The organism is Pseudomonas sp. ML2-2023-3 (assembly GCF_037055275.1).
Taxonomy (GTDB): Bacteria; Pseudomonadota; Gammaproteobacteria; order Pseudomonadales; family Pseudomonadaceae; genus Aquipseudomonas.
This window is the reverse complement of sequence record NZ_CP146343.1, coordinates 4,457,672-4,514,529: the sequence shown is the minus strand read 5'-3', so window position 1 is coordinate 4,514,529 and position 56,858 is coordinate 4,457,672. Positions and strand designations below refer to the sequence as shown.

General features: G+C 56.7%; 49 protein-coding genes, 4 tRNA genes and 2 pseudogenes (1 of these 55 cut by a window edge). 30 read left to right on the top strand and 25 right to left on the bottom strand.

Translation table 11 applies throughout. The features are described from left to right. A protein-coding gene (gene acnB / locus V6P94_RS20815) for a bifunctional aconitate hydratase 2/2-methylisocitrate dehydratase (protein ID WP_133077991.1) crosses the window boundary here: on the bottom strand, nt 1-93 show its 5' portion. Its footprint begins 2,508 nt before the window's first position; only the first 93 of its 2,601 coding nucleotides appear in the window; its start codon is at nt 91-93; its stop codon lies beyond the left edge, outside the window. 407 nt (nt 94-500) lie between these two features. On the opposite strand from acnB, the gene V6P94_RS20810 reads away from it, so the two are divergent. Further along, nucleotides 501-971 (top strand): DUF1289 domain-containing protein, encoded by a 471-nt coding sequence (locus tag V6P94_RS20810; RefSeq protein WP_019823181.1) that lies wholly within the window; start codon nt 501-503, stop codon nt 969-971. Between the two features lie 12 nt (nt 972-983). Here the strand turns inward: V6P94_RS20810 and V6P94_RS20805 are convergent, their stop codons facing one another. After that, nucleotides 984-1,847, bottom strand: coding sequence for a universal stress protein (locus V6P94_RS20805; RefSeq protein WP_133077965.1), 864 nt, complete (start codon nt 1,845-1,847; stop codon nt 984-986). Nucleotides 1,848-2,067: 220 nt separating this feature from the next. Here V6P94_RS20805 and V6P94_RS20800 point away from each other — a divergent pair, with 220 nt between their 5' ends. The 5 genes from V6P94_RS20800 to V6P94_RS20780 all read left to right on the top strand — a co-directional run bounded on the left by V6P94_RS20800 (nt 2,068) and on the right by V6P94_RS20780 (nt 7,695). Next, nucleotides 2,068-2,676, top strand: a complete 609-nt coding sequence (locus V6P94_RS20800) for a tRNA-(ms[2]io[6]A)-hydroxylase (RefSeq protein ID WP_133077964.1) — start codon at nt 2,068-2,070, stop codon at nt 2,674-2,676. 265 nt (nt 2,677-2,941) lie between these two features. Then, nucleotides 2,942-3,415, top strand: a complete 474-nt coding sequence (locus V6P94_RS20795) for a MarR family winged helix-turn-helix transcriptional regulator (RefSeq protein ID WP_133077963.1) — start codon at nt 2,942-2,944, stop codon at nt 3,413-3,415. After that, complete coding sequence (locus V6P94_RS20790) at nt 3,412-4,887, top strand: efflux transporter outer membrane subunit (RefSeq protein ID WP_326397557.1); 1,476 nt, start codon at nt 3,412-3,414, stop codon at nt 4,885-4,887. The genes V6P94_RS20795 and V6P94_RS20790 overlap by 4 nt, the downstream gene beginning before the upstream one ends. Nucleotides 4,888-4,896: 9 nt before the next feature. After that, nucleotides 4,897-6,102: an efflux RND transporter periplasmic adaptor subunit gene (locus V6P94_RS20785; RefSeq protein WP_133077961.1), complete on the top strand. Its 1,206-nt coding sequence runs from the start codon at nt 4,897-4,899 to the stop codon at nt 6,100-6,102. A 63-nt stretch (nt 6,103-6,165) separates the two neighbouring features. After that, entirely contained in the window at nt 6,166-7,695 is a 1,530-nt protein-coding gene (locus tag V6P94_RS20780) for a DHA2 family efflux MFS transporter permease subunit (protein WP_133077960.1), read from the top strand. 55 nt (nt 7,696-7,750) lie between these two features. On the opposite strand, the gene lpxH is transcribed toward V6P94_RS20780, so the two are convergent. Next, a complete protein-coding gene (gene lpxH / locus V6P94_RS20775) occupies nt 7,751-8,479 on the bottom strand; it encodes a UDP-2,3-diacylglucosamine diphosphatase (RefSeq protein WP_326397561.1) in 729 nt (242 codons plus the stop codon). Further along, on the bottom strand, nt 8,476-8,979 hold the full coding sequence (locus V6P94_RS20770; protein WP_019823171.1) for a peptidylprolyl isomerase: 504 nt from the start codon (nt 8,977-8,979) through the stop codon (nt 8,476-8,478). The genes lpxH and V6P94_RS20770 overlap by 4 nt, the downstream gene beginning before the upstream one ends. Nucleotides 8,980-9,256: 277 nt before the next feature. Between V6P94_RS20770 and V6P94_RS20765 the strand changes: the two genes are divergently transcribed. Both V6P94_RS20765 and cysS read left to right on the top strand, forming a co-directional pair. Next, entirely contained in the window at nt 9,257-10,954 is a 1,698-nt protein-coding gene (locus tag V6P94_RS20765) for a glutamine--tRNA ligase/YqeY domain fusion protein (protein ID WP_133077958.1), read from the top strand. Between the two features lie 22 nt (nt 10,955-10,976). Then, a complete protein-coding gene (gene cysS, locus V6P94_RS20760; protein ID WP_133077957.1) occupies nt 10,977-12,359 on the top strand; it encodes a cysteine--tRNA ligase in 1,383 nt (460 codons plus the stop codon). A 117-nt stretch (nt 12,360-12,476) separates the two neighbouring features. Here cysS and folD read toward each other — a convergent pair whose 3' ends face one another. Beyond that, nucleotides 12,477-13,331: a bifunctional methylenetetrahydrofolate dehydrogenase/methenyltetrahydrofolate cyclohydrolase FolD gene (gene folD, locus V6P94_RS20755; RefSeq protein WP_235574359.1), complete on the bottom strand. Its 855-nt coding sequence runs from the start codon at nt 13,329-13,331 to the stop codon at nt 12,477-12,479. A 280-nt stretch (nt 13,332-13,611) separates the two neighbouring features. On the opposite strand from folD, the gene V6P94_RS20750 reads away from it, so the two are divergent. The 10 genes from V6P94_RS20750 to V6P94_RS20705 all read left to right on the top strand — a co-directional run bounded on the left by V6P94_RS20750 (nt 13,612) and on the right by V6P94_RS20705 (nt 22,981). Continuing rightward, a tRNA-Arg gene (locus V6P94_RS20750) sits at nt 13,612-13,688 on the top strand. Between the two features lie 40 nt (nt 13,689-13,728). Further along, nucleotides 13,729-13,804: transfer RNA gene (locus V6P94_RS20745), tRNA-His, on the top strand. 56 nt (nt 13,805-13,860) lie between these two features. Continuing rightward, nucleotides 13,861-13,945: transfer RNA gene (locus V6P94_RS20740), tRNA-Leu, on the top strand. A gap of 87 nt (nt 13,946-14,032) precedes the next feature. Further along, a tRNA-His gene (locus tag V6P94_RS20735) sits at nt 14,033-14,108 on the top strand. A 358-nt stretch (nt 14,109-14,466) separates the two neighbouring features. After that, the gene (gene tig / locus V6P94_RS20730; protein ID WP_133077955.1) at nt 14,467-15,777 is read left to right on the top strand and encodes a trigger factor; all 1,311 of its coding nucleotides are present in this window, start codon (nt 14,467-14,469) and stop codon (nt 15,775-15,777) included. 90 nt (nt 15,778-15,867) lie between these two features. Next, entirely contained in the window at nt 15,868-16,509 is a 642-nt protein-coding gene (gene clpP, locus V6P94_RS20725; protein ID WP_016782312.1) for an ATP-dependent Clp endopeptidase proteolytic subunit ClpP, read from the top strand. Between the two features lie 106 nt (nt 16,510-16,615). Then, on the top strand, nt 16,616-17,899 hold the full coding sequence (gene clpX / locus V6P94_RS20720; RefSeq protein ID WP_046809721.1) for an ATP-dependent Clp protease ATP-binding subunit ClpX: 1,284 nt from the start codon (nt 16,616-16,618) through the stop codon (nt 17,897-17,899). Between the two features lie 163 nt (nt 17,900-18,062). Further along, complete coding sequence (gene lon, locus V6P94_RS20715) at nt 18,063-20,459, top strand: endopeptidase La (protein ID WP_133077954.1); 2,397 nt, start codon at nt 18,063-18,065, stop codon at nt 20,457-20,459. A gap of 148 nt (nt 20,460-20,607) precedes the next feature. After that, a complete protein-coding gene (locus tag V6P94_RS20710) occupies nt 20,608-20,880 on the top strand; it encodes an HU family DNA-binding protein (RefSeq protein WP_016782315.1) in 273 nt (90 codons plus the stop codon). A gap of 229 nt (nt 20,881-21,109) precedes the next feature. Next, entirely contained in the window at nt 21,110-22,981 is a 1,872-nt protein-coding gene (locus tag V6P94_RS20705; protein ID WP_133077953.1) for a SurA N-terminal domain-containing protein, read from the top strand. Nucleotides 22,982-23,204: 223 nt separating this feature from the next. Here the strand turns inward: V6P94_RS20705 and fabI are convergent, their stop codons facing one another. From fabI to gloB, 8 genes are all read right to left on the bottom strand, one after another. Beyond that, complete coding sequence (gene fabI, locus V6P94_RS20700; RefSeq protein WP_016782317.1) at nt 23,205-23,999, bottom strand: enoyl-ACP reductase FabI; 795 nt, start codon at nt 23,997-23,999, stop codon at nt 23,205-23,207. A 19-nt stretch (nt 24,000-24,018) separates the two neighbouring features. Beyond that, complete coding sequence (locus tag V6P94_RS20695; RefSeq protein WP_338648595.1) at nt 24,019-25,629, bottom strand: ABC transporter ATP-binding protein; 1,611 nt, start codon at nt 25,627-25,629, stop codon at nt 24,019-24,021. Nucleotide 25,630: 1 nt separating this feature from the next. Continuing rightward, on the bottom strand, nt 25,631-26,650 hold the full coding sequence (locus V6P94_RS20690) for an ABC transporter permease (RefSeq protein WP_338648593.1): 1,020 nt from the start codon (nt 26,648-26,650) through the stop codon (nt 25,631-25,633). Between the two features lies 1 nt (nt 26,651). Next, on the bottom strand, nt 26,652-27,725 hold the full coding sequence (locus V6P94_RS20685) for a microcin C ABC transporter permease YejB (RefSeq protein ID WP_133077950.1): 1,074 nt from the start codon (nt 27,723-27,725) through the stop codon (nt 26,652-26,654). Then, nucleotides 27,726-29,567: an extracellular solute-binding protein gene (locus tag V6P94_RS20680; protein WP_133077949.1), complete on the bottom strand. Its 1,842-nt coding sequence runs from the start codon at nt 29,565-29,567 to the stop codon at nt 27,726-27,728. Then, nucleotides 29,564-31,393, bottom strand: a complete 1,830-nt coding sequence (locus V6P94_RS20675) for an extracellular solute-binding protein (RefSeq protein WP_338649462.1) — start codon at nt 31,391-31,393, stop codon at nt 29,564-29,566. Before V6P94_RS20675 ends, V6P94_RS20680 begins: the two co-directional genes overlap by 4 nt. A 155-nt stretch (nt 31,394-31,548) precedes the next feature. Then, a complete protein-coding gene (locus tag V6P94_RS20670; RefSeq protein WP_338648590.1) occupies nt 31,549-32,949 on the bottom strand; it encodes a transglycosylase SLT domain-containing protein in 1,401 nt (466 codons plus the stop codon). 99 nt (nt 32,950-33,048) lie between these two features. Next, nucleotides 33,049-33,828: a hydroxyacylglutathione hydrolase gene (gene gloB / locus V6P94_RS20665; RefSeq protein WP_338648588.1), complete on the bottom strand. Its 780-nt coding sequence runs from the start codon at nt 33,826-33,828 to the stop codon at nt 33,049-33,051. A 73-nt stretch (nt 33,829-33,901) separates the two neighbouring features. On the opposite strand from gloB, the gene V6P94_RS20660 reads away from it, so the two are divergent. From V6P94_RS20660 to V6P94_RS20645, 4 genes are all read left to right on the top strand, one after another. Continuing rightward, complete coding sequence (locus V6P94_RS20660; protein ID WP_133077945.1) at nt 33,902-34,660, top strand: class I SAM-dependent methyltransferase; 759 nt, start codon at nt 33,902-33,904, stop codon at nt 34,658-34,660. A gap of 85 nt (nt 34,661-34,745) precedes the next feature. Beyond that, nucleotides 34,746-35,198: a ribonuclease HI gene (rnhA, locus tag V6P94_RS20655; protein ID WP_133077944.1), complete on the top strand. Its 453-nt coding sequence runs from the start codon at nt 34,746-34,748 to the stop codon at nt 35,196-35,198. Beyond that, on the top strand, nt 35,191-35,949 hold the full coding sequence (gene dnaQ, locus V6P94_RS20650) for a DNA polymerase III subunit epsilon (RefSeq protein WP_133077943.1): 759 nt from the start codon (nt 35,191-35,193) through the stop codon (nt 35,947-35,949). Before rnhA ends, dnaQ begins: the two co-directional genes overlap by 8 nt. 92 nt (nt 35,950-36,041) lie before the next feature. Further along, nucleotides 36,042-36,623, top strand: coding sequence for a GNAT family N-acetyltransferase (locus V6P94_RS20645; RefSeq protein ID WP_338648585.1), 582 nt, complete (start codon nt 36,042-36,044; stop codon nt 36,621-36,623). 18 nt (nt 36,624-36,641) lie between these two features. Here V6P94_RS20645 and V6P94_RS20640 read toward each other — a convergent pair whose 3' ends face one another. Both V6P94_RS20640 and V6P94_RS20635 read right to left on the bottom strand, forming a co-directional pair. Further along, nucleotides 36,642-37,553 carry a LysR substrate-binding domain-containing protein gene (locus tag V6P94_RS20640; RefSeq protein ID WP_338648583.1) on the bottom strand — a complete coding sequence of 304 codons (912 nt, stop codon included), beginning with the start codon at nt 37,551-37,553 and terminating at the stop codon, nt 36,642-36,644. Nucleotides 37,554-37,648: 95 nt separating this feature from the next. Then, nucleotides 37,649-37,870: a hypothetical protein gene (locus tag V6P94_RS20635; protein WP_133077940.1), complete on the bottom strand. Its 222-nt coding sequence runs from the start codon at nt 37,868-37,870 to the stop codon at nt 37,649-37,651. A gap of 196 nt (nt 37,871-38,066) precedes the next feature. Here V6P94_RS20635 and V6P94_RS20630 point away from each other — a divergent pair, with 196 nt between their 5' ends. Continuing rightward, on the top strand, nt 38,067-38,627 hold the full coding sequence (locus V6P94_RS20630) for an NADPH-dependent FMN reductase (RefSeq protein ID WP_133077939.1): 561 nt from the start codon (nt 38,067-38,069) through the stop codon (nt 38,625-38,627). A 60-nt stretch (nt 38,628-38,687) separates the two neighbouring features. Here the strand turns inward: V6P94_RS20630 and phnX are convergent, their stop codons facing one another. Together phnX and V6P94_RS20620 are read right to left on the bottom strand one after the other, a co-directional pair. Beyond that, on the bottom strand, nt 38,688-39,515 hold the full coding sequence (gene phnX, locus V6P94_RS20625; protein WP_338648580.1) for a phosphonoacetaldehyde hydrolase: 828 nt from the start codon (nt 39,513-39,515) through the stop codon (nt 38,688-38,690). A gap of 71 nt (nt 39,516-39,586) precedes the next feature. Further along, the gene (locus V6P94_RS20620) at nt 39,587-40,696 is read right to left on the bottom strand and encodes a 2-aminoethylphosphonate--pyruvate transaminase (protein WP_338648578.1); all 1,110 of its coding nucleotides are present in this window, start codon (nt 40,694-40,696) and stop codon (nt 39,587-39,589) included. 113 nt (nt 40,697-40,809) lie between these two features. Here V6P94_RS20620 and V6P94_RS20615 point away from each other — a divergent pair, with 113 nt between their 5' ends. Next, entirely contained in the window at nt 40,810-41,670 is an 861-nt protein-coding gene (locus V6P94_RS20615; RefSeq protein WP_133077936.1) for a LysR substrate-binding domain-containing protein, read from the top strand. Nucleotides 41,671-41,777: 107 nt separating this feature from the next. Next, nucleotides 41,778-42,482 carry a YebC/PmpR family DNA-binding transcriptional regulator gene (locus tag V6P94_RS20610; protein ID WP_219262088.1) on the top strand — a complete coding sequence of 235 codons (705 nt, stop codon included), beginning with the start codon at nt 41,778-41,780 and terminating at the stop codon, nt 42,480-42,482. A gap of 111 nt (nt 42,483-42,593) precedes the next feature. Here the strand turns inward: V6P94_RS20610 and V6P94_RS20605 are convergent, their stop codons facing one another. Further along, on the bottom strand, nt 42,594-43,904 hold the full coding sequence (locus V6P94_RS20605; RefSeq protein ID WP_338648576.1) for a protein kinase: 1,311 nt from the start codon (nt 43,902-43,904) through the stop codon (nt 42,594-42,596). A gap of 159 nt (nt 43,905-44,063) precedes the next feature. Here V6P94_RS20605 and V6P94_RS20600 point away from each other — a divergent pair. Further along, nucleotides 44,064-44,234: pseudogene (locus V6P94_RS20600) on the top strand (spore coat protein U domain-containing protein); the annotation flags it as partial. A 143-nt stretch (nt 44,235-44,377) separates the two neighbouring features. Then, nucleotides 44,378-44,695: pseudogene (locus tag V6P94_RS20595) on the top strand (spore coat protein U domain-containing protein); the annotation flags it as partial. Here the strand turns inward: V6P94_RS20595 and V6P94_RS20590 are convergent. Continuing rightward, a complete protein-coding gene (locus V6P94_RS20590; protein WP_338648574.1) occupies nt 44,692-45,843 on the bottom strand; it encodes a M14-type cytosolic carboxypeptidase in 1,152 nt (383 codons plus the stop codon). The pseudogene V6P94_RS20595 and the gene V6P94_RS20590 sit on opposite strands and share 4 nt — an antisense overlap. 531 nt (nt 45,844-46,374) lie before the next feature. Then, nucleotides 46,375-46,848, bottom strand: a complete 474-nt coding sequence (locus V6P94_RS20585) for an Lrp/AsnC family transcriptional regulator (protein ID WP_133077932.1) — start codon at nt 46,846-46,848, stop codon at nt 46,375-46,377. 183 nt (nt 46,849-47,031) lie between these two features. On the opposite strand from V6P94_RS20585, the gene V6P94_RS20580 reads away from it, so the two are divergent. Next, nucleotides 47,032-48,084, top strand: coding sequence for a Glu/Leu/Phe/Val dehydrogenase dimerization domain-containing protein (locus V6P94_RS20580; protein ID WP_133077931.1), 1,053 nt, complete (start codon nt 47,032-47,034; stop codon nt 48,082-48,084). A 48-nt stretch (nt 48,085-48,132) separates the two neighbouring features. Here V6P94_RS20580 and V6P94_RS20575 read toward each other — a convergent pair whose 3' ends face one another. Beyond that, entirely contained in the window at nt 48,133-48,480 is a 348-nt protein-coding gene (locus V6P94_RS20575; protein WP_133077930.1) for a DUF6124 family protein, read from the bottom strand. A gap of 129 nt (nt 48,481-48,609) precedes the next feature. On the opposite strand from V6P94_RS20575, the gene V6P94_RS20570 reads away from it, so the two are divergent. After that, nucleotides 48,610-49,272, top strand: a complete 663-nt coding sequence (locus tag V6P94_RS20570) for a LexA family transcriptional regulator (RefSeq protein WP_133077929.1) — start codon at nt 48,610-48,612, stop codon at nt 49,270-49,272. Nucleotides 49,273-49,329: 57 nt separating this feature from the next. Here the strand turns inward: V6P94_RS20570 and V6P94_RS20565 are convergent, their stop codons facing one another. Genes V6P94_RS20565 through V6P94_RS20550 form a run of 4 tightly spaced genes read right to left on the bottom strand, consistent with a single transcriptional unit; the run spans nt 49,330 to nt 54,893 of the window. Continuing rightward, nucleotides 49,330-51,267, bottom strand: a complete 1,938-nt coding sequence (locus V6P94_RS20565; protein WP_338648569.1) for an acetyl/propionyl/methylcrotonyl-CoA carboxylase subunit alpha — start codon at nt 51,265-51,267, stop codon at nt 49,330-49,332. Further along, nucleotides 51,264-52,082, bottom strand: coding sequence for a gamma-carboxygeranoyl-CoA hydratase (locus V6P94_RS20560; protein ID WP_133077927.1), 819 nt, complete (start codon nt 52,080-52,082; stop codon nt 51,264-51,266). Before V6P94_RS20560 ends, V6P94_RS20565 begins: the two co-directional genes overlap by 4 nt. A gap of 28 nt (nt 52,083-52,110) precedes the next feature. After that, the gene (locus V6P94_RS20555) at nt 52,111-53,718 is read right to left on the bottom strand and encodes a carboxyl transferase domain-containing protein (protein ID WP_338648565.1); all 1,608 of its coding nucleotides are present in this window, start codon (nt 53,716-53,718) and stop codon (nt 52,111-52,113) included. Nucleotides 53,719-53,729: 11 nt separating this feature from the next. Next, nucleotides 53,730-54,893, bottom strand: a complete 1,164-nt coding sequence (locus V6P94_RS20550) for an isovaleryl-CoA dehydrogenase (RefSeq protein ID WP_133077925.1) — start codon at nt 54,891-54,893, stop codon at nt 53,730-53,732. A 204-nt stretch (nt 54,894-55,097) separates the two neighbouring features. On the opposite strand from V6P94_RS20550, the gene V6P94_RS20545 reads away from it, so the two are divergent. Further along, nucleotides 55,098-56,786: an AMP-binding protein gene (locus tag V6P94_RS20545; RefSeq protein WP_338648563.1), complete on the top strand. Its 1,689-nt coding sequence runs from the start codon at nt 55,098-55,100 to the stop codon at nt 56,784-56,786. The last annotated feature ends 72 nt before the right edge of the window (nt 56,787-56,858 follow it).

The following is a 56,858-nucleotide window of genomic DNA, read 5'->3' as shown; positions in this document are numbered from 1 at the left end:
AACCAGAGATGCGGTTTGTTCGGCGTTTAGCGGCTGGGGAACGATACCCAGTGCTGCGCGCTCTTCGATATGTTTGCGGTAGGCTTCAAGCACAGTTATTACCCTCATCATTGGTCCCAAATGGGTGTCCGGGACGCTCATCCAGGAATGCCGAGCACTCATGCGCATGGGGGCTTTTTGAGCCGCTTAGCCAGAGTTGCAAGGATTCCCAACAGAAGCTGTTTTCAAAGTTTTACGCCTTCCGAACGGGGGGAGATGATGAATGTTGGTGCGGGTATCTGCAGTGCAAATACCCTTCACCAACACCGTTCTTCGGGATCAACTGTGCTCGTGACGCTTTGAAAACAGCTTCTAACGGACATTGGCGCCTTAAAAGGCAGACCGATTCTACGGTAAAAACTTGTTAAAGGTAAGTTAGCCCCTGAAGGTTGAGGGGTGATCTGCGTTAGACAAAGGGCTAACATGGCCACCTGTTTCGTTCTGCAGTGCTCTATTTCGCCATGTCCAATCAAACCATCAAGACCCCCTGCATAGGCCTTTGCTCAACGGTCTACGGCGACCTCGTGTGCCGTGGTTGCAAGCGTTTTCACCATGAAGTGATCAATTGGAACGGTTACAACGAGGAAGAAAAACGTGCTGTGTGGCGTCGTCTTGAGCAGCTTTTGGTGCAGGTGATGGCCGGCAAGGTCGAGGTATTCGACCGGGCTACGCTGCGTGACCAACTGGTGGCACGCAAGATCCGCTTTGTACCCAACCAGTCCGAATACTGCTGGGCCTACCAGCTGATTGCCCGCGGTGCGCGGGTGATCAATCAGCTGGAGCTCTATGGCATGGTGCTGCTGCCGGAGTTTCGTGGCTGGGCGCTGCCCGAGTTGCGTGACGCCATTGATCGGGAATTTTTCCTCCTGTCCGAAGCGCATTATCAGCGCTATATAGCTCCCGGGTTTCTGAAAGAGGCGTTTGGCGAATAGGTCGCCAGCCGATCAGCCTTTATTCGCCAGTTCTTCCAGGTGCTCGATCATGTCCTCGGGCTTGAGCACCAGAATGTCGCTTTCCAGCTTGTCGATCACCACCTCGGCCGTATTGCCGATCAATGCCCCCGAGAACCCGGTGCGCGCCACTGTGCCCATGACCGTTACCACTGCACCCAGGGCCTTGGCGACCCGTGGGATGATCACGTCTGCCGGGCCTTCCTCGATATGCAGGCGGCTGTCGTCAATTTCACACTGTTGCTGAAACACCCGGCACTCTGCCCGGTAGGTTTCTTGCAGTTGCGTGTCCAATGGGTAGGCTGCGTCGACAGCGGCGAGCATAGGGGCGGGGTGCGCGCTGACGACATGAAATTGTGCATGGGCCATGCTGGCGATCCGAAAACCGTGGTCAACGATGCTTGAGTGCAGGGCCATGTGCTCAGGGTCGTTGTTGCCCACGTCGACGGCGGCCAATATGACCCCGTGTTCCCAGGATTCAGCGGTCTTGGCCAACAATACCGGGCTTGGGCAATAGCGCAGCAGTTTCCAGTCTTCGGGGGTCAGCAGCACTTTTTTCAGCGGGTTGTCGGGTACGTGTTGCTTGATCACCAGCCCGCAGTTGTGGGCTTGCTGCACCTTGATGATGGTGGCGTGCTGGCTTTCATGCCAGGCCTGCTCGCTGGTGACGCTGTAGGCCTCACTTTTCAGGCTGCTTTCAAGCACGCTCAGCAGGGCTGAGTGGTCATGCTTTTTATCGCAGATCAACAGGTGCAAATGCGCTTTTGTGTGGCTGGCGATGTGTTTGGCGCGCTTGAGGGCGAGACTTTCCATCAGATGGGGCTCGATGACGACCAACAGGCTGTTGATGCTGTGCATGACCGGTAACTCCACAAGTAATAAAAGCGGCGTGTAATCACTATAGTTGTTCAGTCGTTGTACCTGTGTTGATGCATATCAAGTTGTGCCGTTGGTGCTGCGCTCCGTGGCCCGTATAATCCCCGGCTCGCCTCAATCCAGTCTTTGTGAGCCTCATGTCAGCGATTTTTCAAAACACTGCCCGTCAGCTGTGCAATCCCCATTGGTCGGGAGCGTGCGCGTGATTCTTCCTGAAATTCATGAGTTCCTGGGCTGCCGCACGCCTGACGGCTGGATCGCAGCGGCATTGGCCGATCAGGAAACCTTGCTGATCGATCACAAAAACTGTGAGTTCAAGGCTGCCAGCACGGCCCTTAGCCTGATTGCCAAGTACCACTCCCATGTCGACCTGATCAACATGATGTCGCGTCTGGCCCGTGAAGAGCTGGTGCATCACGAGCAAGTCATGCGCCTGATGAAAAGGCGCAAGATCGAGCTGCGTCAGCTGTCGGCCGGGCGCTATGCCTCGGGGTTGCGCAAAGTGGTGCGCAACCATGAGCCGGTCAAGCTGGTGGATACGCTGGTCGTGGGCGCGTTTATCGAAGCCCGCAGTTGCGAGCGTTTCGAAGCATTGGTGCCTCATTTGGACGAAGAACTCGGCAAGTTCTATTTTGGTTTGCTCAAGAGCGAGGCCCGGCATTTTCAGGGCTATCTGAAACTGGCCTATCAGTATGGCGACGCCAAGGATATTGCCCAGGTCATCGAGCGGGTGAGGGCTGCGGAGCAGGAGTTGATCGAGTCCCCGGATGTTGAATTCCGCTTCCACAGTGGTGTGCCAACCCAAGCATGAGTCCTGTAGTCGCTGCCGAGGAACGACGGCTGCGATCGATTGCGAAGAAATCGAAAAGCCTGAATCCGCGATTTAACAGAAAGACCGCGATTTCAGGTTTTTCGACGGCTGCGCCGCCGATCGCAGCCTCGTTCCTCGGCAGCGACTACAGAAAAGGTGAATGCTTACAGCCAGATAGATAGCTGCCTAATTATCGGCTTGACATTAGCTGCCTAGACAGTAATATTTAGAAACATTACTGCCTAGGCAGCTTCCTGGTGCCCTGATGAAGCATTTCCATCCCGATAACTTCCAAAATTGCACCCTGGGCATGCTCCTGGGGCGCACGGCCATGCTCAAGGACCGGATCATCGACCGCCATATGGAGCCTTACGGCATCACGGCGGCGCAGTTCAAGGTTCTGATCATCATGGCCCAGTACGACGTCGATACCCCGGCCGAACTCTGCCGCCACCTGTCTCTGGACAGTGGCTCGATGACCCGCATGCTTGACCGTCTCGAGCAAAAAAATCTGTTGATGCGCCAGCGTTCCGAAGCCGATCGGCGGCAGGTGCGGCTGGTGTTGACCGACGACGGGCAGGCGCTGGCCAGCCAATTGCCGCAGATTGGCGCTGACGCGATGAATCAGTTGGCAAGCGCCATTAGCCCGCAAGAGTTGCAAAGCCTGGAACAGATCCTCAAGAAAATACTGCTGGCAGCGGGTGATCCGATCACTGTCATGCGTTTAGGTGAAAAATGAGCCATATAACGCTGCGTACAGGCCTGAGCCTGGTTTTTACGTCGATGGTACTGGCGGGTTGCGCCAGCTATAGCGGTCTGAACACCGTGGGCGTAAGCCAGGAGGCGAAAAACCTCAAGGCCGCCCAGTCGCTCAACGGCATTGCGGTTACACCCGCAGCCTGGCCAGAAAAAGACTGGTGGAAGCGTTTGGGGGACGGGCAGCTGGATGGCCTGATTCAAGAAGCCTTGCGCGACAGCCCGGACATGCAAATAGCCAGTGCTCGTGCGCATCAGGCGACTGCTGCGGCCGGTGCGGCCAATGCCGCACGCATGCCGACCCTGGATGCCGAAGCCGATGTCTCGCGTTCGCGCTTGTCGCGTTCTCAAGATCCGACCGGGCAGGGTGGTCGATACGACACCTTGCGCGATGCCAGTCTGACGTTTAATTACACGTTCGATCTGTGGGGCGGCCAGCGTGATGCCTGGGAGGCAGCGTTGGGCGAAGCCCGCGCGGCCGAAGTCGACAGCCAGGCCGCAAGCCTGACTCTGGCCGCTGATGTGGCGCGGGGTTACAGCAGCCTCGGGCATGCCTTTGTCGTCCGTGATCTGGCCAAGGATGACCTGGAGCGTACCGGCAAATTGCTCGAGCTGAGCAAGCGTCGTCTGCAAGCCGGCATCGACAGCCACTACCAGTTTCAGCAAACCGAAAGCCTTGAGGCCAGTTCTCAGGAGCAGTTGATCAGCGCTGAAAAACAACTCAAAAGTGCACGCATCGCGCTTGCGGTATTGCTGGGCAAGGGGCCGGATCGCGGAGTTGATATTGCTCGTCCGAAGATTCTGGCGCCGAGCGCCGTGGCGTTGCCGAGCACTCTGCCGGCTGAGCTGTTGGGTCGTCGCCCGGATCTGGTGGCGGCGCGCTGGCGAGTAGAGGCGGCAAGCAAAAATATTGCGGCGGCCAAGACGCGCTTTTATCCCAATCTCAACTTGAGTGCGGCGGCAGGCACTCAGTCGCTGTTGGGGGATGCGTTGTTCGGGTCTGCCAGTCGCTTTCTCAATATTGCCCCGGCCATTTCGCTGCCGATCTTTGATGGCGGGCGTTTGCGCGCCGGGCTGGATGCCGAGGATGCCAATTACGATCTGGCTGTCGCGCAGTACAACAAGATACTCGTGGGCGCCTTGGGCGATGTCAGTAACACCCTGGCTCAACTGAGTGCCGTGGGGCAGCAAATCAACGCCCAGCAGCGGGCAACCGATATCGCTCAGGATTCGTTCAATACCGTGTTGCAGCGCTATGGCTCCGGTGTCGGTAACTACCTGGACGTGCTCAGCATTGAGCAGCAACTGCTTCTGGCTCAGCGTCAGCTGGCGGACCTGAATGCCGAGCAGATCGACCTTTCGATACAACTGATGCAAGCCCTGGGCGGTGGATTTGAGCCCGGCAATACGGCCGAGGCCGTTCCCTCTCAAGTCCTTGTTGGCAGAATTATTTAGGTACTCGTCATGGCTACTGTGCAAACACCGAATGAAACGCAAAACACCCAGGACGCGGGTAATCAGCGCAAGCGCAAGCTCTTGCTCAGTGGCCTGGCGATTCTGGTCATCCTGGCAGGCCTGGGTGTCTGGGGCTGGGAAGAATTTTATGGTCGCTGGAATGAAAGCACCGACGATGCCTATGTAAATGGCAACGTGGTTGAAATCACGCCTCTTGTCACCGGTACGGTGGTGAGTATTGGTGCGGATGATGGCGATCTGGTTCATGAGGGCCAGGTGCTGCTTAATTTCGATCCGAGCGATGCGCAGGTGGGCCTGCAAAGCGCCGAGGCCAACCTGGCGCGTACCGTGCGCCAGGTTCGTGGTCTGTTCAGTGACGTGAAGGGCATGAAGGCCCAGGTGGCTGCGCAGAAGGTCGAAGTGCAAAAGAACCAGGACAACTACAACCGCCGGAAAAGTCTGGCGGCTGGCGGGGCAATTTCCCAAGAAGAGCTGTCCCATGCCCGGGATGACCTGTCTTCAGCGCAAAGCGCCCTGCGCAATGCCGAACAAAAACTCGATACCACCCGTGCGCTGGTCGATAACACCTCGGTGGCCAACCACCCGGATGTGAAAGCTGCTGCAGCTCAGTTGCGTCAGGCTTACCTGGCAAACGCCCGTTCCACCCTGATTGCTCCGGTCACCGGGTATGTGGCCAAGCGCACTGTTCAGTTGGGTCAGCGGGTTCAGCCGGGCACCGCGTTGATGGCGGTCATTCCGCTGAATCAGCTGTGGATTGATGCCAACTTCAAGGAAACCCAGTTGCACAAGATGCGCATCGGTCAGCCGGTGGACATTGAATCGGATATCTATGGCAGCAGCGTGAAATACAGCGGCACCATCGACAGCATCGGTGCCGGGACGGGCAGCGCATTTGCCCTGCTGCCTGCGCAAAATGCCACGGGTAACTGGATCAAGATCGTGCAGCGTGTGCCGGTGCGTATCCACATCAATGCCGATGAGCTGGCTGCACATCCGCTGCGTGTTGGTTTGTCGACAACGGTTGATGTGAACCTGCGTGACCAGAGCGGCCCGGTGCTGGCCCAGCAACCGCCGCAAAAAGCCTCGTTCACCACCCATGTCTATGCGCAGCAATTGGCCGAGGCCGAAGCCCTGATCACGCGTTTGATTGACAGCAACAGCGCTGCAACAGGCGATATGGCCGCCCAACGCTGATTCGCCAATCCATGAGCCTCGCCGCACCGGCGAGGCTGCATCCCCGGCTTTAAAGGATTTGCGATGAGTACAAACGCGTCTTTTACCCCTCCCAGCTTGGTAATGGCCACTATTGGTCTGTCGCTTGCAACCTTTATGCAGGTGCTCGATACGACCATCGCCAACGTCGCCTTGCCCACCATCTCCGGCAACCTTGGGGTGAGTTCTGAGCAGGGCACGTGGGTGATTACTTCATTTGCGGTCAGTAACGCGATTGCCTTGCCCCTGACAGGCTGGCTGAGTCGCCGTTTTGGCGAAGTGAAGCTGTTTTTGTGGGCCACAATCCTGTTCGTGCTGGCCTCGTTCTTGTGCGGTATTTCGACCTCGATGCCTGAACTGGTCGGGTTTCGGGTGCTGCAAGGGTTGGTGGCCGGGCCGCTGTATCCCATGACGCAAACCCTGTTGATTGCGGTGTACCCACCTGCGAAACGGGGGATGGCATTGGCATTGCTGGCGATGGTCACGGTGGTTGCGCCCATTGCGGGTCCCATTCTGGGTGGCTGGATCACAGACAGTTACAGCTGGCCCTGGATCTTCTTCATCAATATCCCGATCGGTATCTTCGCGGTGATGGTGGTTCGCCAGCAACTGAAGTCGCGCCCCGTGGTGATTACCCGTCAGCCGATGGACTATGTGGGGTTGATTACCCTGATCATTGGTGTGGGCGCGTTGCAGATCGTACTCGACAAGGGCAATGATCTGGACTGGTTCGAGTCCAACTTCATCCTTTTGGGCAGCGCATTATCGGTGGTGGCACTGGCGGCTTTCATCATTTGGGAAATGACCGACAAGCATCCGATCGTTAACTTGCGTCTGTTTGCCCACCGAAACTTCCGCATCGGCACCATTGTGCTGGTGTTGGGGTATGCCGGGTTCTTCGGTATCAATTTGATTTTGCCGCAATGGCTGCAGACGCAGATGGGCTACACCGCGACCTGGGCGGGTTTGGCTGTGGCACCGATCGGGATCTTGCCGGTGTTGATGTCGCCGTTTGTGGGCAAGTACGCGCATAAATTCGATTTGCGCTTGCTGGCTGGCCTGGCGTTTCTGGCCATCGGCCTGAGTTGCTTTATGCGTGCAGACTTCACCAATGAGGTGGATTTTCAACATATCGCGATGGTGCAGCTGTTTATGGGGATTGGCGTGGCCTTGTTCTTTATGCCGACGCTGACCATTTTGATGTCGGATTTACCGCCGCACCAGATCGCCGATGGCGCTGGGCTCGCAACGTTCTTGCGGACCCTGGGGGGTAGTTTTGCGGCCTCCTTGACCACATGGATCTGGATTCGCAGGGCGGATCAGCATCATGCCTACATGAGTGAAAGCATCAGCGCCTATGACCCGGTGACACGCCATACCCTGGAAAGCCTGGGGGGTGCCAGTACGCCTGCCTACGCTCAGATGGATAAGATTCTGACCAGTCAGGCGTATATGTTTTCCACCGTGGACTACTTCACCATGATGGGCTGGCTGTTTATGGGGTTGATTTTGTTGGTATGGCTGGCCAAGCCACCGTTTGCCGCCAAAGCGGGGCCGGCGACCAGCGGGCATTGATGTGGGCTTTTACCCTCTCCCTCCGGGAGAGGGCCAGGGTGAGGGGCTCTTGAATCTAGGCTGGCGTGAAATCAAACGGCATCAGTTGCATGCCGTGCTCATCCACTTGCAGTACCCAGCCTTGACGGTCCCAGTCACCGAGAACAATGCGTTTGGCGGCGTGATCTGCAACCAGCAGTTTGTGGATCGCGGGACGGTGGGTATGGCCGTGAATCAAGGTGCGTACGCCAAAGTCAGCCATGATCCGGGGCACTTCCTCGGGAGTCACGTCGACGATGTCATTGGCTTTCATACGGGTCTGGACACGGCTTTCGCTGCGCAGTTTGCGCGCCAGTTTATGCCGCGTGCCCAAGGGCAGGTGGCGCAGAATCCACAAAGTGATGGGGTTGCGCAGGTAGCGTCGCAGGCGCATGTAGGCTTCGTCGCGAGTGCACAGGCTGTCGCCGTGCATCAACAAAACCGGCTCGCCATAAAAGTCCGCAACACTGGGGTCTTTGATCAGGGTGCAGCCAGCCGCTTTACAAAAGGCCTGGCCAAGCAAGAAATCGCGGTTGCCGTGCATCAGAAAAATCTTGGTGCCGGTATCGCTCAGTGTTCGCAGCGCTTCACAGATCGAGCGCTGGTAGGGCGTCATCGCATCGTCGCCAATCCAGGCTTCGAAAAAATCACCCAGGATGTAGAGCGCCTGAGCCGAGCGGGCACGCCCGGTCAGGAAATCCAGAAACGCCCGGGTTATGTCCGGGCGCTCCTCTTCCAGATGCAAATCTGAAATCAGCAGTATCACTCAATGATCTCTGCTTTCTCGACGATCACGTCTTCTTTAGGCACGTCCTGGTGACCGGCTTTGGAAGTCGTGGCAACACCTTTGATCTTGTCTACAACATCCTGGCCTTCAACGACTTTACCGAATACGGCATAGCCCCAACCTTGAGCGGTTTTGCCGCTGTGGTTCAGGAAGCTGTTGTCAGCCACGTTGATGAAGAACTGGGCGGAAGCCGAATGCGGCTCCATGGTGCGAGCCATGGCCACGGTGTACTTCTCGTTTGGCAGGCCGTTGTCAGCTTCGTTCTGGATGCTTGGGCGCTTGTCTTTCTTTTCTTTCATGCCTGGCTCGAAACCGCCGCCCTGGACCATGAAGTTGCCGATTACACGGTGGAAAACGGTGTTTTCGTAGTGGCCGGCTTTAACGTACTCGATGAAGTTGGCAACGGTGATCGGTGCTTTTTCAGCGTTCAGTTCGATCACGATGTCGCCGTGGTTGGTGCTCAGTTTTACTTTGGTCATGGTCGTTATCGCTCTATCAGAGAATTCGTCGGGCCTGGGCGCGGTGACACGCACCTCAATCCCCCAGGCTGGCTGGGTAGATACAGCCGCGGGCGGAGTTTAGCGTGCCCGCACGGCATTTCGATGGTGTTTTTCCCATATGGGGACTAAAAGCCGGCATTTCAATCGCTTTGATTGAGCACCTGCTCTGTCAGTGACTTGGCGGCATCGGCTATGATAGGCGCTTTGATTTAGTCGGCCGACCCAGGCCGCGCACCCTGTTACGTTCAAGGATCCTATGAGCAAGCCCACTGTCGACCCCACTCTGAATCCAAAGGCTGGCCCTGCTGTCCCGGCCAATTTCCTGCGTCCAATCGTTCAGGCGGACCTTGACTCGGGTAAATGCACACAGATCGTGACCCGCTTCCCGCCAGAGCCAAATGGTTATCTGCACATCGGTCACGCCAAATCCATTTGTGTGAACTTTGGGTTGGCTCAGGAGTTCGGTGGCGTTACGCATTTGCGTTTTGACGACACCAACCCGGCCAAGGAAGACCAGGAATACATCGACGCCATTGAAAGCGACGTCAAATGGCTGGGCTTTGAGTGGTCTGGCGAAGTGCGTTATGCCTCCCAGTATTTCGACCAGTTGCACGAGTGGGCGATTTACCTGATCAAAGAGGGTAAGGCCTACGTTTGCGACCTGACACCCGAGCAGGCCAAGGAATACCGCGGCAGCCTGACCGAGCCTGGCAAGAACAGCCCGTTCCGCGACCGCAGTGTCGAAGAGAACCTTGATCTGTTCGCCCGCATGACGGCCGGTGAATTCGAGGACGGCAAGTGCGTACTGCGGGCCAAGATCGACATGGCCTCGCCGAACATGAACCTGCGCGACCCGATCATGTACCGCATCCGCCACGCCCACCATCACCAGACCGGTGACAAGTGGTGCATCTACCCGAACTATGACTTCACGCACGGTCAGTCGGACGCCATCGAAGGGATCACCCATTCGATATGCACCCTGGAATTCGAAAGCCATCGCCCGTTGTATGAGTGGTTCCTCGACAGCCTGCCAGTGCCTGCGCGCCCGCGTCAGTACGAATTCAGCCGTCTTAACCTGAACTACACCATCACCAGCAAGCGCAAGCTCAAGCAATTGGTTGACGAAAAACACGTCAATGGCTGGGATGACCCGCGCATGTCCACGCTGTCGGGTTTCCGTCGCCGTGGCTACACGCCCAAGTCGATCCGTAACTTCTGCGACATGGTCGGCACCAACCGTTCTGACGGTGTGGTTGACTTCGGCATGCTGGAATTCAGCATTCGTGACGATCTGGACCACAGCGCACCCCGTGCCATGTGCGTACTGCGCCCGCTGAAAGTCATCATCACCAACTACCCGCAAGACAAGGTCGAAAACCTTGAACTGCCTTGTCACCCGAAAGAAGACATGGGGGTGCGGGTATTGCCGTTCGCCCGTGAAATCTACATCGACCGTGACGACTTCATGGAAGAGCCGCCAAAAGGCTACAAGCGTCTTGAGCCTGCGGGCGAGGTGCGTTTGCGCGGCAGCTATGTGATTCGTGCTGACGAAGCGATCAAGGACGCCGATGGCAACATCGTCGAACTGCATTGCTCGTACGATCCTGAAACCCTGGGTAAAAACCCTGAAGGTCGCAAGGTCAAAGGTGTTGTGCATTGGGTGCCGGCTGCTGCCAGCGTCGAATGCGAAGTGCGTTTGTATGACCGTCTTTTCCGCTCGCCGAACCCTGAAAAGGCCGAGGATGGCGCCGGTTTCCTGGAAAACATCAACCCTGACTCGCTGCAGGTTCTTACCGGTTGTCGTGCTGAGCCCTCGCTGGGTAATGCACAGCCGGAAGACCGTTTCCAGTTCGAGCGCGAAGGTTACTTCTGCGCGGATATCAAGGACTCGAAACCCGGTCACCCGGTATTCAACCGTACCGTGACCTTGCGTGATTCGTGGGGCCAGTGATCAAGTTTTGAAGGAAAAAGCCGTGCTTACGATCTACAACACGCTCACCAAGAGCAAAGAAGTATTCAAGCCGCTGGACGGTAACAATGTGCGCATGTACGTGTGCGGCATGACCGTGTACGACTACTGCCACATTGGTCATGGCCGCAGCATGATTGCGTTCGATCTGGTGACCCGCTGGTTGCGTTTCAGCGGCTACAACCTGACCTACGTGCGAAACATCACGGACATCGAAGACAAGATCATCAATCGTGCCCGGGAGAACGGCGAGCCTTTCGAGGCGCTGACCGAGCGCATGATCGCGGCGATGCATGAAGACGAAGCGCGGCTCAATATCCTCAAGCCGGATATGGAGCCTCGTGCCACGGACCATATCCCTGGCATGCACGCAATGATCCAGACCTTGATCGACAAGGGCTACGCCTATGCTCCGGGCAATGGTGACGTGTACTACCGCGTTGCCAAGTTCATGGGCTACGGCAAGCTGTCGCGCAAAAAGATTGAAGATCTGCGCATTGGCGCTCGCATCGAAGTCGACGAGGCCAAGGATGATCCGCTGGACTTCGTGCTCTGGAAAGGCGTCAAGCCAGGAGAGCCGAGCTGGGAGTCGCCGTGGGGTCCTGGTCGTCCGGGCTGGCACATCGAATGCTCGGTGATGTCTACCTGCTGCCTGGGTGAGACCTTCGATATTCATGGTGGCGGGAGCGATCTTGAGTTTCCGCACCATGAAAACGAAATCGCCCAAAGCGAAGCGGCAACCGGCAAGACCTACGCCAATGCCTGGATGCACTGCGGGATGATTCGCATCAATGGCGAGAAGATGTCCAAGTCCTTGAACAACTTCTTCACCATTCGCGACGTTCTGGAGAAGTATCATCCAGAAGTTGTGCGTTACCTGTTGGTCTCAAGCCATTACCGTAGCTCGATCAACTACTCCGAAGACAATCTCAAGGATGCGAAAGCGGCCCTGGATCGCTTCTATAACGCACTTAAAGGCCTGCCCAAGGTTGCTCCTGTCGGTGGTGAGGCGTTTGTTGAGCGTTTTACCCAGGTCATGAACGACGACTTCGGTACGCCTGAAGCCTGTGCGGTGCTGTTCGAGATGGTTCGTGAGATCAACCGTTTGCGCGAAACCGACCTGCAGGCAGCTGCCGGTCTGGCGGCGCGTCTCAAGCAACTGGCCGATGTGTTGGGTGTGTTGCAGCTTGAGGCGGATGACTTTCTGCAGGCGGGTGCTGAAGGCAAGATCGATGCGGCTCAGGTAGATGCGTTGATCGAAGCGCGTCTGGCGGCCCGTGCCGGTAAGGACTGGGCAGAGTCTGATCGAATTCGTGATCAGCTCGCCGCGATGGGTGTTGTGCTGGAAGACGGTAAGGGCGGGACGACCTGGCGCTTGGCTGACTAGGTTGCTCGTTGTATGAATAAAGGCCCGCCAAGTGCGGGCTTTTGTTTGTCCTGCTTTTGGCGGCGCCAATAACAACGGCACCCGAAGGTGCCGTTGTGTTTGTAGCAGCTTGAACGTTTAGCCGTGCAATGTTTCAGCTGCGTACAGGGTGTTTTCAAGCAGGCAGGCACGAGTCATCGGGCCTACGCCGCCTGGAACTGGAGTGATCCAGCCGGCGCGGGGCAGGGCGGTCTCGTACACCACGTCGCCGACCAGCTTGCCATCAGCCTGACGGTTGATGCCAACGTCGATCACGATAGCGCCTTCCTTGATCCACTCGCCTTTGACCAGGCCTGGCTTGCCAGCAGCCACGACCACCAGGTCGGCACGGCCAACATGGCCGGCCAGATCCTTGGTAAAGCGGTGGGTCACGGTCACGGTGCAGCCAGCCAGCAGCAGCTCCATGGCCATTGGCCGGCCAACGATGTTCGAGGCTCCGACAATCACTGCGTCCATTCCGTACAGATCCTGGCCGGTGCTTTCCAGCAGGGCCATGATGCCTTTCGGCGTGCATGGACGCAGCAGCGGGATGCGTTGGGCCAGGCGGCCGACGTTATAAGGGTGGAAACCGTCGACGTCTTTGTCCGGGCGAATGCGTTCCAGTAGTTTGGAGGCATCCAGGTGGGCAGGCAGAGGCAGTTGCAGCAGGATGCCGTCGATGTTCGCGTCGTCATTGAGACGGTCGATCAGGTCGGTCAAGTCCTGCTGGGTGGTGTCAGAAGGCAGATCATAGGCTTGGGAAAGAAAGCCTACCTCTTCGCAGTCTTTACGCTTGTGCGAAACATAAACCTGGGAAGCAGGATCGCTGCCGACCAGAATCACTGCCAGACCAGGGGTGCGCAGGCCTTGCTCGTGACGCTCGGCGACACGTTTGGCAATCTGCTGGCGCAGGCTGGCGGCAATCGCTTTACCGTCGATTAGTTGTGCAGTCATTACGCGTGATTAACCATCGTAAAGGGTGGAAAAAGGACGTGCATTCTCGCATGCCGTGGCGCGAGGGCAAAGGCGCCTGGTCTGTTTATTGCCCTAACTCCTTTATATTTCTAAACTTTTTTCAAAAAAGAGTTGACGACTTTAAGGCTCACCTATAACATTCGTCGCACTTGTCGGGCACAGCCTAGCACTGGTTAAGAAGGTAGAGCGAAGTTGTTGTCCAGCTTGGTGATACTGAAAGCACTTGGTTTGTAGTCGTCAAAGAATACAGGCTAACAAGGCGCCCGTAGCTCAGCTGGATAGAGCATCCGCCTTCTAAGCGGATGGTCGCAGGTTCGAGTCCTGCCGGGTGCGCCATTAGGCAGCTTTGGCACAAGTAAGCGGTACAGGCAATATGGTGGGCGTAGCTCAGTTGGTAGAGCACGGGATTGTGACTCCCGTTGTCGAGGGTTCGATCCCCTTCGTCCACCCCATATTTAGAAGGCCGCCAGATTAATAGTCTGGCGTCTTTGCTTCAAAAGTTTGAATTGCGGATGTGGTGGAATTGGTAGACACACTGGATTTAGGTTCCAGCGCCGCAAGGTGTGAGAGTTCGAGTCTCTCCGTCCGCACCAAATTTGAACAAAGCCGCTTGTAGCGGCTTTTTTCTTTTGTTTTAACTGTTTGTTGCATCAGGCAAGCAGGGTTTTAAGCGCACTATGGTGGGCGTAGCTCAGTTGGTAGAGCACGGGATTGTGACTCCCGTTGTCGAGGGTTCGATCCCCTTCGTCCACCCCATATTTAAAAAAACGCCAGATTAATAGTCTGGCGTTTTTTTGTATCTGCAGTTTGAAAAAACGGACATATGGGTGTCTCTCGGCGCCTCATTTGTCGCATGCTTAGCGTCCTTTACGATTTGTGTGACAATGCGCGCAGATTGGGTGGCTCCAAAGGCTACCTGTTATCGCCAAATAATCGGTACACGCTTCTATCTATATAGAAGGCGAGGCGAATGGCTGCTTTTACTTAAATTCTGTCGGCCGTTTCTCAGGGTGTTTGCGGTAGGGTGACTTCTTGAGTTTGACCCACTAGAATGCTTGCCCTTGATTATGGGGTCGGAAACGGCCGGCTAATGTCTGTGCAACGAGGAATATCCATGCAAGTTTCTGTTGAAAATACTTCCGCTCTTGAGCGTCGCATGACCATTGGCGTGCCATCAGAGCGTATTGAGGCTGAAGTCAACAAGCGTCTGCAACAGACTGCCCAAAAGGCCAAGATCCCGGGCTTCCGTCCAGGCAAGGTGCCAATGAGTGTGATCCGTCAGCGTTACGAAGCTGATGCGCGTCAAGAAGCTCTGGGCAATGTGATTCAGGCTTCCTTCTACGAAGCAGTGGTTGAGCAGAAGCTGAACCCGGCTGGCGCACCTTCGGTTGAGCCTAAAGTCTTCGAAAAAGGCAAGGATCTGGAATACGTTGCTACTTTCGAAGTGTTCCCTGAATTCGAAGTAACCGGTCTGGACACTATCGCTATCGAGCGCCTGAGCGCCGAAGTGGCTGATGCCGACCTGGACAAAATGCTGGACGTGCTGCGCAAGCAGAACACCCGTTTTGAAGTGACTGACCGTGCTGCCCAGAACGATGACCAGCTGAACATCGATTTCGTTGGCAAGGTTGATGGCGAAGTATTCGCTGGCGGTTCCGCTACTGGTACTCAGTTGGTTCTGGGTTCGGGCCGCATGATTCCTGGCTTCGAAGAAGGCCTGGTTGGCGCTAAAGCTGGCGAAGAGCGCGTTCTGAAGCTGACTTTCCCTGCTGACTACCAGAATCTGGACCTGGCCGGCAAAGAAGCTGAGTTCACCGTGACTGTGAACACTGTTTCCGAGCCTAAGCTGCCTGAGCTGAACGAAGAGTTCTTCGCTCAATTCGGTATCAAGGAAACGGGTCTGGAAGGTTTCCGTGCCGAAGTTCGCAAGAACATGGAGCGTGAACTGCGTCAGGCTATCAAGTCCAAGGTCAAGAATCAGGTAATGGACGGTCTGTTGGCTGCCAACCCGATCGAAGTGCCTAAATCCCTGCTGTCCAACGAAGTTGATCGTCTGCGTGTGCAGGCTGTTCAGCAGTTCGGCGGCAACATCAAGCCTGATCAACTGCCAGCTGAGCTGTTCGAAGAGCAAGCCAGCCGTCGCGTAGTTCTGGGTCTGATCGTAGCTGAAGTGGTCAAGCAGTTCGACCTCAAGCCTGACGAAGATCGCGTTCGCGAAATGATTCAGGAAATGGCTTCCGCATACCAGGAGCCAGAGCAGGTTGTAGCTTGGTACTACAAAAACGACGCTCAATTGAACGAGGTTCGTTCGGTTGTGCTGGAAGAGCAAGTTGTGGATACTGTTCTGCAGAAGGCTAAGGTGACCGATAAAGCGGTCTCTTACGAAGAAGCTGTCAAGCCGGTGGAAGCTCCACAAGCCGACTGATTTCTGACTCGTTAGAAAACACAACCATAAGCCAGCCTCGAGCTGGCTTATGCGTATCCAGACAAGACTATTTGGGAGTGACTGCCGGACATGTCCCGCAATTCTTATATTCAGCAGAACTCTGATATCCACGCCGCTGGCGGCCTGGTCCCGATGGTTGTCGAGCAGTCCGCCCGTGGCGAGCGCGCCTATGACATCTACTCGCGCCTGCTCAAGGAACGAATCATCTTCCTGGTCGGCCCTGTAGAAGATTACATGGCCAACCTGGTTGCGGCGCAGCTGCTTTTCCTTGAAGCCGAGAACCCGGACAAGGACATCCATCTTTACATCAACTCCCCAGGCGGCTCGGTGACTGCAGGCATGTCGATCTACGACACCATGCAATTCATCAAGCCTGACGTGTCGACTATCTGCATCGGTCAGGCGTGCAGCATGGGTGCCTTCCTGTTGGCCGGTGGCGCACCGGGCAAGCGTCACTGCCTGCCTAACTCGCGCATGATGATTCACCAGCCACTGGGCGGTTTCCAGGGGCAGGCGTCGGATATCGACATTCATGCCAAGGAAATCCTCAACATCCGTCATCGTTTGAACTCGCTGCTGGCTCACCACACGGGCCAGACTCTCGAAACCATCGAGCGTGACACTGAGCGTGACAACTTCATGAGCGCCGAGCGTGCAACCGAATACGGTTTGATCGACTCTGTGTTCAGCAAGCGTCAAATGCCCGCTTAAGCAGCTCAAATGTGGGTGGTTGGGTTAACCGACCACCTGCGGGCTTGAAAAAGCCCGCAGTTGCCTTCATCTTGTGTTGCAAGCCTATCGGATTTGGATCGATCGAATGACTGACACCCGCAACGGCGAGGACAACGGCAAATTGCTCTATTGCTCCTTCTGTGGCAAAAGCCAGCATGAAGTGCGCAAATTGATTGCCGGCCCCTCGGTCTTTATCTGCGACGAATGCGTTGACCTGTGCAATGACATCATCCGTGAGGAGGTGCAGGAAGCCCAGGCCGAGAGCAGCGCGCATAAATTACCTTCGCCAAAAGAAATCAGCGGCATCCTTGATCAATACGTCATTGGTCAGGAACGTGCCAAAAAGGTTTTGGCTGTAGCGGTGTACAACCACTACAAGCGCCTTAACCAGCGTGACAAAAAGAACGACGACGTTGAACTCGGCAAGAGCAATATTTTGCTGATCGGCCCAACCGGCTCGGGTAAGACCTTGCTGGCAGAAACCTTGGCTCGTCTGCTGAATGTGCCTTTCACTATTGCTGACGCGACCACGCTGACTGAAGCTGGTTACGTGGGTGAAGACGTTGAGAACATCATTCAGAAGCTGCTGCAGAAATGCGATTACGACGTAGAGAAAGCCCAGATGGGTATTGTCTACATCGATGAAATCGACAAGATTTCGCGCAAATCTGACAACCCTTCGATTACCCGTGATGTTTCCGGTGAAGGTGTGCAGCAGGCTTTGCTCAAGCTTATCGAGGGCACCGTGGCTTCCGTTCCACCCCAAGGTGGTCGCAAGCACCCACAGCAGGAGTTCTTGCAGGTTGATACCCGCAACATCCTGTTTATCTGTGGCGGTGCGTTCTCGGGCCTGGAGAAGGTTGTGCAGGCCCGCTCGACTCGCGGCGGCATCGGCTTCAGTGCTGAAGTGCGCAGCAAGGAAGAGGGCAAGAAGGTTGGCGAATCCCTGCGTGAAGTCGAACCTGATGATTTGGTCAAGTTTGGTCTGATCCCGGAGTTCGTGGGTCGTCTGCCTGTTCTGGCAACGCTTGATGAGCTGGACGAAACTGCTTTGATGCAGATTTTGACCGAGCCTAAAAATGCGTTGACCAAGCAGTACGCGAAGCTGTTCGAGATGGAAGGTGTTGATCTCGAGTTCCGTGCTGACGCATTGAAGGCCGTAGCCAAGCGTGCTCTGGAGCGTAAAACTGGCGCTCGTGGCCTGCGTTCGATTCTTGAAGGCGTGCTGCTCGACACAATGTACGAAATCCCCTCGCAATCCGAGGTGAGTAAAGTTGTGATCGACGAAAGCGTTATAGAAGGCAAGTCCAAGCCGTTGTTGATCTATGAAAACAACGAAGCGACTGCCAAGGTTGCACCTGACGCGTAAACGTAATGCCGGGCATTACACATTGCGTGTTAAAGAAGGGGCCTTCGGGCCCCTTTGTTTTTCCTGTCGTTCAACGCTTGTTTTTTTTCAAGACTGCCCCCATCTTGGCTTCAAGCTTACATCCATCTGATTACGGCCTTTTGGCCGCCGTAGAGGCGAAATCATGAAGACAACCATCGAATTGCCTCTCCTGCCGTTGCGTGATGTTGTTGTATATCCGCACATGGTGATCCCACTGTTCGTGGGACGCGAGAAGTCGATCGAGGCCCTTGAGGCTGCGATGACGGGCGACAAGCAGATTCTGCTGTTGGCTCAAAAGAATCCGGCTGACGACGATCCGGGCGAAGATGCGCTCTATCGCGTCGGCACCATTGCAACTGTCCTGCAACTGCTCAAGCTCCCGGACGGTACGGTCAAAGTGCTGGTCGAGGGTGAGCAGCGCGGTGCAGTTGAGCGTTTTGGCCAGGCAGATGGTTATCTGAGTGCCGAAGTCTCCTTGATTGACGAAGTGGCTGCCCCGGATCGTGAATCCGAGGTCTTCGTTCGCAGTCTGCTTTCGCAGTTCGAGCAATACGTGCAGCTGGGCAAAAAAGTCCCGGCCGAGGTTCTGTCTTCGCTTAACAGCATTGATGAGCCAAGCCGCCTGGTCGATACGATGGCCGCGCACATGGCGCTGAAAATCGAGCAGAAGCAGGAAATCCTCGAAATCATCGACTTGCAGGCCCGGGTTGAGCACGTTCTGGCACTGCTGGATGCCGAGATTGACCTGCTGCAAGTGGAAAAACGCATTCGTGGCCGTGTCAAAAAGCAAATGGAGCGCAGCCAACGCGAGTACTACCTGAATGAGCAGATGAAGGCCATTCAGAAGGAGCTGGGCGATGGTGACGAAGGTCACAACGAAATCGAAGAGCTGAAAAAACGCATCGACGCTGCGGGCTTGCCTAAAGACGCAATGGCCAAGGCCCAGGCAGAGCTGAACAAGCTCAAGCAAATGTCGCCAATGTCTGCAGAAGCCACTGTAGTGCGCTCCTACATCGACTGGCTGGTGCAGGTGCCGTGGAAGGCGCAGAGTAAGGTGCGTCTGGATCTCAAGCGCGCTGAAGACATTCTGGACGCAGACCACTACGGTCTAGATGAAGTCAAAGAGCGGATCCTCGAATATCTCGCCGTGCAAAAGCGCGTGAAGAAAATTCGTGGCCCAGTTCTGTGCCTGGTCGGTCCTCCAGGCGTTGGTAAAACCTCGCTCGCCGAGTCCATTGCCCACGCAACAAACCGTAAATTCGTACGTATGGCCTTGGGTGGCGTGCGAGATGAAGCAGAAATTCGTGGTCATCGTCGTACTTACATAGGCTCGATGCCAGGAAGATTGATTCAAAAGATGACCAAGGTTGGCGTGCGCAACCCGCTGTTCCTTCTCGATGAAATCGACAAGATGGGCAGTGACATGCGCGGCGATCCGGCTTCGGCATTGCTTGAAGTACTTGATCCCGAGCAGAACCACAATTTCAATGACCATTACCTCGAGGTCGACTACGACCTGTCCGATGTGATGTTCCTGTGCACCTCCAACTCGATGAACATCCCGCCAGCGTTGCTGGACAGGATGGAAGTCATTCGTCTGCCTGGCTACACCGAAGACGAAAAAATCAATATCGCTGTCAAATACCTGGCTCCAAAGCAAATCGAAGCCAATGGCTTGAAGAAGGGCGAGCTGGCATTTGACAACGAAGCAATCCGGGACATCATCCGTTACTACACCCGCGAAGCCGGTGTACGTGGCCTTGAGCGCCAGATTGCGAAGATTTGCCGCAAGGCGGTCAAAGAGCATGCGATGGAAAAACGCTTTGCTGTTACCGTCACCCCAGAGCTGCTTGAGCACTTTTTAGGTGTAAGAAAATTCAGCTACGGCTTGGCCGAGGTTCAGGATCAAATCGGTCAAGTGACCGGTCTGGCATGGACTCAAGTGGGTGGCGAATTGCTGACCATCGAAGCGGCCGTAGTGCCCGGAAAGGGCCAGTTGATCAAGACCGGTTCGCTGGGTGACGTGATGGTAGAGTCAATCACCGCTGCGTTGACGGTGGTCCGAAGCCGTGCCAAGAGCCTGGGTATCCCGTTGGATTTCCACGAGAAACGCGATATTCACATTCACATGCCGGAAGGCGCGACGCCTAAGGATGGCCCTAGTGCAGGTGTGGGGATGTGTACTGCTCTGGTCTCGGCATTGACCCTGATTCCGGTACGCGCCGATGTTGCCATGACCGGTGAAATTACCCTTCGTGGTCAGGTACTCGCGATTGGTGGTCTGAAGGAAAAATTACTTGCTGCACACCGTGGTGGCATCAAAACTGTAATTATCCCTGAAGAAAACGTTCGTGATTTGAAGGAAATTCCTGACAACATCAAACAGGATCTTCAGATCAAACCCGTTAAATGGATTGACGAGGTCCTGCAAATTGCGCTGCAATACGCCCCGGAGCCCTTGCCGGATGTGGCTCCCGAGATTGTTGCCAAGGATGAGAAGCGAGAGTCTGACTCTAAGGAAAGAATTAGCACGCATTAATACGGATTCGCCTGATGGGCTTTCTTGACGCTTTTTAGAGCCCTTGTTATAAAGCGGCTCTATAAGTGTCCGTAAGTGCTTCAGCAGTCGTTTTGCTTTTACCAAAAAACTTTAGAAACATACTCAGATAGATATAAGGGGACTTAGAGTGAACAAGTCGGAACTGATTGATGCTATCGCTGCATCTGCTGATATCCCGAAAGCTGCAGCTGGCCGTGCGCTGGACGCAGTAATCGAATCCGTCACTGGCGCTCTTAAGGCTGGCGACTCTGTGGTACTGGTTGGTTTTGGTACTTTCTCTGTAACCGATCGTCCTGCTCGTATTGGTCGTAACCCACAGACCGGTAAAACGCTGGAAATTCCTGCTGCTAAAAAACCAGGCTTCAAAGCCGGTAAAGCACTGAAAGAAGCGGTTAACTAAGTTTCTGTAACACTTTTTACCCAACCGGGTCAGGCGCACGCCAGGCTTGGCAGCGGAGCGGTAGTGCAGTCGGTGGCTACATCGTCGTGTCACGCCGGGGGTCGCGGGTTCGAGCCCGGTCCGCTCCGCCAGTTACGAGAAGGCGCATCCTCGGATGCGCCTTTCTTCTATCCGGACTCTACCCACGCTCCACGGTTGCTCATTATGCAAGACCGTTTCTGGGGGAAGCATGCTGCAAAATATCAGGGACAATTCACAAGGCTGGATTGCCAAGACCATCATCGGTGTCATCGTCGCGTTAATGGCGTTGACCGGTTTCGATGCCATTTTTCAAGCCACCTCTACCAGCCAGGATGCCGCCAAGGTTAACGGTGAAGAAGTCACTCAAGTTGAGCTGAGCCAGGCCGTCGACATGCAACGTCGTCAGTTGCTGCAGCAGCTGGGCAAGGATTTTGACTCTTCGTTGCTGGATGAAAAAATGCTGCGTGAAGCGGCCCTCAAAGGGTTGATTGATCGCAAGCTGTTGCTGCAAGGCGCTAAAGACGCGAAGTTTTCGTTCTCTGAGGCCGCTCTGGATCAAGTCATTCTGCAAACCCCTGAATTTCAGGAAGATGGCAAATTCAGCCCTGAGCGTTTCGATCAGGTGATTCGTCAACTGGGTTACGGCCGCCTTCAGTTCCGCGACATGCTGGGCCAGGAAATGTTGATTGGTCAGTTGCGTGCCGGTTTGGCAGGCAGTGGATTTGTGACCGATGAACAGGTCAATGCTTTTGCCCGTCTCGAAAAGCAGACCCGCGATTTCGCTTCTGTGAACATCAAGGCCGACCCGGCTGCGGTGAAGCTGAGCGATGACGAAGTCAAGGCTTACTACGACGAGCACGCCAAGGAGTTCATGACTCCTGATCAGGTCGTGATCGACTATATCGAGTTGAAGAAATCTTCTTTCTTTGACCAGGTGGCCGTGAAAGACGATGAACTGCAAGCCTTGTATCAAAAGGAAATCGCTAACCTGGCTGAACAACGCCGGGCTGCGCATATCTTGATTGAAGTCAACGACAAGGTCAGCGACGAGCAGGCCAAAGCCAAGATCGCCGAGATTCAGCAGCGTCTGGCCAAAGGTGAAAGCTTCGAGGCTCTGGCCAAAGAGTTTTCCCAGGATCCGGGCTCGGCTGCCAATGGTGGTGACTTGGGCTTTGCAGGGCAGGGTGTCTACGATCCTGTGTTCGAAACTGCAGTCTATGCGTTGAAGCAGGACCAGGTTTCGGAGCCGGTGCGGACCACCTACGGTTACCACCTGATCAAGTTGCTGGGCGTCGAAGCACCTGAAGTGCCGAGCTTTGCCAGCCTGAAAGACAAGCTGACCCATGACCTGAAAACCCAGCAGGTCGAACGCCGCTTTGTGGATGCAACCAAGCAATTGGAAGACTCTGCATTTGAAGCGTCCGATCTGGTTCAGCCTGCTCAAGAGCTGAAACTGACCGTGCATACCTCTGCGCCATTTGGTCGTGAGGGTGGTGAAGGTATCGCAGCCAACCGCGCTGTGATTCAAGCCGCATTCAGCACCGAAGTGATGGATGAAGGTGCTAACAGCACAGCTATCGAGCTCGATCCTGAGACCGTAGTCGTGTTGCGCGTCAAGGAGCACCGCAAGCCAGAGCAGTTGCCGCTGGAAGCTGTTGCCTCGAGCATCCGGGCACAACTGGTCAAAGAGCACGCAAGTGCAGCGGCCAAAACCCGCGCTGAAGAAATCATCAAGGAACTGCGCGATGGCAAACTGCCGTTGAATCAGCCAATTGATGGTCAGTCGTGGAAGGTCCAGGAAGCAGTTGCCCGTGGTCAGGAAGGTATTGATCCGGCCGTGCTGCAAGCTGTGTTCCGCATGCCCAAGCCTGTATCCAAGGACAAGCCGACATTTGGCAGTGTGACCTTGGCTGATGGCAGTGTCGTTGTATTGCGCCTGAATGGCGTCAACGACGCGGTAGCGCCGACGGAAGAAGAGAAGGCCTCGTACCGTCGCTTCCTCGCTTCACGTGTTGGCCAGCAGGACTTTGCTGCCTACCGCAAGCAGTTGGAAAACGAAGCCAAGGTTGAGCGCTACTAAGGGTTCTCCCGCTTCACTGAAAATGGCCGCTCATTGAGCGGCCATTTTTTTGCCTGTTTTCAGTGGGAGAGCGGGTTGCTCGCGATCAGGCGGCGCGATGTATCAGGCAGACTGTGTTGATGCTATCGCGAGCAAGCCCGCTCCCAAAGGCAATCGCAGTGCAAAAAAACGCCCGGTGCATTCAATGCACCGGGCGTTTTGATTGGCGGCTACAGCTAAGGGTTTACTCTTCGAGGCTGCCCATAGCGGTGGTGTTGAAGCCGCCGTCTACGTACATGATTTCACCGCTGATGCCCGACGCCAGGTCGGAGCACAGGAAGGCGCCGGCATTGCCGACCTCGTCGATGGTGACGTTACGACGCAGAGGAGTCTGCGCTTCGTTGGCCGCCAGCATTTTGCGGAAGTTCTTGATGCCCGACGCTGCCAGGGTGCGGATCGGGCCTGCCGATACGCAGTTAACGCGAGTGCCCTCAGGGCCCAGGCTGCCTGCCAGGTAACGTACGCCCGCTTCCAGGCTGGCCTTGGCCATGCCCATCACGTTGTAGTTAGGCATGGTGCGTTCTGCACCCAGGTAAGACAGGGTCAGCAGGCTGCCGTTGCGGCCTTTCATCATCGGACGACCGGCTTTGGCCAGGGCCACGAAGCTGTAGGCGCTGATGTCGTGAGCGATGCGGAAGCCTTCACGGGTGGTAGCGTCAGTGAAGTCGCCATCCAGCTGGTCGCCAGGAGCAAAACCTACGGAGTGAACGATGCAGTCCAGACCGTCCCACTTCTTGCTAAGGTCTTCGAAGACCTTGGCGATTTCTTCATCGCTGGCAACGTCGCAAGGGAAGCACAGTTCAGGGTTTGAACCCCAACCAGCTGCGAATTCTTCAACACGACCTTTCAGCTTTTCGTTCTGATAAGTGAAAGCCAGTTCGGCGCCTTCACGATGCATGGCGGCAGCAATGCCAGAAGCGATGGACAATTTGCTAGCGACACCAACGATCAGTACGCGCTTACCGGTGAGAAAACCCATGTGTTGTTCCTCTATCAGGTTAATCGACAGCCACTGGTGCCAAAAAGGCGGCTTCCAGCAGCTGTTGTGTATATGGATGTTGCGGTGAGGCAAAGATACTTTGCGCATCACCCTGTTCGACCACTTGGCCATGCTTGACCACCATCAACTGGTGGCTCAGCGCTTTGACGACAGCCAGGTCATGGCTGATAAACAAATACGTCAGGTTGTGCCTGGTTTGAAGTGATCGCAGCAGCTCCACGACCTGGCGTTGTACTGTCCGATCCAGCGCTGAGGTTGGTTCGTCCAGTAAAATCAACTCCGGCTTCAAAACCAGGGCGCGGGCAATGGCGATTCGTTGCCGTTGTCCGCCTGAAAACTCGTGAGGGTAACGGTGCCGGGTTTCCGGATCCAGACCTACTTCTCGCAAGGCTTCAATAATTGCAATTTCCTGCTTTGCATAGGTGCCCATGCGGTGAATGCGCAACCCTTCGCCGACAATCTCGCTGACGCTCATGCGCGGGCTGAGACTGCCAAACGGATCCTGGAACACCACCTGCATTTCCCGTCGCAGCGGCCGGACTTCTTTCTGCGACAAACAGTCTAGCCGTTTGCCCTCAAAACGGATCGAACCCTTGCTGGCAATCAATCGCAAAATCGCCAGACCCAGGGTCGACTTGCCCGATCCACTTTCACCCACAATGCCCAGGGTCTGGCCCTGTGGCAGGCTGAAGTTGATTCCGTCCACTGCTTTGACGTGATCGACGGTCTTGCGCAACAGCCCTTTTTTGATCGGGAACCAGACTTTCAGGTCCTCGACTTGCAGCAATGGCGGGCCCGCAACCGTGTTGGCCGGGCCTCCACTGGGTTCTGCACTGAGCAGTTCCCGGGTGTAAGGATGTTGCGGCGAACGGAACAGCTGCTCGCACGATGCTTGTTCGACGATTAAACCGCGCTGCATGACACATACTCGGTGCGCAATTCGTCGAACAAGGTTCAAATCGTGACTGATCAGTAACAGCGACATGCCCAGGCGGGCTTGCAGATCCTTGAGCAAATCGAGAATTTTAAGCTGTACCGTGACGTCCAGCGCCGTGGTGGGTTCATCGGCAATCAACAGCTCTGGCTCATTGGCCAGGGCCATTGCAATCATTACACGCTGTCTCTGGCCGCCTGAGAGCTCGTGTGGGAGGGCCTTCAGGCGCTTGTGAGGCTCAGGGATGCCAACCAGATCCAGGAGCTCCAATGTGCGCTGTGTGGCCGCCTTGCCGGTAAGCCCTTTGTGAATGCCCAGCACCTCATTGATTTGTTTTTCAATACTGTGCAGCGGGTTCAGTGAGGTCATGGGCTCCTGAAAAATCATCGCAATGCGATTGCCACGAATATGGCGCAGCTTTTTCTCGTCCAGGCTCAGCAAGTCCTGCCCGCCATAGGCAATGCTGCCGCTTGGGTGACGGGCGAGCGGGTAGGGCAATAACCTGAGGATCGAATGCGCGGTCACTGACTTCCCGGACCCGCTCTCGCCGACCAGGGCCAGGGTTTCCCCGCGCTTGATATCAAAGTTGATGCCTTGCACTACACGCTGCGGTGTTTCACCGGCGATGAACTCGACGGAGAGATCGCGCACTTCGATCAGATTGTCTTGTGTCATCTCATTTCCTCGGGTCGAAGGCATCGCGAGCGGACTCGCCGATAAACACCAGCAGGCTGAGCATAATGGCCAGCACCGCGAATGCACTGATGCCCAGCCAGGGTGCTTGCAGGTTGGATTTGCCCTGAGCGACCAGTTCGCCGAGTGACGGAGCGCCTGGCGGCAGGCCGAAACCCAAAAAGTCCAGCGCGGTGAGGGTGCCAATGGCGCCGGTCAGGATAAACGGCATGAACGTCATGGTGGAGACCATGGCGTTGGGCAGAATGTGGCGGTACATGATGGCCATGTCCTGCATGCCGAGTGCGCGTGCGGCGCGCACATATTCCAGATTCCGCCCACGGAGGAATTCGGCGCGTACTACGTCGACCAGGCTCATCCAGGAGAACAGGAGCATGATTCCCAGCAACCACCAGAAGTTGGGCTGCACAAAGCTTGCGAGAATGATCAGCAGGTACAGCACGGGCAAGCCTGACCATATTTCCAGAAAGCGCTGACCGGCAAGGTCAACCCAGCCGCCATAAAAGCCCTGAAGTGCTCCGGCGATCACGCCAATGATTGAGCTCAAGACGGTCAGGGTCAGAGCGAACAGCACTGAAATCCGAAAGCCGTAAATCACTCGGGCCAGTACATCGCGCCCCTGGTCATCGGTGCCTAGCCAGTTTTCCGCTGAAGGCGGCGCTGGAGCGGGCACTTTCAGGTCGTAGTTAATGCTCTGATAGCTGTACGGGATGAGCGGCCACAGCACCCAGGCGTCTTTCTTGGCCAGCAGTTCACGGATATACGGGCTTTTGTAATTGGCCTCGAGGGGGAACTCACCGCCAAAGTCAGTCTCCGGGTAGCGCTTGAGCGCCGGGAAATACAGTTCCCCGTCGTAATGGATAACCAGTGGTTTGTCATTGGCGATCAATTCGGCGTTCAGGCTGAGCCCGAACAGCACCAGAAAAACCCACAGTGACCACCAGCCACGTTTATTGGCTTTGAAGCGCGCAAAGCGGCGTCGATTCAGAGGCGATAATTTCATCTCAATGCTCCCTGCTTTCAAAGTCGATACGCGGATCAACCAGGGTGTATGAGAGGTCACCGATCAGCTTCACCACCAGCCCGACCAGCGTGAAAATAAACAGGGTGCCGAAGACCACGGGGTAATCGCGATTGATGGCCGCCTCGAAGCTCATCAGGCCCAGGCCATCCAGGGAGAAAATCACTTCAACCAGCAAGGCGCCGGTAAAGAAAATCCCGATAAACGCCGACGGGAAACCTGCGATCACCAGCAGCATGGCATTGCGGAACACATGACCATAGAGCACTCGATGGTTCGTCAGACCCTTGGCTTTGGCGGTGACCACGTACTGCTTGTTGATCTCATCGAGAAAGCTGTTTTTGGTCAGTAAGGTCATGGTGGCAAAGTTGCCAATCACCAGTGCGGTGACCGGCAACGCCAGGTGCCAGAAGTAATCGAGGATCTTGGCGCCCACGCTCAGCTCATCGAAGTTGTTGGAGGTCAGGCCGCGTAACGGGAACCAGTCAAAGTAGCTGCCCCCGGCAAACAGCACGATCAGCAGGATGGCAAACAGAAAGGCGGGAATCGCATAGCCCACAATGATCAATGAACTGGTCCAGACGTCGAAATGACTTCCATGTCGCGTAGCCTTGGCGATCCCCAACGGAATCGACACCAGATACATGATCAGGGTGCTCCATAACCCCAGCGAGATTGAAACAGGCATCTTCTCCTTGATCAGGTCAATGACCTTGGCGTCTCGGAAAAAGCTCTCGCCGAAGTCCAGTTGTGCGTAGTTCTTGATCATGATCCACAAGCGTTCCGGCGCCGACTTGTCGAAGCCGTACATCTTTTCGATTTCCTTGATCAGCTCCGGGTCCAGCCCCTGGGCGCCACGATAGTTGGAGCCGGCCACCGACACCTCCGAGCCACCTCCCGCAATACGGCTGGTGGCGCCATCAAAACCTTCCAGCTTGGCGATCATCTGTTCAACCGGGCCGCCGGGCGCGGCCTGGATGATGACGAAGTTAATCAGCAGGATTCCGAATAGCGTCGGAATAATCAGCAGCAGTCGCCTGAATATATAAGCCAGCATTTAAGGCTCCAGGCTCGCGCTTGTAGGTTTAGTCGCAGTTGCAGGTTTGGTGTCAGGTTTTGCCCACCAGGTTGCCGTGCCAATGTCATATTTTGGCGTCACTTCGGGGTGGCCGATATGACTTGAGTACGCAACGCGCCAGGTTTTGATGTGCCAGTTCGGGATGACGTAGTAGCCCCATTGCAAGACACGATCCAGGGCCCGGGCATGGTTGATCAGGCTCTGGCGGGACTCGGCATTGATCAGGCCCTCGGTCAGTTGATCGATGGCCGGGTCTTTGAGGCCTATGAAGTTACGGCTGCCGGGCTTATCGATACTGAGCGATTCCCAGTATTCGCGCTGTTCGCTACCAGGTGAGCTGGACTGGGGAAAGCTGCCCACAATCATGTCGTAATCCCGCGAACGCAGACGGTTCAGGTACTGGGAGGTATCAACCCGGCGGATCTGCAAGTCGATACCCAGGTCGCTGAGGTTGCGCTTGAAAGGCAGGAGAATGCGCTCGAATTCGGTCTGTGCCAGCAGAAATTCGATTGTGACCGGCTTGCCCTGTGCATCGACCATCTTGTCGTCGACGATTCGCCAGCCTGCTTCTTGCAGCAGCTGATACGCGCGGCGTTGCTGCTCGCGAATCATGCCGCTGGCGTCAGTGACATTGGGCTTGAAAACTTCAGTGAACACCTGGTCAGGAACCTTGCCGCGCAAAGGCTCCAGAATGGCCAGTTCTTCTTCGGTGGGCGGTGCTTTGGCGGCCATTTCCGAGTTTTCGAAATAACTGCCGGTGCGTGCATAAGCGCCGCTGAACAGTTGCTTGTTGGCCCACTCGAAGTCAAACAGCAGGCTTATGGCTTCGCGCACCCGAACATCCTGGAACATGGGCTTACGCAGGTTGAAGATAAAACCCTGCATGCCTGTCGGGTTGTGATTGCGGATTTCTTCTTTTTTCAAGCGGCCCTGGGTGAACGCGGGAGCGTTGTAGGCACCGGCCCAGTTCTTGGCGCTGATTTCCAGCCAGTAATCAAATTGCCCGGCCTTGAGCGCTTCGAACGCTACGCTGTTGTCACGAAAGTAATCGACGGTAATGGTGTCGAAGTTGTACAGGCCCTTGTTGATCGGCAGGTCCTTGCCCCAGTAGTCCTTGTTGCGTTCGTAGCGGATTGAGCGCCCGGGCTTGATTTCGGTGATGGTGTAAGGCCCGCTCCCGGGAGGTACTTCCAGATTGCCCTTGCCGAATTCTCGTGTTTCCCACCAATGCTTGGGCAGAACCGGGAGTTGGCCAAGAATGAGTGGCAGCTCGCGATTTTTGTTGTGCTTGAAGGTGAATTTCACCTGCAGCGGGTTTTCCGCGATGGCCTGGTCGACATCGCTGTAATAGCCCTTGTACAGCGGTGAGCCGTTTTTCATCAGGGTATCGAAGCTGAACACAACGTCTTCGGCACGAATCGGATGACCATCACTGAATTTTGCCTGGGGTCGCAGGTAAAAGCGCACCCAGCTGTTGTCGGGGGCTTTTTCGATTTTCTCAGCGATCAGGCCGTAGGAAGTGAAGGGTTCATCCAGGGTCTGCCGGGCCAGGGTATCGAAGGTCAGATCTATATCGTCGGCCGGAACGCCTTTATTGATAAAAGGGTTGAGGCTGTCAAAGCTGCCAAGCGAGGATTTGCGAAACGTCCCGCCCTTGGGCGCGTCCGGGTTGACGTAATCGACATGCTTGAAATTGGCCGGGTATTTCGGCGGCTCGTCATAGAGGGTCAACGCGTGTTGAGGGGCTGCCAGCGCCACGCAGGCAAAGCCGGTCAACAGTAAGCCAGCGATGGGGTTGAGCAACGTACGCAAAGGCATCATTGTTTTTTCTCCGTAGGCTTAAGCCACCACGCGCTAAGGCCCAGGGTGTAGGGCGGCGTAGTCACAAAGGCGAACCGGTTGCGGTACGCCAGGCGGTGATAGTTCAGATACCAGTTAGGAATGATGTAGTGCTGCCACAGCAGTACGCGGTCAAGCGCTCGCCCGGCCGACAATTGCTCGTCACGGTTTTGGGCGGCCAGCAAGCGTTCGAGCAATTGATCCACTATCGGGCTGGCAACGCCTGCATAGTTTTTGCTGCCCTTGACGTTGACCTGACTGGAGTGGAAGTACTGCCACTGCTCAAGGCCTGGGCTAAGGGTCTGGTCGAGGGTCATCAGGATCATGTCGAAGTCGAACTGATCCAGCCGTTGTTTGTATTGCGCGCGATCTACCGTGCGCAGTCGGGCGTCGATGCCGATGCTGGCGAGGTTTTCCACATAGGGTTGCAGGATGCGCTCAAGGTTGGGGTTGACCAGCAATATCTCGAAGCGCAGCGACTTGCCTTCGCTGTTGAGCAGGCGTTGCCCGGACAGCTTCCAGCCGCTTTCGGCCAGTAAACCCAGCGCCTGGCGCATGGTTTCACGGGGGATGCCGCGGCCGTCGGTTTGAGGCAGGGCAAAGGCCTGGCTGAACAGTTCGGGCGGCAGTTGATTACGCCAGGGCGAAAGCATCAGCCATTCATGCCCTTGGGGAATGCCACTGGCCGAAAACTCGCTGTTGGGATAAAAACTCGACGCGCGCTTGTAGGCACCGTTGAACAGCGTTCGATTGGTCCATTCAAAGTCGAACATCAACCCCAGGGCTTCACGAACTTTGTCCTGCTCAAAGCTGGCGCGGCGGCTGTTCATGAACAGCCCCTGGGTTTGAGTCGGAATCTGGTGAGTGATTTCAGCCTTGACTACATCTCCCCGGCGGACCGCGGGGAAGTTATAGCCATTGGCCCAGTTCTTGGCCTGGTGTTCGATATAGATGTCGAATTCACGGGCTTTGAAGGCTTCGAAAGCGACGTCGCTGTCGCGGTAGAACTCCACTTCAACCCGGTCGAAATTGTATTTGCCGCGATTGACCGGCAAGTTGGCCCCCCACCAGTTTTTCACATGCTCGAAGACCAGTTGCCGACCGGGGGTAACTGTGGTGATGCGATAGGGTCCGCTGCCCAGAGGTGGTTCAAAGGTCGTGGCTTTGAAATCGCGCTTTGCCCAGTAGTGTTGGGGCAGGACTGGCAACTCGCCCAGACGCAAAATCAGCAAGGGGTTGTTCGCGCGCTTGAACACAAAGCGAATGCGTTTGGGCCCCAGGATGTCGACCCGCTGGACTTCCTGGAGATTGGTCCGGTACTGCGGATGGCCCTCTTTGAGCAACAGGTTGTAAGAGAACGCAACGTCGTAGGCAGTGATCGGCTTTCCATCGTGAAAACGGGCTTCTGGTCGTAGGTTAAATACGACCCAGCTGCGGTCTTCGTTGTATTCCACTGATTGTGCGATCAAGCCATAACTGGATGTTGGCTCATCGCCGGATGGCGCGTACTGGCCAGTGCCGGCCATCAGGGTTTCGTTGAGCTCGTTGACCCCGTATTGCAAAAAATTAGGCGTCGATACCGGGCTGGTGCCTTTGAAGGTATAGGGGTTGAGGGTGTCAAAGGTGCCGAAGGCCATGACCTTCAAGGTCCCGCCTTTAGGCGCGTCAGGGTTTACCCAATCGAAGTGGGTGAACGTGGCCGGGTACTTGAGTGTGCCGAACTGCGCATAACCGTGGCTTTCGCTCAGGGATGCGCTTGCGGGGGAGCTCAAGGCCAGGCTCATAAATAGCGTGAGGAGGGGACGCATCAAGTCAGAGATCCGATCCAGGCATTGGGCTTAGGTTTCCGTACAGTAACAGCTTGTATCTGTAGGAAAAAGGCCACTCTGGAAAGCACTGCGGGCAAGTCGTGCCCTACTTTTGTGTAGGAAACAACTTGCCCGCAACAGGGTCAGCCTTGTGCTTAACGCGGTTTGGATACTGTCAGCATCTGCCCGGGTTTGAGGGCTTTAGCGCTGTTTGGATTCCAGCGCTTGAGATGTTGCATTTCAACGTTGAAACGCTTGGCAACCATGTACAGCGAATCGCCTTTCTGGACCTTGTATTGTGTAGGTTTTCTGCCAGAAGGTTTGCGTGAGTCCTGCATGACCAGGATCTGGCCGGCCTTGAGGTTGTTGCCGCTCAGTTTGTTCCAGTGCTGCAAGTCTTTGACATCAACCTTGTTGGCCTTGGCGATCAACGTCAGGTTGTCGCCACTTTTAACCCGGTACTTGCGGCTCAGCTGTGCGGGCTTGGTGCTCGCAATGGTGTCAAATACAGGCTTTTTAGGACGCAGGCTAACGAGTTCTTCAGGCTTGAGGTTGGAAAGGCTGGCGGTCAGCAATTGCGCTTTGGAGGTGGGTACAAGCAGGTGTTGCGGTCCGTCGGTGGTGGCACGCTGCTTATAAGCCGGGTTCAGCTGGAACATCTCGTCTTCGTCGATCTCGGCCAGGGCTGCCACGCGGGACAAATCCATGGACTGTTTGATTTCGACCATTTCGAAGTAGGGTTCGTTGGCGATCGGGTTCAGGTTGATGCCGTAGGCTTCAGGGGCCAGCACCACCTGGGACAGGGCCAGCAGTTTAGGGACGTAGTCTTTGGTTTCCTGCGGCAGTGGCAGGTTCCAGTAGTCGGTCGGCAAACCGAGCTTTTCATTGCGTTCAATGGCCCGGCTTACGGTGCCTTCGCCGGCGTTATAAGCCGCCAGCGCCAGCAGCCAGTCACCGTTGAACATGTCGTGCAGGCGGTTCAGGTAGTTCAGGGCTGCCAGGGTCGAAGCGGTGATGTCACGGCGGCCATCGTAGGCACGGGTTTGACGCAAATTGAAATAGCGGCCTGTCGAAGGAATAAATTGCCAGAGGCCGACCGCATTGGCGTGTGAATACGCCATTGGGTTGTAGGCGCTTTCGATGGCTGGCAACAGAGCCAGTTCCAGCGGCATGTTGCGCTCTTCAAGGCGTTCCACGATGTAGTGGATATAAAGGCTGCCGCGCTCACCCGCGTTTTCTAGGAATGACGGGTTGCTGGCGAACCACAAGCGCTGTTGTTCAATGCGGGGGTTAACGTTCTGGCCGTCCTGCAACTTGAAGCCCTGGCGCATCCGCTCCCAGACATCTTGCGGGGCAACGGGGCTAGGCTTTTCGCTGAGCCAGAGCGGCTCTTGAGGGATGCGTTTGGCGATTTTAAGGCTGGCCCGTTCGGTGGTTTGCGCCGAATGATCCATGGATTGGCAGCCCGCGAGAGTGGCGGACACAGCCACCGCGATGGCTTTAACCAAGCGCGTCAATGCGTCTGAATTGATGGAGTAACCTTTAAATGACGACATTGGCTGAGGGATAGTTTCAGGAAAAAATGTCGGGGGATTCTAGAAAGCAGGGGGGGTGCGGTCAACTGTTCAGAATTTTTGTGCCAACCGCAGCCCGTTTTAGAACGTGTCTTTCCAGCTGCGCAGACTGGCAAAGACAGCACTGGGCGAGTCGTTGTCGAGGGAGTTCCACTCGTCAGCTTTTTCTTTAACAGATGTTTCATTAACCCTTAAAAAGGGATTTGTGAGTAATTCGAGGCCTATGGATGATGGCAAGCTGATGCGACCTTCGGCACGCCATTGCGTGACTTGTTCGACTCGCGCGGCAATATCCGCATTGGCGGGTTCGACCGCTTGGGCGAAGCGTAAATTGCTCAGGGTGTATTCGTGGGTGCAATACACGGCGGTGTGAGCAGGCAGCGCAGCCAGGCGGCTCAAGGAGTGGTGCATTTGTTCGGGAGTGCCTTCAAACAGTCGGCCACATCCGGCGGCGAACAGGGTGTCGCCGCAAAACAGCACGGGTCCGGCCGGGTCGCCGTGATAGTAGGCGATGTGCCCGAGCGTGTGGCCGGGTACCAGCGATACCAGGAACTCAAGGCCCAGCACGTCGATACGGTCGCCGTCGTTGAGTGCCACTTGTCGGGCCGGGATGGTCTCAAGTGCCGGGCCCCAGACCTTGGCGCCAGTATGATCATGCAATTGCGCAACACCCCCCACATGATCGAAGTGGTGATGGGTGACCAGAATGTCGCTCAGTACCCAGTCCGGGTGCCGGACCAGCCAGTCCATAACAGGCGCGGCATCACCCGGATCGACCACGGCGCAGCGCTTTTGTATGGTGTCCTGTAACAGCCAGATGTAGTTGTCGTTGAAGGCGGGCAGGGCGTCGATCTGTAACATGGTGCAATTCCCAAGTGCGAAACAATGGCGCATCTTAGGACTTGTGATAGGTAGATGGCGAGTTGGAGGAGCGATGATCGATAAAGCATTGGCTCAGGCAGACCCTGAGTGGCTGGCGCTGATCAGTTCTGCGCGCGAATGGCTGTCCGGGCCCCTTGGGCAGTTGTTGCTCGAAGATGAGCAACGTGTGCTTGAGGACGAGCTGGGGCGCTTTTTCGGCGGCTATCTGGTGCATTACGGCCCTGGCGCCGAATCCCCGCCCCAGGCTGCGCAAGTGCGCCGCAGTGTGCGTCTTGGAGCGCCTCTGCCGGGGGTTGAAATCATTTGTGAAGAGCAGGCCTGGCCGTTGTGTGAGCATGCAGCGGATGTGGTGGTGTTGCAGCACGGCCTGGATTTTTGCCTCTCGCCCCATGGTTTGTTACGCGAAGCAGCCAGCAGCGTGCGACCCGGCGGACATTTGTTGATTGTCGGAATCAACCCCTGGAGCAGTTGGGGGTTACGCCATGTGTTCGCCAAGGATGCCCTGCGCAAGGCGCGTTGCATTTCACCTTCACGCGTCGCCGACTGGCTGAATCTACTGGGCTTTGCGCTGGAGAAACGCCGCTTCGGATGCTATCGTCCGCCGCTTGCATCCAAAGCGTGGCAGAGCCGTTTTTCAGGCTGGGAGCGCAAGGCTGGCAGCTGGCAATTGGCCGGTGGCGGCTTCTATGTACTGGTCGCACGCAAAATGGTGGTGGGCTTGCGCCCGGTCAATCCTTTGCGTCGGGAACCGATGGGCAAGCTGATTCCCCTGCAGATGGCCAAGGTTAATCGGCCCCACACCGAATCTTAATTTATGTTGGGCCGGGTTAGCCCGGCTCAGGTACTGACCATTGCTGATGGTCAGGCCATAAGCAGCCTTTTCTGGATAGTTTGTAATGATCGATAGCGTTGAAATGTTCACCGATGGTGCCTGCAAGGGTAATCCTGGCCCGGGTGGCTGGGGTGCCTTGCTGGTCTGCCAGGGCGTTGAAAAAGAGCTCTGGGGCGGCGAAGCCAATACCACCAATAACCGCATGGAACTGATGGCCGCCATTCGTGGGCTTGAAGAGCTCAAGCGTCCGTGTGAAGTGTTGCTGGTGACCGACTCCCAGTACGTGATGAAAGGCATCACCGAATGGATGGTCAACTGGAAAAAACGCGGATGGAAAACGGCTTCCAAGGAACCGGTGAAGAACGCCGATCTGTGGAAGTTGCTCGATGAGCAGGTCAACCGTCATACCGTGAAGTGGCAATGGGTACGCGGACACATTGGTCATCCTGGCAACGAGCGCGCTGACCAGTTGGCCAACCGTGGGGTAGATCAGGTGCGGGGAATCAAGCATGCGTAGTGTTGTACTGGATACCGAAACCACCGGTATGCCGGTCACCGACGGCCACCGCGTGATCGAGATCGGTTGCGTCGAGTTGATGGGACGTCGCTTGACCGGCAGGCATTTTCACGTGTACCTGCAGCCCGACCGCGAAAGTGACGAGGGCGCCATTGGCGTCCACGGCATTACCAATGAGTTTCTGGTGGGCAAGCCCCGTTTTGCTGAAGTGGCCGATGAGTTTTTTGAATTCATCAAGGGCGCTCAGTTGATCATTCATAACGCCGCGTTTGACGTGGGCTTTTTGAATAACGAGTTTGCCCTGATCGGGCAGACGGATCGGGCCGATCTCACTCGCCACTGCACAATCCTCGATACCCTGGCGATGGCGCGGGCCCGTCACCCGGGGCAGCGCAACAGCCTTGATGCCTTGTGCAAACGCTATGGCGTCGATAACTCGGGTCGTGAATTACACGGCGCGTTGCTCGACTCCGAGATCCTGGCAGACGTTTATCTGACCATGACCGGTGGTCAAACCAGCCTGTCACTGGCGGGCAATGCTTCTGACGGCAATGGTTCGGGCGAAGGCTCGGGCAATCAGGCCAGTGAAATTCGCCGCTTGTCGGCAGACCGTCATCCGGGTCGGATTATTCGTGCAAGTGAAAGCGACTTGGCCGAGCATGCGGCTCGTCTTGAAGCCATTGCCAAATCGGCTGGCGCCCCTTCGTTGTGGACCCAACTCCTCGACGCCAAGGGACAGACGCTGCAATAGCCTTCGCCGACCTTGTAGTCGCTGGCGCAGGCGGGCGATGGGGTGCGCAGCAGCCCATTGTCAGCATCGACGACAAGAAAGAAGGATTTTTCATGCACCTGGTTATGAACCCCAAAGACCCTCAAGTCTCAGTACGTTTGGCTGATGAAGGCTTTGCGCCGTATGTGTGGTGCAACGATTTCAGCTTTGAGGTTCGCGCCTACGCCCGTGCCGACCGCAATAAAAAAGTCGAGCACTGGCCACTGGACCTGATCACGCCTTATCGCAAGTGCTACGGCATCGACCCTGATGAATTTGCCAGCTATCGCGGGGGCAAGGACAGCGACATTTTCATGGCCTATCTGGACAATCAGCCGGTCGGGCATGTGGTGGTGAGCACCAACTGGAATGGCTTCGCCCACGTGGATGAGCTGGCCGTGATTGCCGGCGCCCGCCGCCATGGCGTGGCCAAATCATTGCTGGATGTGGTCAAGTTCTGGAGCCGCAAAAAAAATCTGCCGGGGATCATGCTGGAGACCCAAAACAACAACCTCGGCGCTTGCCGGTTGTATGAGCGTTGCGGGTATCAGGTGGGAGGCATCGATTATCTGCGTTATCGCGGTATTGATCCGCACACCAGCGAAGTGGCGATTTTCTGGTATCTGATTTTTGAGAGCCGCGACTCACTACCCTGAACGCCAAGCGGGCGGGTGTTAAAGCACCACCAACCCCTGATCAGCCAGTAATGCCTCGGCTTTATGGCGCACGATATCGAGCAATGCCTTGAGCGCAGGTCCGGGTTGCGCGTCTTTGCGTGTCAGCCCATAGAGTGTCACCGGGATAGCCGGTGACACGGGGCACACATCCAGACCGCTGGTCTTGGCGCCTACGGCCGTGAACGGGTCGACCAAAGCCAATCCTTCCCCGGCTTCCACCAGGCTGCGCATCATCTGGTAACTCTGAACCTGAATCTGCACCACAGGCATCGGGCGCAAGGCTTGCAGTTTGCCGTCGAGCAGGCGGCTCAAAGGGTCGTGCTGCTGCAGGCCAATCATTGCCTGGCCGGCCAATTCTTGCAGCGCGATGTATTTGTGCTTGGGGGACAACCAGCCGTGAGGGGCCAAAAACTGTACTTTGCCTTGAACCAGAGGCTGGCAGTCGATCCCGGGTTGTTCCGATGACTGCAGGCTCAGGCCAAGATCGCACTCGTCCATCAACAGGCGGCGCACAATTTCGGCGCAAGGCTGGCTGCTCAAGGTGGTTGGCGTATCGGGGAAGCGGCGCCTGAGGGCACCTATGCAGTAAGGCAGAAGGGTGTGTGCCAGGGTTTCGCTGCAGGCCACACGCAAGGCTGGCTCCTGATGCTGGCGCAAGTCGTTGCCAAGCTGGCGCAGCGGCTCAAGTGCCTGGTACAGCTGGTTGATGTGGGGCTGGAGCACAAGGGTGTCGCGGGTGGCTTGAAGCCGCCCGCGAACACTGGCAAACAGCATGAAGCCCAATTGCTGCTCGGCCTCTTGCAGCGTGGCGCTGAGGGTGGCCGCGGGCAATTGCAGCAACTCGGCAGCATGGCCGAGGTTGCCGGTTTGCAAGATCGCTTGTATCACTTCGATGTGGCGTAAACGCATGCGTGAAGTCCATGTCCGGCAGATGAGGTTTCAGCGTGACGAAGCCTGACCCAAGTCTCATCCTTTGACTTCAGCGATATGCCGTGGGCTGCAGGTCAGGCTGCGACAACCGGAGAAGGATCTCGAACCAGTACGACGCCCGACTGTACGAGCTCGAAGGTGTTGTCATCGTTCTTTTTGACGCGATCGCCAATGGCCAGCTTGTACGTTTTTACCGGTTGCTCGCCTGTCGCTTGTGTATCTTCAAATTCATGCACGGAATAGACGCGTCCTTCCGCATCCCTTGCATGAAATTGCCCAACGAGAACTGCCGCCATTTGTAGAGAACCTCTGGAGATAAACACCCAATTTGCGGTTCTGTAGACCGTTGATCAGTAGGGGAAGTTTAGCAATGTGAAAAAAATAGTCCTGCTACTTTACAGGCTTGCAGGCAGATAGGGTGAACTGGGGTGCAAGAAAGGCGTCCGATCATCTATAACTACTCTTCCTATAGCCACAGACTCGGGGTTTTCTATGAGCAAGGTCTACAACGTTGCGGTGTTGGTCGGCAGTCTGAGGAAAGACTCCCTCAATCGAAAAGTCGCCCTTGCTCTGGCAGAACTGTCTCCGGCAAATTTGAAACTGAATATTGTCGAAATCGGCGAACTGGCCCTCTATAACGAAGACATTGATGTCACGCCGCCTCCTGCGCCTTACAGCACGTTTCGCGATCAGATACGCCCTGCCGATGCCGTGCTGTTTGTGACCCCTGAATACAATCGCTCGGTGCCCGGCGTGTTGAAAAACGCGATAGATGTCGGTTCGCGTCCCTATGGCCAAAGTGTGTTCAGCGGCAAACCGGGTGCGGTGATCAGTGTTTCGCCGGGGGCCATTGGTGGCTTTGGGGCAAACCAGCATTTGCGCCAGTCGCTGGTTTTCCTCAATGTTCCGTGCATGCAACAGCCTGAGGCGTACCTGGGTGGTGCGGGGGATGCATTTGATGCGTCTGGCAAGCTGTCAGAAAAAACCCGACCGTTTTTGCAAAAATTCATCGACGACTTTGCCAAATGGGTCGAGCAGCAACACAAGCTCTGAGTCTTTCTCATCAAAAACGCGGCAGGCCTGACTCAGGGCTGCCGCGTTTTTTTATTTCACTCAGCTGCTTTGTGGCATTTCGCCATTGGCCAGACGCTGGTTGATGTCTGCAATGACGTGCGGCAGGTCACTGATGGTGTCGATCAGGTAGTGGGGGCGCGAGCCCGCGAACAGGGCGTGGATGCGGGAGCGCTCACTGTCCAGCGTGGCGGCATCCAGCGCCTTGTACTGCTCGTAGGTCAGGCCCAGGGCGTTTCCGGAACACACCAGTGCGACCGTCCACATGCCTGCACGGCGACCTTCAAGGATGCCCGGCACGGTGTCGTCGATTTTTACGCAGGCGCCCACATCATCAATGCCCAGCGCGATCACGTTGGCCAGTGCCTGAGCAGGCCAGGGGCGGCCATTTGGCACTTCGTCAGTGGCCACTACGTGATCGGCGACGTAGCCATTGGTGGCAGCCAGTTCAACGACTTTGGTCATTACTTGCGCCGGGTAGCCCGAGCATGAACCGATCTTGATCCCCTCATCACGCAGATTGGCGATGGTTTCCAGTGCGCCGGGAATCAGCGCCGAGTGTTCGGCAATTTTTGCGATCTGCAGTGGCATGAAGCGTTGGTAGATCGCGGTCACGTCTTCGTCAGTTGGCGCGCGGCCAAATACTTTTTTGTAGCGCTCGGTGATCTGTGGCTGGTCGCACAGGGTACGAATATGATCCCACTTGCCCATGCCCATCGGGCCGCGTGCTTCTTCGATAGAGACCTGTACGTCGAACTCGGCAAAGGCTTCGACGAAAATTTGCGTAGGGGCGAATGAGCCAAAATCGACCACCGTGCCTGCCCAGTCGAGAATGGCGGCTTGCAGCTTGCTTGGGTTGGTGTAGTTCATGTCAGTCAATCCTGTAAGAGCGGGCAGGGCCGCACGAAGTAATTTGGGTTGTTCTAGCCTGTCCCACACCATCAAATGTCGAAGACTTCCATCTCATGTAGCACTTGGCCTATGGCATTCACCGCAGCCTGGATCTCGGCCTGATTGACGTGGCCTATGCAGCCCACACGGAAGGTTTCGACCTGGGTCAATTTGCCCGGGTACAAGATGAAGCCCTTGGCTTTCACGCGTTCGTAGAACTCCTTGAACTGGTAGCGCGGATCTTTGGGCGCATGGAAGGTGACGATAACCGGAGCCTGAATGGCCTCGGGCAGGAAGCTGCGAATACCCAGGGCGGCCATGCCGTCGAGTAGCGTCTGGCAGTTGTTGGCATAACGCTGGTGGCGTGCTGGTAAACCGCCTTCTTCGTTGTACTGCAGCAGGGCTTCGTGCAAGGCCGCGACCACGTGTGTGGGTGGAGTGAAGCGCCATTGGCCTGTTTTGGTCATATAGGCGTGCTGATCAAACAAGTCCATCGCCAGTGAGTGACTGTTGCCCGATGCGTTCTGCAGCGCCTCTTTGCGGGCGAAGACAAACCCCATGCCCGGTACCCCCTCCAGGCATTTGCCGGACGCTGCGATCAGCGCGTCGAAAGGGACTTGCTGTGCATCGATGGGCAGGGCGCCGAAAGAACTCATGGCGTCGATGATCAGACGTTTACCTTGTTGAGCAATGACCGCTGCAATTTCGGGCAGCGGATTAAGAATCCCGGTACTGGTTTCGCAGTGAATCAGGGCCACATGGGTGATGCTCGGGTCGGCACGCAGAAGGCGGTCTACGTCGGCAGCGGTGGTGGGCTGGTCTTCAGCCGTTTCAAAGGTGCTGAAACGACGCCCCAGCACTTCGCAGATCCTGGCCAGTCGCTTGCCGTAGGCGCCGTTGATCAGTACGAGCACATTGCCATCTCGTGGCACAAGGGTACCGATGGCGGCCTCGACGGCGAAGGTGCCGCTGCCTTGCAGAGGCACACAGTGATGGCTGATCCCGCCGTTGATAATGGCCAGCAGTTGCTCGCAGAGGCTGGCAGTCAGCTGGTTGAAACTGTCATCCCAGGAACCCCAGTCGACCATCATCGCCCGGCGGGTTCGCGCCGACGTCGTCAGTGGGCCAGGGGTCAGCAGGATCGGCGCGGCAGTACTCATTCTGAAATTCTCGCAAGCATTGGATGGCTACTGGTTACAGGGCATAAATTGCAGTTTGAGTTGATATCAATCAAATTGTTTGTTGTTATGCCAGCCATCAGTGAGGGTTATGCATGAATTTATTTCAGCTTCGTGCCTTTGACGCGGTGGCCCGAGAAGGCAGTTTTACCCGGGCTGCGGCCCGACTTTTTATCAGCCAGCCAGCCGTTACGGGGCACATCAAGGCGCTTGAGGAGCACTACCAGATCACCTTGCTGCGACGTACGGCCAGGCGTGTGGAGCTGACTGAAGAAGGCACCAGGCTGGCGGCCATCACGCGAGCCATGTTTGGTTTGGTGGATGAGGCACAGGTCATGCTGGAGGCCAATCGCCAACTGCTCACCGGGCGGCTTGAGGTAGCGGCCGACGGCCCGCATCTGGTGATGCCGATGCTGGCTGGCCTGCGGGCGCGTTATCCGGGAATAACCGTGAACTTGCGTTTGGGCAATGCCCAGGAAACCTTGGCGGCGTTGTTGTCGGAACATGTCGATGTAGCCGTGCTGACGGAAGTAGAACCGCGCAAAGGCCTGACCTTGCGTCCGTTGGATGAGTCGCGGATATGCGCCTTGGTGCCGGCCAATCACCCATGGCAGGCTTTGCCGGATGGCATCGCTATTTCACAATTGGACCAGGTGATCATGGTGTTGCGTGAACCGACGTCGATTACCCGTCGCACCTTTGACAGCGCCTGTGCTCAGGCCGGGGTCACCCCGCGGGTGTTGCTGGAGCTGGACAGTCGTGAAGCCGTTACCGAGGCCGTGGCAGCACAGCTCGGTGTGGGCATTGTGTCGTCGGTAGAAGTCAGCCATGACCCTCGAGTGTGTGCGGTGCCGATCAACGGTGCGGGGCTCGTCAACCTGCATATGCTGGGTTGCATGGAACGGCGCGCCGAGTTGCGGCTGATCAAGGCGTTTATGGAGCTGGGCAAGGCTTAAGCAGGCAGCGATTGGATTTTTTGGTCGATTGCCGACTTGCGGGCGTATAAACTTGCGCCCATTCGACGGCCGATATGCCGCGACACACCCGATTGAGAGAGTGAGTAATGGGCGCACAGTGGAAGGTTAAACATAAAGCGGACGCCGCCAACAGCCGTGGCAAGATTTTTGGCAAGTTGGCCAAGGAACTGACGGTTGCTGCGCGCAACGGCGCCGATCCGGACATGAACTCGCACTTGCGTCTGGTTTATGAACAGGCCAAGAAAGCCTCGATGCCAGCTGACACCATCAAGCGCGCGATCAATAAAGGTGCCGGTATCGGTACTGAAGCCGTGCAATACCATCGTGTCACCTATGAAGGTTTTGCACCTCACCAGGTACCGCTGATCATTGAGTGCCTGACGGACAACATCAACCGTACCGTGGCTGAAATCCGTGTTGCCTTCCGCAAGGGGCAGCTGGGTGCTTCGGGTTCGGTGGCGTGGGACTTCAACCACGTTGGCATGATCGAAGCCAAGCCTGATACCCCGGACGCAGATCCTGAAATGGCCGCAATCGAAGCGGGCGCTCAGGACTTCGAAGAAGGTGAAGAAGAAGGCACTACCTTGTTCATCACTGAACCGACTGACCTGGACACCGTACAAAAAGCACTGCCTGAGCAGGGCTTCACCGTGTTGTCGGCCAAGTTGGGCTACCAGCCGAAAAACCCGGTCAGTGGTCTGACTGACGAGCAAATGGCTGAAGTCCAGGAGTTCCTGGCCAAGCTGGAAGAGCAGGACGACGTGCAGGACATGTTTGTGGCGTTGGCCTGAGTCTGAAGCAACGCTCTTCTGTAGTCGCTGAGGAGCGTAGCGAGGCTGCGATGGGTTGAACCTCTTTCAGCCCTTATCGCAGCCTCGTTCCTCGTCAGCGGCTACAGGTTTTCATGCCAGTTCCTGACTGATTTGAACAAACCCCGGCCGTGCCAACACGTCAGGCTGGATGCAACGCTGTTGCAGGCCTTGCAGGTCACTGCGCTGCTGATCGCTCAGGCCCGAGTCGATACGCTCCAGCAATTCCCCCAATAAAATCCCGAATGCTCGCACTTCAATGCGTTGCAGCGCACGGCTGTGCGGACTGTCGTCAATGGCGTAGAAGCACGCGGCGCCAAAATCCCCCAGCAGGCATTCGCCTTGGGCATTGAACAGAATATTGTGCCCGTACAAATCGCCATGACAGATGCCCTGCGCGTGCAAATGGCCTGCCGCCGAGGCTATGCCGCGAGCGATGCGCAAGGCACTTTCGCCGGTAAACCGGGTGCTGTTGGCATACACGTCGCGGCTACAGGTATCAAAACTGGGCAGGGCCGCAAGGTTGATGAATGACGGGTCGATCAGCTCCATGACCAGACCGGCCTGGTTGTCAGGATGCCCCGCCACACGGCCCAATACCTTGATCAGGTTGGGGTGTTGCCCCGCAGCGATGCAGGCATTCATTTCATTGAGGGGCGAGCCGTCGCTGGTGATGCTGCCCTTGTACAGCTTGACGGCAACTGACTGGTCCGCCTGACCGGGGGCAGTCCACCGGGCTTGATAAATGATCCCTGAAGCGCCTTCGCCCAACTTGTGCTCAAGCTCAAGGTGCGACCAATCAATATCCGGCGTGTGGTCAGGCGGGCGATGAGCGCTGGCATCTTCACGCAACGGATTGCCAGCGTAGGCCAGCCAGCTCAGGCTCGGCAGTGCCAGCAGCCTGTCGGGCAGCTCGCTGAATTGGTTGGCAGCCAAGCGGATCAATTCCAGGCGCTCACAACTGGCCAGGCTGCCGGGCAGCTGCTGCAGGCGATTACCGGCCAGCATCAGCTTTTGCAGCAGGGGTCGCTGGCCCAGTTCTTCGGGTAATTGTTCGATGCAGTTGTCGGTCAGGATCAGCCAGCGCAGCAAAGGCGGCAGCGCGGTGCCGGGTACGCTTTCGATGCGGTTGGCCTTGAAGCCAATCATGCTCAACTGTGCGCACTGCCCCAGGCATGCTGGCAGCTCGGTGAACTGATTGTCCGAGCAAAACAGGATGCGCAAATGGCTCAGGCGATGCAGGTCGTCGGGCAAGCTGCTCAGGGCGTTACCGCTGAGGTTGAGAATTTCCAGGGAGTCGGCAAGCTGGAAAATTTCGTCCGGGAACTCGGTAAGTCCGCACGACAGATCAAGACGTTTGAGGCCCGCCAATTGGCCGGCGCGCAGTTTAGCGAGGGTATCCATAAGCAGGGTCGGTTACTCGTGGGTGGCGCAAAAAGTGTCGCGCATAATAACGACTATTCGACCTGTGGCCGAGTATTTGCACCCGTTGGCGTAAGCTAAAAGTTGTACTTAACATAACTTTGCTTAATTTCTTACGTAGCTGGACGGGCCGTCGTCTCCCTTGAGTGCAACCCTGACACCACCTATCAAATTCAGATCGATGGCGGCCAGCATGGTGACACCGCTGATGTTCGCTATTTGGCCCTGGGGCCGGGTAGCCCTCCCATCCCTTTTCGACTCTTTCGTGACCCGGCCCGTCAAATACCGTTGCCGGCCAATGCGCCTGTCAGCAACGTTGCCAGTCAGCACGAGCATCGTGGCGGGCTGCCTGGTAAACAGGGCCGGAGGGCTTTATGGCAGCCTGAATTTCGGGACGAATTCGGCGTTGTCCACCGCAGCAGTGACTGTGGCGCTGGCGGGTGGGGTGACGCTGCAATGCATGCATCAGCGCACCTTCGATCAGTTTTGGCAGCGCACCCGCACCGGTGGTCAGCGCGTTTTCAACGGCCAGCCAGACCATCAGTGTCAACTGCACCAAGGGCAGTGCCTACCCGGTAGGGTTGGGCGATGGCGCACGCCCCGTCAGTGTGGGCGCCGCTCGACGGGCGAGTTCGTCGGCCGAGTTTTTTCCCGGTAACGGGTTGGGCAATGGCAGTCAGATTTTCAACTACAACGCCAAAATCTACACCGACCAGACCACGCCGCCAGCGGGTACCTATACCGACAACGTGGTGCTGGATGTGGGCTTTTAACGCAGTTCCCTGACCATGGCCGACAGGGTGGTCAGCACGTCCTTGGCCAACTGCTTCGAGCGTTTTCCATCCCAGCCGGTTTGCGGGTTCGGCGCATCGTTGTTGTCCTTGAACGGCATTTCCAGCGTCAGCGACAGGCAGTCGAAGCGCTGGCCGACGCTGTTGCAGGCCAGGGTCATGTTGGCTTGGCCCGGCTCGTCGCGGGTGTAGCCATGGGCAGTCTGAAAGTCTTTGGTCAGGCCGCTGAGGTGGCTGCGAAAACGTTCCTCCAGGGTCGCCAGGCGAGGGGTGTAGCCAGGATTGCCTTCACAGCCCGCCGTGAACACATAGGGGATTTCTTCGTCGCCGTGGATATCCAGGAACAGATCGACACCGTAGTGGGTCATTTGCTCCAGGGCGAAGAACACTTCAGGGCTGACCTGGGGGCTGGTGTTTTGCCAGGCGCGGTTCAAGTCCTGGCCATTGGCATTGGTGCGCAAGTGCCCGTGAAACGCGCCGTCCGGGTTCATGTTCGGGATCAGGTACAGGTCGGCAAAGTCCAGCAGCTTGCGCATTTGGGGATCGCTGCCCTGTTCCAGGCGTTCGAAAATGCCTTCCATAAACCATTCGGCCATGTGTTCGCCCGGGTGCTGCTGGGCGATGATCCAGATCTTGCGTTTGTGGCTGGCGCCGTTGCCTTTGCGCAACAACTGGATATCCCGCCCCTCGGCACTTTTACCGGTGGCCAGCAACTGGCAGCCTGACCACTGCAGGGCGTTCTTGATCAACTGATCGTGGCGTTCGCGGCTGTAAGGTTCGAAGTAGGCGAACCAGGCCTGAGGCTGCTCGGCGGCAAGGCGAACGTTCAACGAGGTACCGTCGAAATCGCTCGGTACGCGGAACCAGTTTTCATGGTCGTACGAAGCCACCGCCTGATAACCATCCCACGCTTTGTTATAGGAAGACTGGCCGGCGTTGCTTAATTGGAAATGGTGCGTGTGTCCCGGTGTCAGGCCATCGGCCTTGAAGTGGAACCACTGAAAATGCGGGCTTTTGGTATCTGGTTTGATGGCCAGTTTTACCTGCAGCGGATTACTGGCATCCAGCACCTGGACATTGCCGCTGTCGAAGTCACTGCTGATATGAAGTGAAGAGGGCGCCACAGTCATCGTCAAAATCCCGAAATCTGATAGTTGTGGGCGTTACTGTACAGTGCAATGGCATTAGGCCAATACGGAATTTTGGACAATAAGATGGAGGGAAAAACGAAGGGGGCGTCGTCCTTGACGCTGCGCAAGTGTAGGGTTTTTGCGAGTGATTCTCAAGTGCTAGATTGCCATTACGGCCATAGTCCAGGACTTCAGGCTTCCGTTTCCCGATGTTCTTTTGCTATCATCGTCGGCATCGTAGCGGTCACCGAAAAAAACCGGCCGCACACAAGACTTCATTAGCCTGAAGCACGCAGAGCCAGATAACTGGCCGCAAAAAAAAAGACCCGGCTAGAAGCCGGGTCAAATAACCGTGATTAGCCTGATGAGGAGGTAATTCAAAAGACCGACCTAAGGTCCCTTGAATTATCGACTGATCTCGCGACCAGCTGCATGCAATAGTAATCATTATCATTTGCAAAGCAAGTTTTTTCCCACGCTTTTTGGAAATTAAATTTCCACTCCTCACCCCAAGGCTCTATTACGCGGCCTTTATCCCGATGCCAGCAGCAACTCCGTGGTGCGTTTGACTTCGCTCATGGCGATATTCGAGTGGGCTTCCTGAACGTGCGGCTTCTGCAACAAGTGATCGCGTAGAAAGCGTTCATAACTGTCGATGTCATGGGTCACCACCTTCAGCAGGTAGTCCATATCGCCCGCCATCGTGTAGCACTCGATCACTTCGGGGTAATCGGTGATCGCTTCTTCAAACTCGGTCAGATGGCGCCGCCCGTGGCCTGATAACCGCACATTGACGAACACCACCACATTGAGCCCGAGCTTTTTCGGATTGAGCAGGGCGACCTTGCGCTCGATGACGCCTTCTTCTTGCAATCGATGGATGCGGCGCCAACAGGGCGATTGCGACAACTCCACGTGCTCTGCCACTTCGGCGGCAGACAGGTCGGCATTGTGTTGCAGCAGGCGAAGAATCTTGCGGTCAATAGCGCTTAATTTAATCTGCATGAACTGATCTGTTTTCTTATTTTTTTTGAATGATGCATGCAGATTAGCAGAACAATTCCTACAAAATAGAAAGAAAATTCCTAGGTAAAACCTTCACTCTTTTGCTTCGCACCCTGCTTCGGGTCAGATACTGACTTATCGGTCTGACTCGCTTCCCGGGCTAAAAACAAGAGAGAGAACGCAATGCCGATTTTTACTCATCCCGAATTCGATCACCACGAACACGTCCAGTTTTGCCATGACAAAGCCACGGGTCTCAAAGCCATTATTGCGGTGCACAACACGCGTCTTGGCCCGGCTCTCGGGGGCTGCCGCATGTGGCCCTATGCCGATGAAGAGCAAGCCTTGAACGATGTGCTGCGCCTGTCCCGTGGCATGACTTACAAGTCGGCGCTGGCCGGTTTGCCGTTGGGCGGTGGCAAGGCGGTGATTATTGGCGATCCGCGCAAGGACAAGAGCGAAGCGCTGTTCCAGGCGATGGGTGGCTTTGTCGAGAGCCTGGGTGGGCGTTACATCACGGCTGCGGATTCCGGCACCGGCGTCACTGAAATGGCTCTCATGGGCCAGCGCACCCGTCATGTGGTGGGGGCTGGTACGCGTGAGCAACTGGGCGGCGGCACCCGCAGTGGTGATCCGTCTCCGGCAACGGCGCTTGGGGTGTTTATCGGTCTGCGCGAAGCGGTCTTGCAGCGCCTGGGTCGTAGTGACCTGGCGGGGCTGCGGGTGGCCATTCAGGGCCTTGGTCAGGTGGGTTTCAACCTCGCCAGACAATTGAAAGAGGCGGGCGCTGAGCTGTGGGTCCACGATATCCAGGAGGCCAACGTGCGTCGCGCAATCGACGAACTGGGGGCTCATCCAGTGAGTGCCCAAGACATCTACGGGCTTGACGTCGATGTATTTTCGCCTTGCGCGATGGGGGCAATCATCAACGATGACACCTTGCAGTTACTGCGTGCGCCAGTGATTGCAGGTGCTGCCAATAATCAGTTGGCCAAAACCTCCCATGCTGATGAACTGTGGCGACGGGGTTGCCTGCATGCACCGGATTACGCGATCAACGCGGGCGGCATTATTGACGTGTCCTACGAGTACAACGGTGGCACGCCCGAACAAGTTCGTCAGCACGTTGAAGGTATTGGAGAGACTTTGCGTCAGATCTTTCTAAGGGCCAAAGCTCAGGATAAAAACACCACGCGCATCGCCGATAGCCTTGCTCAAGAACGTCTTAACGCTTGATGAGAGGGGCGCGGGTGTCCTGATCGGCCACCGGCGCCTTTTCTGGCATCAATGGGCAGACAGCGGCTGTACATCAATGGCTCTGTCCACCAGTTGCTTGGATGACTCCATGAAGAACGCGAGGCTCAGCAGCAAGTCCCGTTGAGGGCCATGCAGATGCTCGGCCGCACCATGAGCGCTGGCAATTCCACATCGCAGATAATCTGATGCATGGAGCAAGGCTTCTTCCTGACTGACGTCACTGCTCACCTGGAACACTTTTTTTTCCATCGTGTGCTGGGAAACAGATGGTTTCAAATAATAGTCGAGCGCACGTTGTGTCGCGACGGTGTCCTTAAGGGAATCAAGCTCAGAATCGGACTCGTTTTTCTGCGGGCTTTTTGTAAGTGAAGTCATGATTTACCTGCGTTTCAGGAGTTAATCGAATCAGCCAGGCAAGATTAGTACAGTGAGTATTAATTGATTAAAAATAAATAATACAATGTGTGTATTGTTGCGTCGAAATCAATCCGTATTGTTCGGCAGATGGATAAATGGATCGCTTTAGTCAGAACCAAATTGCGCGAGCTCAAACTCACGCAAGAGAAACTAGCCGAACGCGTCGGGGCTTCCCAGGGCGGAGTCGGCCATTGGCTCAATAAACGCCGTCAACCCGACTTGCCGACGATGAACAACGTGCTGCATGCCCTCGGGCTTGAGCACCTTGAAGTCGCTCTGGTGATTCGCGAGCGTAGCCACGCAGGCGACACGCCTGGCGCTGACGAATACACCTATGAGATCACCTCGGCATTCCGTTATCCGGTGAGAGACTGGATTACGGCAGGTCAGGTTAGCGAAAAGGTGCTGCCGGGCTATCCTGTCCCGCCCGGTACGATATTCGAGGTCAGTGATCATTACGCCAAAGGGGCTGCGTTTTGGTTACAGGTGACGGGGGATGCCATGACCGCACCGGTGGGGGTCAGCATCGCGCAAGGGATGATGATTCTGGTCGATCCGGATATTGAGGCCACGCCAGGCAAAATGGTGATTGCCCTTACCCCTGAGTCAGAGGCGACGACATTTCGGCAGTTGATCGAAGAGAGCGGTCAACGTTACCTGAAGCCACTTAACCCGACTTATCCTAAAACCCTGTTTGATCAAAACTGCCGGATTATCGGGGTAGTGGTTCAGGCGACAGTCAAGTTCTAGAGGCGCATTTCAAATGCCCCGGCAAAGGCGGATACCGATTGCGGTATCCGCCTTTTTTCATTCCAGTTCGACCAGTGCAGAGCCTTCACTGACCATCTCGCCTTCCTGGAAGAACAAGGCTTTCACTACGCCCCCATGGGGCGCCCGCAGGCTGTGTTCCATCTTCATGGCTTCAAGAACCACCAATTGAGCGCCTTCTTCAACAGTTTGTCCGACTTCAACCAGCACCCGCACAACGCTGCCATTCATGGGCGCTGTCAGGCCGCCCTGGGCGGTATGACTGGCGTCCACGGCACTGATCGGATCGTGCAGGCGCACGCAGTGCAGCTCACCGTCCCAGCGCAAGTACAGCGCATCCGCCCGGCGAATGGCCAAGTGCTGGCGCCGTACCCCGTCCTGTTCGATGACGAGCTGTTCATTGCGCCAAATGGCTGAACTGCCACTCAGGTGGATGACCTGTTGCTCGCCATTGCAGGCCAATGCCAGCAAGGTTCGGGTAGGCAGACCGCTACGAAAACCGTTGTTTGCCGACCAGGGTGACGCCGGATCGTCGTCGCGCACGCGTGGGGCCTGACTTTGATCGAATGCTTCGGCGGCCGCAGACCAGAATGTTGCAGGCAGGGGCTCCACGGCAGGCAGCAATTGTGCCTCGTAGCGCGGGATAAACCCGGTATCGAGTTCGGCTGCTGCGAAGGCGGGATGACCAATGATACGGCGCAAAAAGCTCAGGTTGGTTTTCAGGCCGCCGATGGCAAATTCATCGAGCATCGCCAGCAAACGCAAGCGAGCCTGCTCCCGGTCTTCTCCCCAGGCAATCAGCTTGCCCAGCATCGGATCGTAAAACGGTGAGATCTCGTCACCCTCACTGACGCCACTGTCCACGCGCCTGCCCGGACCTGCAGCGGACTCGCGATACACCTCAAGGCGTCCGGTTTGCGGGAGAAAATCATTGCCCGGGTCTTCAGCGTACAGGCGCACTTCGATGGCGTGGCCGTGTAATGGCACTTGTGCCTGGGTCATGGGCAAGGCTTCACCCCGTGCCACGCGGATTTGCCAGGCGACAAGATCCAGCCCGGTGATGGCTTCTGTGACCGGGTGCTCAACCTGCAAGCGCGTGTTCATCTCCATAAAGAAGAACTCGCCTCGCGCATCCAGTAAAAACTCTACGGTCCCTGCACCTACATAACCGATGACCTGAGCCGCCCGCACGGCAGACTCGCCCATGGCCTGACGTTGTTCAACGCTCAGGCCGGGTGCTGGCGCTTCCTCCACGACCTTCTGGTGGCGACGCTGGATCGAGCAGTCACGTTCATTGAGGTACAGGCAGTTACCGTGTTGGTCGGCAAAAATCTGGATTTCCACATGACGTGGTTTGAGCACGTACTTTTCAACCAGCATCCGCCCATCGCCAAACGATGACAGGGCTTCACGCTGGGCCGAAGCCAGTGCCTCAGCCAGCTGACTGACCTCTTCGACGACTTTCATGCCTTTGCCACCACCGCCCGCCGTGGCTTTGAGCAGCACCGGATAACCGATGCGCTCGGCGGCCAGGCGAAAGGTCTCCAGGTCCTGGTCTTCGCCGTGATAGCCCGGCACCAAAGGTACACCCGCCACTTCCATCAAGGCCTTGGCCGCGGACTTGCTGCCCATTGCATCAATGGCGCTGGCGGGCGGTCCGAGAAAAATCAGCCCTGCGGCTTCGATGGCGCGGGCAAAGCCTGCGTTCTCCGACAGAAAACCGTAGCCGGGATGAATGGCCTGAGCACCGCTGGCCTTCGCTGCTGCGATGATCTTATCGATTTTCAGGTAGCTGTCGGCGGCCTTGCTGCCTCCCAGGTCCACACAGATATCAGCTTCACGGCAATGCCGTGCATCGCGGTCGGTCGAGCTGTGAACGGCGACGGTTGTGAGACCCAGGGCTTTGGCGGTACGCATGACCCGACAGGCAATTTCGCCACGGTTGGCGACCAGCACAGAGGTTAGACCGGCAGTCATGGGCGCGACTCCTGGGTCGATGGATCGGCTTGCCAGCTGGGAGCGCGTTTTTGCAGAAAGGCACGCAAGCCTTCCTGACCTTCAGGGCTGACACGAATCCTTGCAATGGCGTTTTCGCAATAGCGGCGAATGGCCAGAGTCGGTGCACCATGACTGACTTCCCGCAGCAGGTCTTTGCACGAACGCATCGCGTGCGGACTGTTGAGCAGCAGGTTTTCGGTCCAGTGGTCGATTTGCTGCTCAAGCTCGGCGATGGGGTAGCATTCTGACAGCAAGCCCAGCTCGCGGGCACGTTGGCCGCTGAAGCGCTCAGCGGTCAGGGCGTAGCGCCGCGCCGCACGCTCACCGATGGCTTGCACCACGAAGGGACTGATCACGGCAGGTGCCAGGCCGATGCGCACTTCAGACAGGCAGAACTGCGCGTCATCCGCGCCGATGGCCATGTCGCAGGCACTGATCAGGCCCAGCGCACCGCCGTAGGCTGCACCTTGCACAACGGCCAGGGTTGGCATTTTCAGCTTGGCCAGGTTGTACATCAATTCAGCCAGATGGCGGGCGTCGTCGAGATTGGTGTGGTAGTCGAGTTCGGCCGATTGCTGCATCCAGGCCAGATCGGCACCGGCGCTGAAATGTTTCCCGCGCCCGCGCAGCACCAAAAAGCGCAGGGCAGGATCAGACTGCACAGCGTCCAGAGCAAGAATCAGCTCGCGGATCATCTCGGCGTTGAAAGCGTTGTTCTTCTGCTCGCGGCTCAACCACAGGGTGGCGAAACCCCGGGGATCGGTGTGCAGTTCGAGGGTGTTGAAATCAATCATGTCCGTCAGTCCTTAATGGCTGTGGGAGTTACATCCGGAACACGCCAAAGCGCGTGGCGTCGATCGGGGCATTGAGTGCCGCCGACAGGCCCAGGGCCAATACGTCGCGGGTTTGCGCCGGGTCGATCACGCCGTCATCCCACAAGCGCGCGCTGGAGTAGTAGGGGTGGCCCTGGTGTTCGTACTGATCGAGGATCGGCTGTTTGATCTCGGTTTCTTCCCGTGCCGAGAACGCCACGCCATTGCGTTCAGCCTGTTCACGCTTGACCTGCACCAGCACCCCGGCCGCCTGTTCGGCACCCATCACGCCAATTCGGGCGTTTGGCCACATCCACAGAAAGCGGGGATCGTAGGCGCGGCCGCACATCCCGTAGTTACCGGCACCAAAGCTGCCGCCGATGATGACGGTGAACTTCGGTACTTTGGCGCACGCCACGGCCGTCACCAATTTGGCCCCGTGCTTGGCAATGCCACCGGCTTCGTACTTTTGACCGACCATAAACCCCGTGATGTTTTGCAGAAAGACCAGGGGAATACCGCGCTGGCACGCCAACTCGATAAAGTGCGCGCCTTTTTGTGCGGCCTCTGCAAACAGAATCCCGTTATTGGCCAGAATCGCTACCGGGTAGCCGTGTAAATGGGCAAAGCCGCACACCAGCGTGGTGCCGAACAAGGCCTTGAACTCATCGAACACTGAGCCGTCCACCAGCCGGGCAATGACTTCACGCACATCAAAAGGCTGCTTGGCATCAGCCGGGACGATGCCGTACAGCTCTTCGCGGCCATACAACGGTGCCAGCGGCGTACGCAGTTGCAACTGGCCCAGCTTGCGCCAGTTAAGATTGGCAACGCTGCGCCGGGCCAGTGCCAGCGCGTGTTCGTCACTGTCGGCGTAGTGGTCGGCCACCCCTGAAATCTTGCAGTGCACATCGGCGCCGCCCAAGTCCTCGGCGCTGACGACTTCACCCGTGGCAGCCTTGACCAGTGGCGGGCCAGCCAGAAAAATCGTGGCCTGCTGGCGAACCATGATGGCTTCGTCGGCCATGGCGGGCACATAGGCGCCGCCAGCGGTGCATGACCCCATGACCACGGCAATTTGCGGAATGCCCGCGGCACTCATGTTCGCCTGATTGAAGAAGATGCGCCCAAAGTGCTCGCGATCAGGGAACACTTCATCCTGGCGTGGCAGGTTGGCGCCACCGGAATCCACCAGGTAGATGCACGGCAAGCGGTTCTGTTCGGCGATGGTTTGCGCCCGCAGGTGTTTTTTGACCGTCAGCGGGTAGTACGAGCCGCCTTTGACGGTGGCATCGTTGGCCACAATCATGCATTCCACGCCTTCGACCCGGCCAATGCCGGCGATTATTCCGGCAGCTGGAACGTCTTCGCCGTACACGTTGTATGCCGCCAACTGACTCAGCTCAAGGAAGGGCGAACCGCTGTCCAGCAGGCGATCAATGCGCTCGCGAGGCAGCAACTTGCCCCGTGAAGTGTGACGCTCCTGGGCCTTGGCCCCGCCACCCTGTTGCACCTGCTCAAGCAGGGCATGCAGGGCATCAACCTGTTTGAGCATGGCATCACGGTTGAGGCTGAACTCGGCCGAGCGCGGGTTGATCGTCGTATGCAAGATGGACATGCCTACGCTCCTTAGCGAGTTTCGTTGAAGAGTTCACGCCCGATCAGCATGCGGCGGATTTCGCTGGTGCCGGCGCCGATCTCATATAGCTTGGCGTCACGCAGCAGGCGGCCGGCCGGGAATTCGTTGATGTAACCGTTACCGCCCAGAATCTGGATCGCATCGAGGGCCATTTGTGTGGCGCGTTCGGCGCTGTACAGAATCACCCCGGCGGCGTCCTTGCGCGTGGTTTCGCCCCGTTCGCATGCGGCTGCGACGGCATACAGGTAGGCGCGGCTGGCATTGAGCTGGGTGTACATGTCGGCAACCTTGCCCTGGATCAGTTGAAACTCGCCGATGCTCTGGCCGAACTGTTTACGGTCGTGGATGTACGGCACGATCAGATCCATGCATGCCTGCATGATCCCGGTGGGGCCGCCCGAGAGCACCACGCGCTCGTAGTCCAGACCGCTCATCAATACCTTGACCCCGGCATTGAGCGTACCCAGCAGGTTTTCTTCCGGCACTTCAACGTCGTCGAAAAAAAGTTCGCTGGTGTTGGAACCGCGCATGCCGAGCTTGTCGAAATGGCTGCTTCGGCTGAAGCCTTTCCAGTCACGCTCGACGATAAATGCACTGATGCCGTGTGCGCCTTTTTCCAGATCGGTCTTGGCATAGATCACGTAGGTACTGGCATCCGGACCATTGGTGATCCAGGTTTTGCTACCGTTCAGCACAAAGTGGTCGCCGCGCTTGTCGGCGCGCAGTTTCATCGATACCACGTCGGAACCGGCGTTCGGTTCGCTCATGGCCAGTGCACCGACGTGCTCGCCGCTGATCAGTTTGGGCAGGTACTTGAGTTTTTGTTCGTGGGTGCCGTTGCGGTTGATTTGATTGACGCACAGATTGGAGTGGGCGCCGTAGGAGAGGGCGACCGAGGCCGAACCGCGGCTGATTTCTTCCATCGCCACCACGTGGGCCAGATAGCTCAGGCCGGTGCCGCCGTACTCTTCAGGGACTGTGATGCCGAGCAAGCCCATGTCACCGAACTTGCGCCACATGTCTACCGGGAACAGGTTGTCCTTGTCGATTTGCGCCGCCCGTGGCGCCAGTTCGGCGGCGACGAAGTTCTGCACCTGATCGCGCAGCATGTCGATGGTTTCGCCCAGGGCGAAGTTCAAAGTCGGGTAGCTCATGTGGCACCTTGATCGTTGTTCTTATGGAGGCGTTTACTGCGTCGCCATTGATAGCCTTGACGTTAACGTAAACTTGGGGCTTAACGCTGTCAATGACCTTTACGTTAACGTCAACTTAGGCCAGAGTAATTGCAATTCTTCAAATGAGCGGGCGCGCACGTGCGCCTTGCTCATGCTCCCAGAACAATCACAAGAGGAGTTGTCATGAAGCAGCAATCCGTCCCCAGTTACAGCCAGGGTGCGCTGGACAAGTCACTGCTGGCAATGACCATAGGTCAGGCCTTCGATCAGACAGCTGCGCTTTATCCCGAGGGAGAAGCGCTGGTGGTGCTGCGCCATCAACAGCAGCGCTACAACTGGGCGCAATTGGCCCGGGCAGTTGATCTGCATGCCAGGGCGTTACTGGCTTTGGGTTTGAAGGTGGGGGACCGGCTGGGCGTGTGGGCTCCCAATGGCGCCGAATGGTTTATCAGCCAGTTTGCCAGCGCCAAGATCGGCGTGATTCTGGTCAATATCAACCCTGCGTATCGGCTCTCGGAGCTGGAGTACGTACTCAAGCAATCGGCGTGTCAGTGGCTGGTGTGCGCGGGTGCGTTCAAGACATCCAATTATCACGCAATGCTCCAGGAACTGATCCCGGAGCTGGCCGGGCAATCGGTCGGCTCACTGGAATGTGCGCGCTTTGCCGATCTGCGCGGGGTCATCAGCCTCGCGCCTGAGCCGCCTGCAGGGTTTTTGCCGTGGTCGCGACTTGCCGAATTGGGGGGTGAGGTTACGGCTGATCAACTCCATGCCCGCCAAGACAGCCTGCACTTCGATCAGCCGGTCAACATCCAGTACACCTCAGGTACGACAGGGTTTCCCAAGGGCGCGACCCTTAGTCATCACAATATTCTCAACAACGGCTATATGGTTGGCGAAAGCCTGGGTTTGACGGCCAATGACCGGCTGGTAATCCCGGTACCGCTGTACCACTGCTTTGGCATGGTCATGGGCAACCTGGGGTGTGTGACTCACGGGACGACAATGATCTATCCCGGTGAAGCCTTTGACCCGGGCCTGACTCTGCAAGCGGTGACAGATGAGCGGGCCACTGCGCTGTACGGCGTACCGACCATGTTTATCGCGATGTTGGATCATCCGCAACGTGCCGGGTTCGATCTGTCGAGCCTGCGCACGGGGATCATGGCGGGCGCCACGTGCCCGATCGAGGTGATGCGTCGCGTCATCAGTGAAATGCATATGGGAGAAGTACAAATTGCCTATGGCATGACTGAAACCAGCCCGGTCTCGATTCAGACAGGTCCGGCAGACGAGCTTGAATTACGTGTTACCACTGTGGGGCGTACCCAGCCGCAACTGGAGAGCAAGCTGATCGACGCCGAGGGAAACACCGTTGAACGCGGTGAGATTGGCGAATTGTGTACTCGTGGTTACAGCGTGATGCTGGGTTACTGGAACAACCCGCAGGCGACCCGTGATGCCATCGACAGCGAGGGCTGGATGCACACCGGTGATCTGGCGCAGATGGATGAGCAGGGGTACGTGCGCATTGTGGGGCGCAACAAGGACATGATCATTCGTGGTGGCGAGAACATTTACCCGCGGGAGCTGGAGGAGTTCTTTTTTACCCATCCGGCAGTGGCGGATGTGCAGGTGGTGGGTATTCCGGACGCCAGGTATGGCGAGGAAATCGTGGCCTGGATCAAGTTTCACCCTGGCCACACGGCCAATGAGCTTGAGCTGCAAACCTGGTGCAAGTCCCGTATTGCCCACTTTAAAACGCCGCGTTACTTCAAATTTGTTGATGCATTCCCGATGACCGTGACCGGCAAGATCCAGAAGTTCAAAATGCGCGAGATCAGCATTCTGGAATGCGTGTCCCAAAACTGAAACCCAGTGGGAGCGGGCGTGCATCGCGAGCAAGCCCGCGCCACAGAAACAGGCAAAATCTCGAATCCCGGA

Coding starts and splice junctions, on each gene's coding strand:
- V6P94_RS20545 (WP_338648563.1), top strand. CDS start 55,098: ATGAAGCAGCAATCCGTCCCCAGTTACAGCCAGGGTGCGCTGGACAAG.
- V6P94_RS20575 (WP_133077930.1), bottom strand. CDS start 48,480: ATGACTTCACTTACAAAAAGCCCGCAGAAAAACGAGTCCGATTCTGAG.
- V6P94_RS20780 (WP_133077960.1), top strand. CDS start 6,166: ATGAGTACAAACGCGTCTTTTACCCCTCCCAGCTTGGTAATGGCCACT.
- V6P94_RS20585 (WP_133077932.1), bottom strand. CDS start 46,848: ATGCAGATTAAATTAAGCGCTATTGACCGCAAGATTCTTCGCCTGCTG.
- V6P94_RS20620 (WP_338648578.1), bottom strand. CDS start 40,696: ATGAGTACTGCCGCGCCGATCCTGCTGACCCCTGGCCCACTGACGACG.
- V6P94_RS20695 (WP_338648595.1), bottom strand. CDS start 25,629: ATGACACAAGACAATCTGATCGAAGTGCGCGATCTCTCCGTCGAGTTC.
- fabI (WP_016782317.1), bottom strand. CDS start 23,999: ATGGGTTTTCTCACCGGTAAGCGCGTACTGATCGTTGGTGTCGCTAGC.
- V6P94_RS20770 (WP_019823171.1), bottom strand. CDS start 8,979: ATGACCAAAGTAAAACTGAGCACCAACCACGGCGACATCGTGATCGAA.
- V6P94_RS20630 (WP_133077939.1), top strand. CDS start 38,067: ATGAGCAAGGTCTACAACGTTGCGGTGTTGGTCGGCAGTCTGAGGAAA.
- V6P94_RS20645 (WP_338648585.1), top strand. CDS start 36,042: ATGCACCTGGTTATGAACCCCAAAGACCCTCAAGTCTCAGTACGTTTG.
- V6P94_RS20605 (WP_338648576.1), bottom strand. CDS start 43,904: ATGGATACCCTCGCTAAACTGCGCGCCGGCCAATTGGCGGGCCTCAAA.
- V6P94_RS20580 (WP_133077931.1), top strand. CDS start 47,032: ATGCCGATTTTTACTCATCCCGAATTCGATCACCACGAACACGTCCAG.
- clpX (WP_046809721.1), top strand. CDS start 16,616: ATGACTGACACCCGCAACGGCGAGGACAACGGCAAATTGCTCTATTGC.
- clpP (WP_016782312.1), top strand. CDS start 15,868: ATGTCCCGCAATTCTTATATTCAGCAGAACTCTGATATCCACGCCGCT.
- V6P94_RS20590 (WP_338648574.1), bottom strand. CDS start 45,843: ATGACTGTGGCGCCCTCTTCACTTCATATCAGCAGTGACTTCGACAGC.
- V6P94_RS20610 (WP_219262088.1), top strand. CDS start 41,778: ATGGGCGCACAGTGGAAGGTTAAACATAAAGCGGACGCCGCCAACAGC.
- gloB (WP_338648588.1), bottom strand. CDS start 33,828: ATGTTACAGATCGACGCCCTGCCCGCCTTCAACGACAACTACATCTGG.
- V6P94_RS20670 (WP_338648590.1), bottom strand. CDS start 32,949: ATGTCGTCATTTAAAGGTTACTCCATCAATTCAGACGCATTGACGCGC.
- V6P94_RS20785 (WP_133077961.1), top strand. CDS start 4,897: ATGGCTACTGTGCAAACACCGAATGAAACGCAAAACACCCAGGACGCG.
- dnaQ (WP_133077943.1), top strand. CDS start 35,191: ATGCGTAGTGTTGTACTGGATACCGAAACCACCGGTATGCCGGTCACC.
- V6P94_RS20660 (WP_133077945.1), top strand. CDS start 33,902: ATGATCGATAAAGCATTGGCTCAGGCAGACCCTGAGTGGCTGGCGCTG.
- V6P94_RS20675 (WP_338649462.1), bottom strand. CDS start 31,393: ATGCGTCCCCTCCTCACGCTATTTATGAGCCTGGCCTTGAGCTCCCCC.
- V6P94_RS20680 (WP_133077949.1), bottom strand. CDS start 29,567: ATGATGCCTTTGCGTACGTTGCTCAACCCCATCGCTGGCTTACTGTTG.
- V6P94_RS20685 (WP_133077950.1), bottom strand. CDS start 27,725: ATGCTGGCTTATATATTCAGGCGACTGCTGCTGATTATTCCGACGCTA.
- V6P94_RS20805 (WP_133077965.1), bottom strand. CDS start 1,847: ATGCACAGCATCAACAGCCTGTTGGTCGTCATCGAGCCCCATCTGATG.
- V6P94_RS20565 (WP_338648569.1), bottom strand. CDS start 51,267: ATGACTGCCGGTCTAACCTCTGTGCTGGTCGCCAACCGTGGCGAAATT.
- V6P94_RS20810 (WP_019823181.1), top strand. CDS start 501: ATGTCCAATCAAACCATCAAGACCCCCTGCATAGGCCTTTGCTCAACG.
- V6P94_RS20560 (WP_133077927.1), bottom strand. CDS start 52,082: ATGATTGATTTCAACACCCTCGAACTGCACACCGATCCCCGGGGTTTC.
- lon (WP_133077954.1), top strand. CDS start 18,063: ATGAAGACAACCATCGAATTGCCTCTCCTGCCGTTGCGTGATGTTGTT.
- V6P94_RS20555 (WP_338648565.1), bottom strand. CDS start 53,718: ATGTCCATCTTGCATACGACGATCAACCCGCGCTCGGCCGAGTTCAGC.
- phnX (WP_338648580.1), bottom strand. CDS start 39,515: ATGAACTACACCAACCCAAGCAAGCTGCAAGCCGCCATTCTCGACTGG.
- V6P94_RS20790 (WP_326397557.1), top strand. CDS start 3,412: ATGAGCCATATAACGCTGCGTACAGGCCTGAGCCTGGTTTTTACGTCG.
- V6P94_RS20795 (WP_133077963.1), top strand. CDS start 2,942: ATGAAGCATTTCCATCCCGATAACTTCCAAAATTGCACCCTGGGCATG.
- V6P94_RS20640 (WP_338648583.1), bottom strand. CDS start 37,553: ATGCGTTTACGCCACATCGAAGTGATACAAGCGATCTTGCAAACCGGC.
- V6P94_RS20705 (WP_133077953.1), top strand. CDS start 21,110: ATGCTGCAAAATATCAGGGACAATTCACAAGGCTGGATTGCCAAGACC.
- V6P94_RS20570 (WP_133077929.1), top strand. CDS start 48,610: ATGGATAAATGGATCGCTTTAGTCAGAACCAAATTGCGCGAGCTCAAA.
- V6P94_RS20550 (WP_133077925.1), bottom strand. CDS start 54,893: ATGAGCTACCCGACTTTGAACTTCGCCCTGGGCGAAACCATCGACATG.
- V6P94_RS20635 (WP_133077940.1), bottom strand. CDS start 37,870: ATGGCGGCAGTTCTCGTTGGGCAATTTCATGCAAGGGATGCGGAAGGA.
- V6P94_RS20615 (WP_133077936.1), top strand. CDS start 40,810: ATGAATTTATTTCAGCTTCGTGCCTTTGACGCGGTGGCCCGAGAAGGC.
- rnhA (WP_133077944.1), top strand. CDS start 34,746: ATGATCGATAGCGTTGAAATGTTCACCGATGGTGCCTGCAAGGGTAAT.
- folD (WP_235574359.1), bottom strand. CDS start 13,331: ATGACTGCACAACTAATCGACGGTAAAGCGATTGCCGCCAGCCTGCGC.
- V6P94_RS20765 (WP_133077958.1), top strand. CDS start 9,257: ATGAGCAAGCCCACTGTCGACCCCACTCTGAATCCAAAGGCTGGCCCT.
- V6P94_RS20690 (WP_338648593.1), bottom strand. CDS start 26,650: ATGAAATTATCGCCTCTGAATCGACGCCGCTTTGCGCGCTTCAAAGCC.
- tig (WP_133077955.1), top strand. CDS start 14,467: ATGCAAGTTTCTGTTGAAAATACTTCCGCTCTTGAGCGTCGCATGACC.